The sequence below is a fragment of the Dictyobacter halimunensis genome (genome assembly GCF_036245075.1).
Map to the genome: position 1 here is coordinate 2651456 of NZ_BSRI01000001.1, position 57671 is coordinate 2709126.

Here is a 57671-nt window from a genome sequence, read left to right on the forward strand (position 1 = left end):
ACCAACAAGGTGCCGACGGGCGCCTATCGTGGCGCGGGCCGTCCGGAGGCAGCCTACATTGTCGAACGGACCATCGAGCGCGTCGCCCACGAGCTACATCTTGATCCGGTTGAGGTGCGCCGCCGCAATCTGATCCCCTCCGATGCGTTTCCATATCGCACGGCGGGTGGGCTGGTCTACGATAGCGGCAATTACCAGGTGGCGCTGGATAAGGCGCTGACCCTGGCCGATTACGCCGGCTGGCGCGAACGGCAGCGCCACTGGCGCGCTCAATCCTCCTCCAAACTTCTCGGCATCGGCGTCTCTACCTTCATTGAAACGACCGGTGGCGCATCGCGTGGGCAGGGGCCCCAGGAGGCGGCGACGGTACGCATCCAGCGCGATGGAACGATCCTGGTGCAGAGCGCGGTCGCCCACAATGGTCAGGGCCACTTCACCACCTTCGCGCAGATCGCCGCCGAGGCCTTTGGAGTGCCCGGCTCCCAGGTTGAGGTGCGCCTGAACGACGCCTCGCTCCCCGGCTATAGCACCGGCACCAACGCCAGCCGCATCACCCAGACTTCCGGTTCGGCGATACACCTGGCCGCGCAAAAAGTGCGCACAAAGGCGCTCCAACTCGCCTCCCAGGTGCTCGAAGCAGCTATGGACGATCTGGCGCTGGAGCAGGGACGCATCGTCGTGCGCGGTGTTCCTGCGCGTGCGATCGAGCTGGGTGAACTGGCGCGCATGGTCGAAGAGCAGCCAGACCTGATCGAGCGCGAGGCCCCCAATCCCGCCAATAACGTTCCCATTGAGGGGCTGGCCGCCTGGCACGATTTCGCTTCCACCGGTACGGCCATCGCTTCGGGCGCGCACGTCGCCATCGTCGAGATCGATAGCGAGACCGGCGACCTGGAGATTCTGCGCTACATCGCCGTTGACGATGCGGGCCACATCCTCAATCACTATCTTACCGAGGCGCAGGTCCATGGCTCGCTGGCGCAAGGGATCGGGCAGGCCCTCTTCGAAGGTGTCGTTTATAACGAAGATGGGCAGAACCTCACCGGCACCTTTATGGACTATGCCGTCCCGACGGCCGGCCAACTGCCCAGCTTCGAACTGGATCTGGTCGAGACGCCCTCGCCGCTCAATCCGCTGGGAGCCAAAGGCGTTGGCGAATCCGGCACCATCGGCGCGCCGCCCACCATCGTCAACGCTGCCCTCGATGCCCTGGCGCCCCTGGGTGTCAAAAGCATCGATATGCCCCTGACACCGGAAAAGCTCTGGGCCGTCATCCGCTCCGCGCAACATGGCACGCTCCAGCAGCCAGCACCGGAGCCGCCCGCGATCTTCCGCCCGTGATTTTACTTATGCGTTGATTTTGAGCATCTTCGAGGGCGTTTCGTGACTCTAAGCAGAGCTACAAAACGCCCTCCAGGTCTTCTTCGAGCATACTAACCGCGTGTGCAGCCTGATGCCAACGCGGGGCGCGCCCAGCATGTTGATCGCTGGGTTTGTAATGCACCGCATCAAGGATGTCGATCCCTGGCAGGATACGCAGCGCAAGATTGCGGCCATCACGCCGATCAGCGGGCGCGTCCTCGATACGGTAACCGGCCTGGGCTACACCGCAATCCTGGCCTCGCGTGCCGCCGAATCCGTCACCACGATTGAGCTTGACCCCGGCGCGCAGGAGATGGCGCGGCTCAACCCCTGGTTGCAGGAACTCTTCAACAACCTGAAGATCATCCAGTTGATGGGCGATGCCTACGAAGTTGTGCCAACCTTTGAAGATGAGAGCTTTGGCCGCATCATCCACGATCCCCTGACCTTTAGCCTGGCTGGCGACCTCTATTCAGGCGTCTTTTACCGCGAACTCTACCGCATCCTGAAACGCGGCGGACGGCTCTTCCACTACATCGGCGACCCCAACAGCAAGGCCAGCGGTGGTGTCACTCGCGGCGCGCTCCGCCGTTTGCAGGAGTCCGGCTTCACCCGAGTGGTGCGCAGGCCGGAGGCGTATGGGGTGGTGGCTTATACGTGACATCCTATGGTGTCTCATCTTCAGGTTTGCAATGAGTAGCAGCCCCGTCAGCTCTGTTGCGCCCATGCGTGAGTGTAGCGTTTTGATGGCACCTTCATGGGCGCGCGTTTCCTGGCGGAGAAACATAGCTGGCGCAGGTTGGGGAGCGCGTGCGTGATTCTGGCGGGAATTATCCTGCCGGCCATAGGTTAAGAATAGATTTCCTGGCCACCTACTGGTTTGCTTGCTCCAGAAAGCGCTCTACAATCAGCCTTATAGTGGGAATCAAATCCAGATCAAGCACCCTTTCGAGCGGCGTAAAAACCATAGCCTGCCCTTCACCCAGGACAATATCTTCCTGGCGGGCCTGGGTCTGGACAGAGTAGACATGCCATTGACGATAAACTCCTGGCAGTGGGCTAGCAGGAAGGATGCTCTCCCAAAACAGCTTGAGGTTGCCATGTACCTTGAGGCCTGTCTCCTCTTCCAGTTCCCTGCGGGCCGCTTCTTCCGGGGTTTCGCCCGGCTCAATCCCGCCTCCCGGCAGGCCCCATTTGTGCGGCCACGCATATGCAGCGCCATCGCGGTGCTGCATCAACAGCTGGCCCTGCTGATCTATGACAAGCACCACGGCAATATGGTTATCCCGAATCTTTTGCTCCATTTTGTATGCTCTTTCTGCCTCTCTTTTAGATGAGGGTGCTTCCTAACTTGACCGAGTAGGATAAGATCATCCGAAACGAGGCTTGCTCCCGCCTCCAGGAGATCAGCTTATGATACCTACGATCATCAACCCAAGCGGCACCTGTGGCCCCACCAGCATATCATAGAGCGCAAGCTCGGTTGGGTCCAGCCTTGCATATTGATGCCCTCACCCTCGTCAACACATTGCATCTGCTGGCTTTGTGCCGCTTGTCTCCGGCTGGTCCACCATGGTTCGGCAGGTCTCCTTGACCTACACGGCTACCATCATCGTCGCTCTCGCTGCCCAGCAGGCTAGCCGCCCCGATCTCATCCGCTCTCCCAAACGCGTTTTAGCTCATACATGGGAGGGGTCTGAGTTACGAAATGCCCTCCATCTTCTTCTGTCCGCAGAGCATGCCGTCCACCCCGGGCCACGCTTTCGGCAGCGGATCGAGGATTTGAGCAAGATCCAAGAAGTTTTTTTTACGCCGAAGCTGATAGAATAGGTCTACTTGCAAATGGTCATTGCATCTCTGCTCACCAGAAGTCATCCTGAATGCAAGAAGGAAAAGAAAGAAGGGGATAGATATGAAGACGTCTGATCAGCACCATTTTGCCAGAGACCTCGACACTGCTGCGCGGCCTGCAGTGGTCGACCGGGCCACCTGGCAGGCGGAACTGGACTCACTGCGAGTACGGGAAAAGGCCCACACCCGCGAAGGGGATGCCATCGCGGCAACTCGTCGACGGCTACCAATGGTGGAAGTGGACCCCACCACTACGTTGATTGGCCCGCATGGACCGGTCACTCTGCTGGAAGTCTTCGAGGGCCGCAGGCTCCTGATCGCCTACTTTCACATGTGGCACAGCGGTCAACCCGCTAGCGGCCAGTGTGAGGGCTGCACCTTCTCCACCACCCACATTACCGAGCTGTCCTATCTGCATTCCCGCGACGTCACCTACGCCACGTTCTGCGAAGGTCCGTACGAGGAGAGTTCGCGCTATCATGACTTCATGGGCTGGACCATGCCCTGGTACTCGGTGCCGCAGGAATCCGTGGACGCGCTGATCGCAGACCGGCACTTCGGCATTTTGGTCAGCTATCTCCGAGACGGTGATCGGGTCTTCGAGACCTACTGGACCACCGGCCGTGGCAATGAAGTGATGGCACCGTCGTTCGGACTGTTAGACAGGACTGTGTATGGTCGGCAGGAGGTCTGGGAGAACTCGCCTGAGGGCTGGCCAAAGCGCTGGGGGGAAAACACCAGCGAACCTAATGGCTTCCGCACCAATGGACGGCCCATCGCCCAATGGTCCCGGCTTGCCGCCGGACGCCCCGACGACCTTGGCACCGCGACTACCGCCACTGACCAACATTGCTGTCAAAACGAGCCGTAACACGCGCGGGAGAAAAAGAAACGTACACGTAGATTCGGCCCTTGCGGCAGAACCTACGTGTACGTTTCTTTTTCTTTGCAAAAATTCGCGTTGAAGACTAGACAACATCTTTCTGCTGGTGACGGTGTTGGTAGGCGCGGGCTTTGGCACGGCTGCCGCATATCTTCATTGAGCACCATGTTCCCGAACGATTCTTTGATACATCATAGAAGGCACGCTGGCATTTTTCGTTGTGGCAGACCTTGAGCCGGCTCCAACTTCCATCTGCCATAGCAGTGAAGATAATCCCGAACAATTTCGCGATCACTCCATCAATACCGGTGAGTTCGGATGCAAGGTTGGCCTGCCCATTTTGCTGGAATGTGAGCTGCAATGGTGCGCGCTGGCTGAGGTGGTTGAGTACATCAATAGAGCTTGCCTCTACGCTGCCCTCGCTATTCATATATAAGAGACCCCGAATGGCCTCGCGCGCTTCTATCATGCGCTGATAATCGCTCCGAGTGATGACTTGTTCCTCGGTCAACAAGTGCCGTTGCAGCAACCAGGCACGGAGCTGTTCTGGATCACCCCATTCATCAGCACGTCTTCCAAAGCGCGTATTGATGCATTCCTGCAGGAGTTTGAGGGGTTCAGTGATCATAATCTTTGCCTTTTTTTGTAAGTTTGCCTATCTGTTTACCAGTATAGCATATTTAGTGGAAAGTATAAAGTCTCTATCCTCCATAATATTTACCATCAAAGTCACTTGACTGGTTACATTGAGTTCGGATATACTATGTTCAAAGTTTCGTTCTATCCGCAATGCTGGAGGGTAAGAGGATATGGCTTTTCCCACACGGTCGTCAGTGGCACGGCCGAGGCTTCCCTATAAATGGATTGTTATTCTGGTCGTCGTCTTCGGGGCGTTTATGACCATTCTCGACCAGACTATTGTTAATATCGCTTTGCCGCGCCTGCAAACGGCCTTTCACGCGCCGTTGAACGTTGTGCAGGGATCGATTACGGCCTACATCTTAACGCAAGGGGTGATGACGCCGACCACGGCCTTCTTTGTTGATCGGCTGGGAGGCAAGCGCTTCTATCTGCTGGCGCTCGGCATCTTCACCATCGGTTCCGCGCTCTGCGGCCTGGCCTGGAGCTTGCCTGCTCTCATTATTTTCCGCGTCGTACAGGGCGTGGGTGGAGCATTCCTCTATCCTGTCGCGGTTACGCTGGTCTATCGTGAATTCCCACCGCAGCAGCGCGGTACCGCCTCGGCGGCGCTGGGTGTGGCGGCGTTGCTGGCTCCAGCTATCGGACCTACCCTCGGCGGCTACCTGGTTACCTATTCGGACTGGCCTTATATCTTCTTTATTAATGTACCGCTGGGGATCATTGGTATCCTGCTGGGGATCTGGCTCTTGCGTGAAGTTCGTTCGCAGGTACAGGTACGTTTTGACTTCGCCGGTTTTTTACTGGCCGCGTCCGGCCTGACCACACTGCTCTATGCACTGTCCGCTGCCAGCACTGATGGATGGGGTGCCCCGAAGATAGTGGGTTTGCTGGCTGCCAGCCTGCTATTGCTGAGTGTCTTTGTGGCGGTCGAGCTCTGGCGCGTCAATCGCGACCGGGCTGTTCTGCTCGATCTACGGCTCTTTAGCAACAGTCCGTTTCTCTTTAGCAACATCGCCAGTGCATTGATCACCTTCGTTTTCTTTGGTGGACTCTTCCTGTTTCCCATCTACCTGCAAAGCCTGCGCGGACTGAGCGCCCTGCAATCTGGCTTGCTGCTGCTACCTCAGGCGTTTGCCTCAATCTGTATGGCCGTCATTGGAGGGCGACTGTTTGATCGCTTTGGGGCGCGGACGGTGGTTATCCCAGGATTAGTTATCATGGTCTTCACACTCTGGCAGTGCGCGTATCTACAGCTTTCGACCCCTCTCTGGTGGCTGATCGTTATCTACCTGCTGCGTGGAGTGGCCCTGGGACTGATCATTCAACCCTTGAATGCCTCGGCCCTGCAGGATATGCGTTCCCAACAGTTCGCGCAGGCCTCTTCTCTTTACAATGTGATCCGCTTTGTTTCTACCTCGCTGGGGGTCGCGATCCTGGCAACGTTGCTACAGTCGCAGACGAAGGTGTATGTTGGAGAATTTATCAAGCAGGCGCCAGGTAGCCATAGCGGCGTCACGCATCTCATCGAGAGCCAGGCGATGATGCAGGCGCTGCAGGATACCTTCTGGCTGAGCGTGGTGGTAGCTGTGGCTGGCGTGCTGGCGGGCGCCTTTATCCGCTCGCGCCGTATCCTTGACCGCAGCGAGGAAGAAGCGATCGAGTTACGCTCCGCTATGGTGGCGGAGTAGGGTTAACGAAATGAATAACTATCAATCGGAGGAAAGCAAAATGACACAGGCATTGATTGGAAAGGTGGCCCTGGTCACCGGTGGATCTCGTGGTATTGGTGCCGCCACGGCACGTGCACTGGCTGAACAGGGGGCCGACGTCGCGATTAGCTATACCAGCGCATCCTCGGCCCCAAAGGCTGAGGCCCTTGTCAACGAGCTCAAGGAAAAAGGGGGACGCGCGGCCGCTTTTCAAGCGGATCAAGCTGATGGCGCGCAGGCCAGGGCATTGATCGAGCATGTTGTCGAGCACTTTGGACGTCTTGATATCCTTGTTAACAATGCCGGTGTACTGGCCTTCAGGACGATTGATGCCGTGGAGAGAAACGAGGCCACCTTCGCTCGCATGACGGCCGTCAACCTTGCCGGGGTGGCGACGACGGTGGAGGCGGCGGTACGAGTCATGGGTGAGGGAGGACGCATCATCTCGTTAGGTTCCTGGTTCGCCTCGCGTGTAGGTACTCCTGGTCTGGCGGACTACGCGGCGACGAAGGCGGCCCTGGCAGGATACACCAGAGGCTGGGCGCGTGATCTCGGTCCAAAGGGAATCACCGTCAACCTGGTCCAGCCCGGTCCCATCGATACCGATATGAATCCGGCCGAGGGTCCCTTCTCGGCCAATGTCGTATCAACTGTCGCCCTTGGTCGTTATGGTCGGCCCGAGGAGCTAGCGGCGGCCGTCGTGTTTCTGGCCAGTCCCGCGGCTTCTTATATCACCGGCACCTCGCTTGTTGTCGATGGGGGACTGCTGGCGTAGGCGAGATGGCGACGTTTTCTCCATGCCAGGAGCTCTTATGAAAGTGTCCTCAGGACGAGGTTTCCATAGGAGCTCCATTGTGTTATATATTCTCGTTTTTAAAATCGACGCCTGTGCTGTACCTTATAGTACAAAGGGGATGAGCCGCTTCGTGCGCTGCATATACTCTTGATATCGCGGACCCAGATGCTCCTGGAGGGCGTGTTCCTCTACATGGATACGGTAGCTCAAGCCCGCCAGCGCGCAGGCCATGAGGACGAGCAGGCTCAACCAGTTCGCCAGGCTGAGCCCAAATCCGAGCAAGGTGATGAGGAAGCCGGTATAGGAGGGATGTCTAATGAGCCGGTAGGGACCCTTTTCAACCACGGTCTGCTCCGGTGTGATGGCTACCGCCGTTGTGAAGAAGGCGCCGAGCATCGTGATGGCGTAGAGGCGCAACGCGATCCCTGCGTAGATCAGCAGAATGCTCAGCCAGAAGAGGGGGATGCGCGCAGCGGTGATGGCGGTGACAGGAACCTTGAAAGCCAGCAGCATGCCGAGTATGATCCCGATCACGACCAGGCAAACGAGGACCATGTGTGATCCTCTATCCCGGCGCTGGACGCCAGCACGGAGACGCTTGAACGTCCTGATATCCACGACTGTTTCCACCGCTCTCCAGATGAGAAGGCCAGCCAGCCAGACATTCAGGAGCAGCGGATTATGGGTGAAAAGTGGTTGCATGTTCCACGTCCTTAGTGATAAGCGTGCGAGAACAGGTATGTTCCCATCACCCTCAACTTCGATTTCTAAACGGGCGTTTATGCTCAGTCACCAGTTAATGGGGTTCTACTATAGATTAAAGCATATATATTAAATATAAGCGAACATTTATGCAAGGGAAATTAAGTTTTTCATCTACTTTGACGAGAGAAATATAGTGCGGAAAGTAAAATATATGCTCTGAAGCTATATTACTTTTTCACAAACTCCTTTCTTAAAACCTGTTAGGTCAGCTTATCCCTTAATCTAGCCCGACTGCTAGATCCACTTCATGCGTACTTCTCGTGAAGTATTATGCTTATAACTATGGAGAAAACTTGTATATGTTTAAAGCGTTTCGAGTAGGAATTTCTCTTGTCATTTGCCTTTTAGGAAGTGCATCATTTCTGGTAACAGGTACCGAAGCACAACCAGGCGCGGCAGCAAGCGCTGCAACCAGTTGTTCTCATCACCATACGGGGTGCCACAACCACAACCACAACCACCATCACCACAAACACCACAAGAATGAGCACAAAGGACCGCAGGGTCCATCAGGCCCTAGTGGTCCATCAGGTCCATCAGGACCTAGTGGCCCTTCTGGAGAAAGTGGTCCATCAGGTCCATCAGGCCCTAGTGGCCCTTCTGGAGAAAGTGGCCCATCAGGACCTAGTGGCCCTTCTGGAGAAAGTGGTCCATCAGGACCTAGTGGCCCTTCTGGAGAAAGTGGTCCATCAGGACCTAGTGGCCCTTCTGGAGAAAGTGGTCCATCAGGTCCATCAGGACCTAGTGGTCCTTCTGGAGAAAGTGGTCCATCAGGTCCATCAGGTCCATCAGGTCCATCAGGCCCTAGTGGTCCTTCTGCAGAGATTCAAGGGTATGACACGATCAACAGTGTTCCCACATCTCTCTGTACACCTTCGACAGCCCCCGAGTGTGGTAGTAATCCTAGCTCGGCAGTAGTGGCAAGCTTAAGAGTGCCCGCAGGCAAATTTATTGCCAATGCTAGTATTCCTGTTTTTGCTACAGCCAATAATACGGTGGTGACGTGTAAATTTGGTGGTAACGGTGTCGTATCAGACAATGCCCCTGGTGCTTCAACGGTCTACCAAACATTCACTGCAAGTTCGCCTCAAGTGACCGTGGCGCTGACGGATTCACTGCGTGTCACACCGCCAGGTGGTGCTACGACTACAACTATCGATGTTATATGTACAGTTACCAAAAACGGTGGTGGAGAGTCTGCTGCGCCAGTTGTCATCGGCCCGGCGCAAACAAGCACTGCAGGAGTTTCCGTCTCTGCTGACGCAAAGAATTCTCTAAACGGCTTCGACCCGCCGGGAGAATAATAAGCAGTATAGTAACTGCCTGCTCACTCATCGTCTAGCAAGTAGGCACCGATGGAAATGGATTATCATATCCGTTTCCATCGGTGCTATGCATCATATACCAGCATTTTGCCACCTTCCCTCCCCTCCAACGCTTCTTATTAGGACTTACGCGGTTTGAATCGAGGCCGCGTCTTGCAGGCCCAGTTCCTGGATCGACGTTTCGCGCATCAGGTATTTCTGGATCTTGCCCGTTACCGTCATGGGGAATTCCTGCGTGAAGCGGATGTAGCGCGGGACCTTGTAGTGCGCGATCTGCTCGCGACAATATTCGCGCACCTCGTCCTCGCTCAGCTGTTCGTCGTCGCGCACCTTGATCCAGGCGACGATGGCCTCGCCGTATTTGGGATCGGGCACACCGATGACCTGCACGTCTGCGATCTTTGGATGGGTGTACAGGAACTCCTCGATCTCGCGGGGATAGACGTTCTCGCCGCCACGAATGATCATGTCCTTGATGCGGCCAACGATGTTGACGTAGCCTTCCTCATCCATGGTCGCCAGGTCGCCGGTATGCATCCAGCGCGCCAGGTCGATGGCCGTGCTGGTCGCCTCGGGATTATCCCAGTAGCCCAGCATGACGCTGTAGCCGCGCGTGCACAGCTCACCGGGCGTCCCCAACGGAACGATGGCGCCGCTGGCCGGGTCGACGATCTTGATCTCCAGGTGCGGATGAATCTGCCCCACCGTGCTCACGCGCTTCTCCAGCGGCGAATCGATGCGCGATTGCGCTGAGACAGGCGAAGTTTCCGTCATTCCGTAGCATATCTCCACGTCATCCATGTGCATCTGTGCGATGACGCGGCGCATGACTTCGATGGGACAGGGGGAGCCGGCCATGACGCCGGTGCGCAGGCTGGTCAGGTCGAACTTTGCGAAGTCGGGATGGTTCAGCTCGGCGATGAACATGGTCGGTACGCCATAGAGGGAGGTGCAGCGCTCCTCCTGCACGGTCTCTAAAACGGCCAGCGGCTCAAAGCCTTCGGAGGGATAGACCATGGTGGCGCCGTGCGTGACGCAGCCCAGGTTGCCCATGACCATGCCGAAGCAGTGGTACAGCGGCACCGGGATACACATCCTGTCCTCATGGGTGATGTTCTGCAGGTGCGCCACGAAATAGCCATTGTTGAGGATGTTGTGGTGGCTGAGCGTCGCCCCCTTGGGAAATCCGGTGGTGCCGCTCGTGTATTGAATGTTGATCGCGTCGTCGAACTGCTGCTGCCGCTGGACCTCTGCCAGTCGGGCCGCGTCAACCTCGTGTCCCAGAGCCATCACGTCGGACCAGCGATACATGCCGGCCACGTCGTGTGTGCCCATGTGGATGACGGTCGTCAGCTCGGGCAACTTCGCCGCCTGCAACTGCCCGGGAGCGCACGTGCCAAGCTCGGGAGCCAGCGCCTGCACCATCTGGATATAGTGGGAGCTCTTGAACTCGGGCGCCAGGATCAAGGCCCGGCAACCGGACTGCTTGAGGACATATTCGAGCTCGTTGAGGCGGTACGAAGGGTTGATATTGACCAGAATGACGCCGATCTTGCTGGTGGCGAACTGGGCGATGCACCACTCCGCCCGATTAGGCGACCATATTCCCAGGCGCTGCCCCTTCTCAAGCCCCAGCTTCAGCAGGGCTCGGGCGCACAGGTCGACCTGTTCCTGAAACTCCCGATAGGTCAGGCGGATCCGCTGCTGACGCGAGATCAAGGCCAAATTATCAGGATAGCGCGCGGCCGTCTGATCAAGCATATCGCCGATCGTCAGACCGAGCAGAGGAGTATCGGTGGTGGCGCTGGTATAGCTCATGCGAGAAATAGAGGATGGTGTGGGCGCAGCATTAGCGTTCTCATGCGACATTGTCATGGTTCCCTCCCTCATCTGTGTGGAAGTTTCAGCGACAAATCTCTGTGGACGACTCTATAGCAGGTAATGGCTTTTGTATTCAGCATCAAGCGTAACCAATCCCCACACAAAAATCAAGCGCTCTATCTCTAGTGCGCTCGTCCTCGCTGCGGCGCAAATCGCATGGTAGCATGTGCACGCCCACTTTCTTCTTCACCCCGCTGCTGACAACAGAGCATGCCACACACCCGACTCTGTTGTCAGCAGCGGGCCGAGGATGTGAGCAAGATTCGAGAGGTTTTCCTTTTTCTTTGCCAGTAGAATAGAGATACTTACACATTACAAGGAGATCACTCTCTTTATGAGCTATCCCGAATGCCTGGAGTGAGAGAAAGGAAGAAAACATCTATGAACACACAGGGCCAGCAAGATTTGCCCCTGACACTTCACTCTCCTTTCTGGTTATTTCTTTGTACGGTGATCGCCTTGTTCTTTGTATTCCGACTTATATATGGGCGGAGATTCTTGGGCCACGTCGATGTAGAGCACGAGATCGGGCATGGGATGATGGCCATTGGGATGGCGCTCATGCTCGCGCCTGCTGGCCGCTTTCCTCTTGATCTTCGGTGGAATATCTTCTTGTTTGCGGTTGCCTCCCTGTGGTGGACCTCTCGTCTGGTCGTGCGCAAGCCTGTGCTTGCCTTCCTGTTTGGGAAAGACACAACGCCCACCACTATCCACTCTGATGGGATTCAGGTGCTCATGCACAGCGGCATGTGCTACATGTTTCTGCTGATGAGTAGTATGGTGTTCAGTATGACGCAACCGGCTATCTATGCCAATGTCATCTTTTTTGTTGCTTTCGCTTTTCTCACCTGTTTTTTCGGGCGAGAGGCGACCAGAGTTCTTCAGGCTTCTGAGAAAGATTGGCTTCAATGTGGGGCACATCTTGCCCATGTCTGCATGAGTGGCATGATGTGTTGGATGTTTCTTGAAATGTTCACCATGGCCGTGAGCATGAGAGGCTGAAGTGGCTAAGAACACACTCGTTGTATCTCCCGTAAGAGAGACGCTGGCGGCCCTGTAGTCCATGTTCTATTTCTTCGCTGCTCATATTTTTCCCACATAACCTTTACCGTTATCGTCCTCGTACACCAGCAGTCCATTTGCGCACGCTAATTAGCCCACGGCACATCGGCAAACAGACGATCTGCTCTCCCATTGGCTCTCCTCTTTGAGTTGAGAGCAATGGGAGAAAACAACATCAGGATGTTTCCCTTCAGAGCCGCGCGAGTTTTTCCGGGTTGGCAATGATGCGAATCGTCTGAATACGCTCTTGCTCTACATCCATGGTCAGGACGGAGAAGGGTTGGCCGTTCGCGCGGATGAGCAGGGCGGCCTGACCGTTGATCTCCTCTAGCTCGACAGCAACGCCCTCGGGCCAGAAGCGCTTCGTTCCCAGGGTAAAGCGTGCCACGGCATCACGCCCATGAATCGGGCGCAGCGCGGCCTGCTTGTTTTTCCCACCACCATCAGCCCATAGGACCACATTTTCGGAGAGCAGTTCTGTCAGGGTGCTCATTTCTCCGCTGCGCACGGCTGTCAGGAAGTTGACAAGCAGTTGCCGGTGCACTTCGGGAGCGGGTTTGAAGCGTGGCCGCTGCTCAACCAGGTGGTGCCTGGCCCGGCTGAAGGAGCGGCGGCAGGCGGCCTCACTCTTCTCTAATATGGCGGCAATCTCCGCGAACTCGTAGTCGAAGACTTCGCGCAGCAGGAAGACCGCACGCTCGAATGGTTGGAGTTGCTCCAGTAGCACCAGGAACGCCAGTGAGATCGATTCCTCGGTCTCGACACGCTTTTCGGGATCGGCTGTGTCTGGCATCTCTTCGGTGAGGATCGGTTCCGGCAACCAGGGACCCACGTACTGCTCTCGCTTGCGGCGCGCCAGCTGGAGCTGATCCATGCACAGGCGCGTGATAATGGTGGTGAGATACGCTTTGAGCGAGTGAATGGTCGCAGGCTCAGCGGTCTGATAGCGCAGGTAGGTCTCCTGCACGATATCCTCAGCGTCCATCGCGCTGCCGAGCATGCGGTAGGCGATGGCAAAGAGGTAGCTACGATAGGTTTCAAAGGTTTCCACGCTGTTTCCTCACAATGATAAGATGACTCTGATCCCGGTTACATGGCGTCCTGTAATAAAAACACAGGATGGCTGGCCGCCACACGCTCAAACTCCTCAAAGGAAGATTGTGCTGTGACCTGATAGTAGCTAGCAAAAGGGTTGCCACCCTTGATATCTTCTTGTAAAACGAGGGCAGCCTCTCTTTGGGGTAGCTCTCTGGCTTTGACCGTTTCCACACGGCGCCCACGCTTGAGGGTGGCTTCGCCCGCTGCTTGCAGATTGCGTACCCAGGCCACGGCCCCAAACGGAGAGGCCAGGTAGCGCCTCCCATTGCGCTCAATCGTCACGATCGGGACCGTACGCAGCTGCCCACTTTTGCGACCACGCACCGTTAGCAGGTACATCGGGTAGTTGCCAGTTCCATTGAGCTTGACGCCCACGCGCAGCAGGGGCACTGTCAGCTTATTTCCCAGCGCGACAAACCACGGCGCCTTGTTTATTTTTGTCATATGTTCCTTCTCATTCTATAACTTAGAGATGTTTTGCGATGACCACTATCTGTGATCTCACAAAGAAAGAGGGTTGAGCAGTCTGATTTGGGACAGCTTTTGTAATTGGAACAAAAAAAGAGGTGCACGATCATGTTGCATGATCGTGCACCTCTGCTTCTGATTGATCTTTGTCGGAGTGCCTCAGGAGCTGAAGTCCAGCACCAGGCGTCCCCGTACGCCGCCAGCCTCGAAACGACGGTGTGCCTCCGCGGCCTGCTCGGCTGGCAACACATCGGCTATGCGCAGGGTCAGTGTGTGATCCTCGGCCTGGCGCACCAGCTTTTCGAGCGCCGCGGTATTGGTGGCGGCACTCATCACCATGATCCGGTGGATGGTGATATTGCGCTCGCTTGGACCCTCCCAGCCGCGGATTACCGCCAGTCCACCGCCATTGGCGATGGCGGGCAGCGCGCGTCCGTTGAGTACGGCGCCATCGGCCAGGCCGGGCACACCCTCCGGAACCATTGAACGCACAAGTGACGCGAACATATCGCCGCGTTCAAGCACGTAGTTCGCGCCCAGTGAGCGCACCAGTTGTTCGTCGGACGGCGAGGTGTCCGCGATCACCCTCAGCCCATCAGCCTTGGCCAGCTGAATAACGTAGCCGCCGAAGGCACCAGCCGCCCCAGTCACCGCCAGCAGTTGTCCTGGTTGCAGCGCCAGTGCATCCAGCGCCAGGCGCGCGGTCATCCCGTTCATCAGCAGCGTCGAGGCGGCCGGGAAGTCTACGCCATCTGGTGCGTGCACGACCGAGGCGGCCGGCACAACGACCTGCTCGGCGTACGCACCTCCATGCGGGCCACCCGGCACTATCAGCGCCACCACGCGATCACCGATCTTCAGACGCCCATCGGCGCCGGGACCCAGTTCATCGATCACGCCCGCCGCATCCATGCCGGGAATATAGGGTCCGGGCCGTCCTTGCAGCCGCCCCGCCTGCAGACCCGCGCGGAACGCCGTGTCGGTCGGATTTACCGTCGCGGCATACACGCGAATACGCACCTCGCCATCCCCTGCATGCGGCTCCGGCAACTCCACAACCTGCAGCGCCTCGGGCCCACCGAATGATGTTACTCCTACTGCTTTCATATCCATTACCCCTTTCGTCAATGTTTGTAGCATACGTTTATGACACGCAAAAGACATACATAAAGGTGAGCTCTCCCTCGCTGCGGCTCAGGTTTGCTTGCCAGCCTTGTTTCTGCTATACTCATCCATGTTGGGGAGTTGGGGAGAAAATCTGTTGTGGACAAGGAAGGGCCGATGCCAAAACCAGCGACTCATGTTCTCACCTGGTCTGTCGAGAAGCGATGCTATCTGTTGCATACCCCTGACTATCTCCCACTGCCAATTCTCCCAGGAGACGAGGGAGCGTGGCGCGCCTGGCTGGCGGCGCATTCCTCCTTTTCCTTTCAGGGACAACATGGTCGCCTGAATGTTCTCAAAGAGGCTCGTTCGCGCGGACATGGCTACTGGTATGGCTATCACACCCATTCCGGCCAGACCAGGAAGCGCTATCTGGGAAGCGATGCGACCGTGACCCTGGCTCGTTTAGAAGAGATAGCACAGGAGCTCCAGGAGGGCCAGCAGAAGCCGCCATCGTCCCCCGTGGGCGTGCTGGAGACCTTGCATTTCTTCCTTGCTGGCAACGAGACCCCTTCTCGCCTTGTCGAGCCGGGTGACCCCTTCGATGATCCTCGCATGCCGATGGTGCTGACCCGGCTGGTTCCTCCCCCTCCTCCTGCCGCCCTCGTGGGACGAGAGCGTCTCCTCTCGGCTCTGGATGCCGCGTTGTCGCGCCCACTGACCTTGCTTTCAGCCTCCGCTGGCTGGGGCAAAACCACCCTGCTCTCCGCGTGGGCGCAGCGGCATCACGGGTCCGTTGCCTGGCTGTCTCTGGAGGCATTGGACAATGACCCGACGCGCTTCTGGATCTCGGTGATCGCGGCCCTGCGAACGTGCCTGCCAGACATGGGAACGCATGCCCTTGCCCTGTTGCATACCTCCGCGCCGCTTTCGACCAGCCTGACCACCCTGCTCAATGAGCTCGCAGGTCAACACGCGGATGACTCTCCTCTGGTGCTGATTCTGGATGACTATCATGTGATCGATGAACCGAGCATTCATGCCTCGCTCACTTTCTGGCTGGAGCATGTGCCCCCGCACGTGCACCTGGTGCTGGGCAGTCGCGTTGACCCGGATCTGCCGCTCTCTCGCCTGCGGGTGCGCGGGCAGTTGGTCGAGATCCGCGATACTGATCTGCGCTTTACACGGGAAGAGACGCAGCGCTTTCTCACGCAGCGCATGGGACTTGCCCTCCCTGAGGCCGACGTTACGCTGCTGGAGGCGCGCACCGAGGGCTGGATCGCCAGCCTGCAACTGGCCGCCCTCTTCCTCCAGAAACAGACGGACCCCTCGGCTTCGGTGCATATGCTCAGTGGCAACCAGCGCTTCGTGCTCGATTACCTGCGTGAAGAGATCTTCACCAATCTGCCGGAAGATCTGCAAGACTTCTTGCTGAAGACCAGCTGGCTCCATCCGTTGAGCGCCTCCCTCTGCGATGCCATCAGAAACAGAGAGGATAGTGCTCACCTGCTCGAACAGGTCGAGCGAGCGAATCTGTTTCTCCAACCCTTCGATGAGCAGCGGCAGTGGTATCGCTATCATGCCCTGTGGGCACAGGCCATGCAGCATGAAGCACAGCTTCGCCTGGGGACAGCCGCCCTCCGTTCTCTGAGGAGCAAAGCCAGTCAGTGGTATGAGCAACAGCATATGCTTCCAGAAGCGATTGAAGCAGCACTGGAGGGCGAGGAGTTTTCCCGCGCGGCTGCGCTGATTGGACGATTTCTGGTCCCGAACAGCTTTCACAATGCGTATCATCTGCTCTGCTCCTGGCTCAAACGCATGCCAGAGAGGTCGCTGCAAGCTCAACCGGAGCTCTGCCTTCAGTATGTGCTCGCGTTGACGTTTACGACTGATCGGCGTTCGCCTGCTACCTGGGAACAGGTCGAGCGGCTTCTTCAGCGGGCGAAGCAGGGCTTGGAGGCGGCGCAGCAGCGGGAGCAACTGGGGGAAGCACTGCAACTGCACGCCGAGCTGGTTTTTTTTCAGGATGATCAGGTGCGCGCGTTGGCGTTGACTCGTCAAGCCAGTTCGCTCCTCTCCAAACAGAGTCTGTTGTATGCGGATAACGTTGTGATGAGCGGATTAGAAGCCTTCATGGCAGGCGAGGTGAACGTGGCCTCCCAGCGCCTCCTTGAAGGGTATAGGGAGTTAAAAAACCTCGACAATCTTTCGGCTGCCTTTGCGACATGTCTCATGTTGGGAGATGTTTGCCTGGAAAAGGGCGAACTGCACAGGGCCTCACACTACTACCACCAGGCCCTTGCTCATATGGATGAGGATCAGGAGATTGCTCGACAGCAATTGCTGCTCTCTACAGGAAGCACCGAACCATTCTTCGTCTCCTGGGCCTATCATTCTCTGGCTCAACTTTCTTATGAGCGCAATGAGCTCTCCGAAGCTCAGCGCCATCTCTCTGCAGCGCAGGCACTGAGAGCGATGCCCGAGAAAGGGATTCACGTGCTGGCATCGGGCGCGCTCGTCCAGGCTCGCCTGCTACACGCCTGTGGAGAGACACCGCAAGCTCAGGAGCTGCTTGCGAAATGGGAGATGCATACTCGGTTTTCCTGGTCTTTGAGCGTGATACGCGTCTGCCAGGCGCGCCTCCAATTGGCACTTGGAGACCTCGCCGCAGTCGAACAATGGGCGCATTTGGTTTCCCGCGAGTCGGCGCAGGAGGAGCGCTTCCTCTTACAACAGCAAGAAGAAGCACTGCTCCTGGCGCGTTTGCGCACTGCCCAAAAGAGGGGAGACATGGCCTTGAAGGAACTGGCTCCCTGGAAAGAGAAGGCGCAGGCGCAGGGGCGCAGGCACAGCGTCCTGGAGATCCTGATTCTGGAGGCCCTGGCCCACTTCGCCTGCCAGTCGCACCGCCAGGCCAGATCAACACTCATGCAGGCGTTACACCTGGCACAACCTGAGAACTACCAGCGCGTCTTTTTGGATGAAGGCCCGGCGATGGAAGCCCTGCTCAAAACGGTGCTCCCAGAGATCCGCGAGGCGTCCTTGATCTCCTTTGTGCGAACCCTTCTACGCGCTTTTGTTCAGGAGCCATATGCCCGGTCTACCGGAGAGGTGGTTTCTCCTGGGGAAGCTGCGCTGCCCCTGGAGCCACTCAGCGAGCAAGAACAGCGGGTCTTGCGTCTGCTTGCCGCAGGATGCTCCAACCCGGAGATTGCCCGTGAACTGGTAGTCTCGGTCAATACCGTCAAGACCCACGTCCAGAGCCTCTACCGCAAGCTGGATATCCACAATCGTGTGGAGGCCAGCGAGATGGCACGACGCCTGTCCTTGCTCTAACCTTCCACTTTTCCCTTTCACCCACCCACAACCGCCCCATCGGGTGATGTTAACTCACCCGCTGGGACACTATCCTTCAATCATCCTGAATGAAAGGAGGACGCGTCATAGATGCAATGCTCCATTGCCGTCAAAGGGCATCTGGACCCATCCTGGCAAGAATGGTTTGAGGATCTCCAGCTTCTCTCCGAGGCACCTGACAGAACAGTGCTGCACGGATCGCTGGTCGATCAAGCGGCGCTCTATCGGGTTCTGCTCAAAATCCGTCGTCTCGGCCTAGTCCTGGTCTCCCTTGAGACAGATGAGTTGCCTTCGATCCAGAGGTAGCAAGCAATACAGGCATCTCTATAGGTCTTGCTCTTGCCCTCTGCTATCCGCATTCAGGGAGGTCAACGAAAGAACAGAGAGCTGGTTTATCAAACAAAGTATAATTTCTGGAATAATACCTTGACAGTCATAGTAGTATGACGTATACTCCTACTATGACGTGACGATATGAGTGAGAACAAGCTAACCTCCGACCGGTTGCCTGGAAAATCTCTTGTAAAGGATTTTTATGTTATGAATGAGAAATTAACCAACTATGTCAACGGCGTTTTTGCTCCCTATGATGAGGTAAAAAGCGCCGCCGAATTAAAGGCTGATCTGATCTCCGATCTGCAGGAGCGCTTCCGTGAACTGAAAGCTGAGGGCAAGGATGATGAAACCGCCTTTGCCATGACCATTGAGAGTATCGGCGACATTGAGCAAACCGTCCGGGAGGTCGCCAACCTCTCCCACTCGCTGGAGCGGCAAGTGGTCACCAACTTGAGTGCGAGTCATTTGCCACAAAGCGACTTCGCGGGCGTTATCGCGCAGAAAGGAAATTTTCAAGCGAGTGCGTTGCGCGGTTCTGACTTTACGGGCGCAGACCTGACCGGCAGCTCGTTTCGGGGCAGTGATGTCCGTGAGGCCAATTTTGTGGGCGCCAATCTGACCGATTGCGACTTCTCTACCCTTGAACTTGCGGATGCGAGCTTCCGTGAAGCCATTCTTGTGCGCACCAACTTCAGCAAGGCGGGGCTGGCCGGGGCACAATTCATTGGCATCACGCTGATTGATGTCAACTTGATGAAGACCGACCTGAGAAAAACCACCTTTGAACACTGTACCTTTCGCGGTGTGGACTTCACCTCTTCGGATCTGAGTGGACTGCGACTTGATGGGCAGACCTTTCTCGGCGTCACGTTTGACAATGCGGCCCTGAAAAATGCGTCGTTTCAGGGCGCGACCCTTAAAAATGTGTCTTTCCGCGCGAAGTTTGCCTTGACGAATAAATATTACCGTACCCTTCAATCCATTCGCTTTGATGGCGCGATGATGGATAAGCTCACGTATGCCGCGCTCAAAGGTATGGATGTTGATGTATCGAAGGTCACTGTTCTAGCATAAGGAATTATTATGTCAACTTCTTTAAATCCAGAGGAATTAGCGCCGGCCAGCACACCGCAAATAGTGAAGCAGGCAGAGGAAACGAACACACAAAATGGTGAGCTGGAAATGAGCGCGCGCGATGGGGCTACGCAGCCAGACATGACCAGGCCGGCTGGGGGAGGGATGACGCGGCTCTTCAAAGTGCGCGATTTTACGTTGCTCTTCGGTGGTCAGACCATCTCGACCTTTGGCGACGCGCTCTACATGGTGGCGCTGCCGTGGCTGATCCTGACCACGGGTGGCAATGTGCAGGAACTGGGCATTGTGCTGTCCGCTTACGGTATTCCTCGCGCGGTATGCATGCTGGCGGGTGGTTGGCTCTCGGATCGCCTGCGCCCCCGGCGGCTCATGTTGATCGCCGATACGCTGCGCCTGCTGTTGATGGGAGTCCTGGCGGCACTGGCCTTTGGTGGTCATCCTCTGCTCTGGCAGCTCTGCGCGATCGCGGTGCCGCTGGGTGCCATGGGAGGCGCATTCACCCCCGCTTCCATGTCCATGGTGCCAGATCGTCTGAGCAAAGACGATCTGCAAGCTGGCAATGGGCTGATGATGGCCTCAATGCAGGGCGCGAATCTGATCGGTTCATCGGTCGCGGGCGTGATCGTCGCCGGGCTTACTTCGGCGGTAGCCCTCACTATCGACGCGGTAACCTTTCTCGTCTCGGCTGGTTCGCTCGCGTTGATGCGGGGGGCAAAACACGCCACACCTGCTGCAAGCCAGGAATCTCCCCTGGCCGGCGCGCAGGAAACTGGGACACAGATCAGTTTCTGGGGCTTTCTACGCACCTCACGGTTGATTCAGATCGCCCTGTTCATGTTCATCGTGAGCAGCCTGGTGACAGGCGGATTGATCGAGGTGGCGCTGCCCGCGCTGGTTCAGGGTCCCCTGCATGGGAGCGCGAGCGCGTTTGGCTTCATCCTGGCGGGTTGGGGCGCGGGCGCGCTCATTGGCTCCATCCTCGCTGGCATGCTGGGCAAATTCAAGCACAAAGGGCTGATTATTCTGCTGGGAGGAATGATCATCGCCGCCATGTTCGCGCTGCTCCCGGTTGGGGGTGTGCCCGGAGCCGTGGCCTGCATGCTGATCGCGGCCATCGCCAGCAGTGGCTTCAGTGTCCTGTTCTTCACCGCGGTCCAGATGAACATCCCGAGCCACCTGATGGGGCGTGTCATGGGCCTGTTGATGTTCAGCTCATTAGGACTCTATCCTGTCTCGACAGCCCTGGCCGGTGTGCTCGCCAACCATCTCGGTCCTGCGATCCTCTTCCCGTTCGCCGGGCTTGTGCTGGCTGCGACGATGCTGTTTGGGATGACGCAAAAAGTGTTGCGAGAGCTATAACACAGAATCATAGACAGAATTATATAAAGAGAAAGAAAAAGAAAGATTATGCAGACAAATTCTAATAGAGAACAGCTCACCGCCTCGTATGACTGGTATCGTCAGATGCGTGAGACGCAGCCCGTTTTCTTAGACCCGAATACGCAGATATGTCACATCTTCCGCTACGACGATGTGGCACGCATGCTCAGTGATCACGCGACGTTTTCTTCCGAGCAGAACCGCTTCGTGCCAGCCGAGTATCGCGATGTGAGCCCGATCAGTTCGAGTATTGTACGCCTGGATCCGCCGCGCCATCACAAGTTGCGCTATCTTGTTTCGCAAGCCTTCACGCCGCGCATGGTGGCTCACATGGAGTCGCGCATCCAGGAGATCACCAGCGGATTGCTCGATCAGGTGCAGGCGGCGGGTGAGATGGATGTGATCAAGGATCTGGCCTATCCTTTGCCTGTCACGGTCATTGCGGAGTTGTTGGGGGTCCCCGCCGAGCGGCGTGAGGATTTCAAGCGGTGGTCCGATGCCTTCGTCTCAGGAGATGCGGAAGGGACGGAAGAGGATATGCAGGCGGGCAAGGAGGCAGCCGCCAGCATGGTCAGCTACTTCACCCAGATCTTTGAGGAGCGGCGCGCGCATCCCCAGGACGACCTGGTGAGCGCGTTGCTGCAGGCAGAAGTGGAGGGTGAACACCTGAGCAACGAGGAATTGATCGGGTTCTGCGTGCTGTTACTGGTCGCCGGCAACGAGACCACGACCAATCTGATCGGCAATACCATTCTGTGTCTGGATGAGAATCCAGGCAGTGTGGAACGCCTGCGTGCCAATCGCGACCTGGTGTCGGGTGCTCTTGAAGAGGCACTGCGCTACTACTCGCCGGTCAAGCTTCAGCCGCGCTGGGCCACGACTGAGACGACGCTTGGCGATCAGCGCATAGCAGCCGGTCAGCTTCTCTTTGCCTGGATCTCCTCGGCCAATCGTGATGAGGCCCAGTTTCCTGATGCCGATCAGTTCAAGATCGAGCGTGAGCCCAATCGGCACCTGGGCTTCGGACGCGGCATCCACTTCTGCCTGGGTGCTCCCCTGGCGCGTCTGGAGGCGAAGATCGCGCTGAACGCGATGCTCGACCGCCTCCCTGGCTCCTGGCACGTGTCTGATGCGCCGCTGTCTCCGATCAAGAGCATGTCCTCTTTCGGGGTGAAGCAGTTGCTTCTGGCATGGGAGAAATAAAGCAACGCGAGTTCTGGTTAGCAACTCCTTCCTGGTTGAAATTGGAAGAAATACTAAAGAAAAGGAAAAAGAATGCAAAAAGTCTTTACTTCAGAGGTTATACAGACCAACTCAGATACACAGCTCACGAAAGCGCTTCTGACCTGTGGCGTGGTTGCGGGACCACTCTTCACCATAGTGGGTTTGATCCAGGCCTTCACGCGTCCTGGATTTGATCTGACTCGTCACGCTCTCAGCCTCCTTGAAAATGGAGACCTGGGATGGCTGCAAATCACGAATTTCTTGTTCTCCGGCCTGCTCTTCATCATTGGTGCGGCCGGCATGCGACGTGTTCTACGTGGAAGTCGGGGGGGGAACGTGGGGGCCCTTGCTGGTTGGCATCTGCGGCCTGGGTATGATTGGCGCTGGCTGCTTCACGGCTGATCCAGGCCTTGGTTTCCCCCTCGGCACACCAGATGCTTCCTCCATGACTCTGAGCGGGCATGGACTGGGGCATATGATCATGGGATCGTTATCGTTTCTGACGATGATTGCCGCTTGCTTCGTCTTCGCACGACGATTTGCCAGCCAGAAACACTCTGGTTGGGTGATCTATTCAGTAGCGACCGGCGTGCTCTTCTTTATTGCCTTTGTTGGTATTTCAACGGGGAACCTCTGGTTAAATAGCGCCTTCGTGTTTACAGCGCTCAATGCCTATATCTGGATCTCTGTGATAGCTGCACGAATTCTGGCTCGACAATCCCACGTCTAAGCTCGCTAAACAAGTCTTTTATCCAGTAAGTACATCATTCAGGAGAATCTTGAAGAGGAGAAGAAAAAATATATGAACCCTGAAGTGACAGAATACATTGAAAAAATAGACCAGCCCTGGCAGGTAGAGGTATGCAATCGTCTTCGCCAGCTCATCCTGCAAACGGTTGCTGAAGTTGACGAAGTCAAACTCTACAACCGCCCGCACTATAAAAAGAATGAGCAGTATCTGTGTGTCTTTTTTGTGGCCAAAAATGGGTGAATGTCACCCTCTTTAACGCCTCTGGACTTACCATCCCGCAGGGCTATGGGGAGATTAGCAGCAATGGCGACCGGGTAACAGCAAAAATTCAGGACGGGCAAGATTTCGATTATGCACTATTTACCGAACTCCTTCAACAGGCTGCCCGCACACTCTAATATCAGAAATTGCTTTACCGCACAAAATCGGTTATGCACTATTTACCGAACTCCTTCAACAGGCTGCCCGCACACTCTAATATCAGAAATTGCTTTACCGCACAAAATCGGTAGCTATTCGGGTGGCGTGTACCAATTGAAATAAAAAGCTCCTCCATAATGTTCTTCAGGATAGCTTATCTTGAAAAATTGGAAGGAACGCATTATATGCAAGGGGTACCAGAAAAAGATCAGCATCTGAATGCTTCAGAGCGTCCCATGCCGGACCTTCAGTTGATCCGCCCCAATCACGCGCCAGCCCTGCTTGCGTTCGAGCAGGAGAATCGGGCCTACTTCGCGGCGTCGATTCCGGATCGGGGGGACGAGTTCTTCGCCGAGTTCGACACGCGGTATGCGCAAATGCTCGAATGGCAGGCTGCCGGAACGGATTACTTCCACCTGCTGGTGACCGAGGGTGGCGAGGTGGTAGGACGGGTGAACCTGTTCAAAGTGGCAGACGGTTCGGCGGAGCTCGGATACCGGATCGCGCAGAAGGCCGCTGGACAGGGCCTGGCCACAGTGGCGGTGCGCAAGGTACGCGAGCTCGCCGCCACAGAGTACGGACTCACCAGGCTGCGCGCGAGGGTCAAGCTGGACAATCCGGCCTCGCGCAAGGTACTTGAACGCAACGGCTTCGTCGCCGTCAGTGAGCTCACGCTTAACGACAAGCCAGCCATATCCTATATCTGCGAGCTGCGGTGACGCAACGCTCTCGCCCGAACGTATTCGTGAAGCGGCGCTGGACCTCCAGCGCCGCTTCACGAATACGTTCGGGCGAGAGCATTTTGTCAGTTATCGGTTCTGCTCTCGATCTCGCTCACTATCGAGCAGGGCCATCAGTGGCTCGGGATATCGTTCGCCCGCCACTGCGTCTTTCGGGATAGCCTGTTCGATTCGGGCCACGTCATCAGCTGTCAGTCGCAGGTCGAGGACCTTTAAAGATTCAGCGAGGCTCTTGCGCCGACGTGTTCCGACCAGCGGCACAACATCCTGTCCACGCGTGAGGATCCAGGCAATGGCTAGCTGCGAGACGGTTGTCCCCTTTGCCTCTGCTACCGAGCGCAATGCATCGACGAGCGCGAGGTTGCGGTCGAGGTTGGCTCCGTTGAAGCGCGGGCTGAGACTGGTGAAACTGCCGGGCGCATGTGGACGATCTTTCGACCATTGTCCGCTGAGAAGGCCATGCGACAGGACGCCATACGCGGTAATCCCGATGCCAAGCTCGTGACAGGTCGGGAGAATATCCGCCTCGATGCCGCGCGAGAACAGCGAGTATTCGAGCTGTACGTCAGTGATAGGATGCACCGCCTGCGCGCGCCGTATTGTGGCGGACCCGACCTCGGAGAGGCCAATAAAACGTACGTAGCCGGCCTTGACCATGTCCGCGATAGCGCCAATGGTCTCTTCAATAGGCACAGTATCATCCAGGCGGGCGGGGCGATAGATGTCAATGTAATCGGTGCCAAGCCGACGCAAGGTATACGCCAGAAAGTTCTTGACCGAGGCGGGACGACCATCGACACCAATAAAGCGGCCTGCGGGATCGCGTAATCCCCCGAACTTATCGCTAATCACGACCTGCTCGCGCGACCGTCCCCGCAGCGCCTCGCGCAGCAGCATCTCGTTGTGCCCCATCCCGTAGAAATCGGCTGTATCAAGCAGAGTAATACCACTCTCAATGGCGGCCAGGATCGTCGCGATGCTTTCAGCCTCATCTGCCGACCCGGATGCGTCAGACATGCCGCTGCAGCCCAGACCTATAGCCGATACGCGAGGACCATGCGTTCCAAGCGAACGTGTAATCATGTGCTCAACTCTTCTCTTCCCTATAAGACGTTTCGAACGTTTTTCGTACTTTTTGAGCAGCTACCAACGACAGTCATCGCGCCTCTCTGCTGTCGCTGATGCTGAATGCCTGCTTGCTTTTTGCCAGGCCTAACTTAGCAACGTCCAGGGCCGTCTGGCCGCCAAAATCCGCGATAAACAGCTCAAGCGATAGATATCCCTGGTAGCCTGCCTGATAGAGGAAGCTGGCGATCTCGGCGGTCGGGGCGATACCGTCGCCGGGGAAGACGCGATCCTTATCCTGAATGGTGGCTCGCTCTGGATTGGCCGGGTAATCATTGACGTGGACGATGCCGATATGGCTGCTTTTGAGATAGGCGAGATTGTTGACCGAACTGCCACCAGTATACATGTGATAGGGGTCCAACAATATCTTCACATCGGACAAGCCGCTCTGCAGGGCGACCGTGAGCGCGTCACTGAGCGTCGAAAGCTGCTTTGCTCGTCCCCAGAACTCCAGATAGGGCTCCACGCCAATGCGACGACCAATCTCCACGAGATGCGCGAAAGCGGCGGCCATATCGGCCAACGTGACCTGATCCACATTCCCAAAGGGAGGCGCGGCGATCGCCGGGCACCCCAGTTCGGCCAGGATTCGCATCTCCTTTTCGGCCTGGACCATGCCCTGCTCGCGCACAGTCGTGTCCGCGGCGGCCCAGGTGAAAAAGCTAATGCAATTGACGATGGAGATCCCCAGTTCGTCCCCATATCGCTTCAAATCCTGGAGATTTCCCCCCTCGGCCAGATAGTGCTCGATATCGCGCATCCAGAGCTCAACGCCCTCATAGCCAGCCTCGGCCGCAACCTGCATCTGTTGCTTAACGGGGAGATGAAACGGAAATAGTGTGGATGCATTTAACGCCAATTTGAATGGGAACATGGATGATCCTTTCTTGCTACGTGGTTAGAAGGAGTGGACAAGCATGCTCTCTCGCAGAGACATGCTCCCCTTAGCGTACCGGATTTAAAGCCTATTTTCAAGATTTTACCGGCAAAAAGGGGGGTGGCATTATGTGATTTCACCTAGCCGTTTTCCGGTGATGACTGATCGGTCTTGCTGGAGGATGTCGGTCTGAGAGGCGTATTGATCGCGTTTCTTGATCAGGAGCCAGCTCTGCTCGCCCATGCGTTTTGAGCGGATGAGCGTGAATTCACCTTGCAGTTTTTCTCCGTAGAGCAGAAAATGGAGCGCACCCTGGTCGAGCTGCTTTCTTAGCTGTTCCTGCATGGCGTCTCTGGTCTGGCCTGTCAGAGGCCGGTAGTAGCCCTGGTCCCAGACGATGACTTCGCCGGCTCCATAGCCGCCCTGCGCAATCACACCTTCGAAGGTGCGATACTCGAAGGGATGATCTTCTACCATGATGGCCAGCCGTTTATCGTTTGGATTGAGCGAGGGTCCCTTCGGCACGGCCCAGCTCTTCAAGACGCCATCGAGTTCCAGCCGAAAATCGTAGTGAAGATGGGATGCCTGGTGCTTCTGTACCACAAAGACAAGGTCGCCTGGCTTTCTGCTTTCTTCATGAGCTGCGTCGAGGTTCATGCTGTCCCTTCCCTCCGTCTTCTTTACCACTGGCGCCGGCGCTGACCGCCGACGTTGTTGCTGCAACGTATTGTAATAGTATAGCGTTGCAGAGGGCCGGTGCGTGTCATCAAGCTTGAGAGAGGAGACGACTTTTTGTTATCAATACAGAAAACTTTTCAGGCACAAGGAGGCGCATATGCCGGACGCGAAGGATCGTTTACCGTATACCAGCACAACATGTCTGTTCTGTCGCATCATCCAGGGTGAGGAAAAGGCCTCGCTCGTTTTTGAAGATAATATCTCCGTGGCCTTTTTAGACCACAGGCCTGTGTTCCCTGGACACTGTCTGCTAGTGCCCAGGGAGCACTATGAGACGCTCGCCGATCTCCCCGCCGAGCTGGTTGGCCCCCTGTTTCAGAACGCGCAACTGCTTGAGCGGGCCATTGAAGGGGGCCTGGCCGCCGATGGCACCTTTGTGGCCCTCAATAACCATGTCAGCCAGAGCGTGCCCCACGTGCATATCCACCTGGTGCCGCGTCACCGCAAGGATGGGCTGCGAGGCTTCTTCTGGCCCAGGCAGCGCTACCAGAATGAAGCCGCCCGGCAGCAAGTACAGGAAACGCTCCGCGCGGCCATCGCCAGCATCCGTGCAGATTCTTAGGGCATCCGTAAGCAGCGGTAATGCGCACACCATACTATTACAAAGAAGGAGATAGAGAAGGCATGGATAAAGAGAATGCAACTGTTTCCAAAAAGGTATGGAAAAAGGATCAATACGAGGCCAAACGCCACGTTTCCTGGTTTCTTGACAAGAGAGAACATTTGCTCTATACTGAGGCAATACCAGATAGGAGAACGAGCAAAAACGCATGATTCGCGCTCATAAGATCAGGTTGCATCCCACTTCAGAACAGGCCAACTCCTTGGCACGCGCCGCAGGAGTGGCCCGCTTCGTGTGGAATTGGGCGTTGTCCGAGTGGAATCGGCGCTATGACGTTGGGGAGAAACCGACCGCTCTCAAGCTCAAGAAGCACTTTAACGCGATCCGACGGGAACAATTCCCCTGGACATGGGAGGTCACCAAGAACGCTTCTGACCAACCCATTCTCGATCTGGGCAAAGCCTTTACCGCCTTCTTCACCGGCAAGGCTCGCCGCCCGAAGTTCAAGAGCAAGAAACGCAGCAAGCCGAGCTTCTATCTCTCCAACGACCAATTTGAGTTGAGGGATCATCGCCTCTGGGTTCCCAAGCTCGGATGGGTCAATATGGCCGAGAATCTTCGCTTTCAGGGGAAAATTCTCGGTGCACGCATCACCAAGACCGCCGACTGGTGGTTCGTGAGCATTCAGGTCGAATTGCCTGACAAGATCCCTGAAAAGAAAGCGGCAGCGGTAGGCATTGATGTCGGATTGAACCGCCTGGCGACCTTAAGTACGGGAGAGCAAGTCGAGAACCAAGCCTTTCTCAAAACCGCACTGGGGAAACTGCGCCAGGCCAACAAACGCCTGCATCGGAGAAAACCAGGGTCGAAGAATCGGGAAAAAGCGCGCAGGCAGGTGGCACGTTTGCACTACCAGATTGTGTGCTTGCGCCAGGATGTCCTGCAGAAGCTCTCGACCAAGCTGGTGAACTGTTATGGTATCATCGGGGTAGAGAACTTGCATCTCAAGGGGCTGCTCAAAAACCGACGGCTGGCCCGCGCGTTCTCTGACGCCGCGCTCGGCACGCTGGTGCGCCTGCTGGAAAGCAAGGCCTCCCAACGAGGTGGACAGGTGATCAAGGTCGATCGTTTCTTTCCTTCTAGTAAGACCTGCCACTGTTGTGGGTGGACGTGGGAGCAGATGACTCTCAAAGATCGCATCTTTGTGTGCCAGAATCCCTCCTGCCCCTATGTTCACTTTCCCCAGGATCGTGACCACAATGCTGGTCAGAATGTCCTTCGAGAAGCCCTGCGCTTGATCGGGCTCATTGATCAAGCCGTCTCCGGTACTGGCTCGGGCGAAGACGAAAACTTGGCTGTGGACGCGGGGTAAGACCAAAAAGGCCGCCTGGTCTTGAGGCACCTACGGATGAAGCAGCAACAACGAAAGACGCAGGAAAGCGATGCGTGCATACGTTTTCCTACATTAATCGGAGCAGATATCGGCCTATCGCGAGATCGGTCCCCGACGTTACCGAGAAACTTCTGGCCTTTATTATGAGGACTTCGTTGTGGGCGATACGTTTGAGCATCGTCCGGGCCGCACCATCACAGATGCTGACAATATCTGGATGACGCTGCTGACGATGAATGTGCAGCCCGTTCACTTCGACGCCGCCTACGCCGCGCAGACCGAGTGGAAGAAGATGCTGGTGGATAGCACCCTGACGCTGGCGCTGCTCACCGGCATGAGCGTGCGCACCGTCAGCGCGAAGGTGGTGGCGAACCTGGGCTGGGACAAGGTACGGGCCACCCATCCCGTCTTTGCCGGCGACACCCTCTACGCGGAATCTACGGTGTTGTCGAAGCGGGAGTCCAGGAGCCGTCCCACCCAGGGCATCGTCACCGTGTCCACGCGCGGCCTCAACCAGAACGGCGTCGAGGTGATGAGCTTTGAACGCACCATGCTGATCCATAAGCGTGGCCATTCCCCCGAAGATGCCGCCAATTATTGATACCGTTAACTTGCTCTAAGTAGGGCACCAACTCTGACAAGGAGCGAGATTTGAATGATCCTGTCTGTGCATTAGTTCATAGACAAAGCCTCAAAAAATAAATATAATTATAGAAAGTTGGCAATGTTAGATGGAATTATTAAACGCTTTAGAAATATCCTAAGAAAGACAGGGTCTTCAAACATGGCTAAGAAACAAAAAGACACACAGATCCAGGCTCAGCAGACAACTATTCCAGAGAAAAAACGCAAAGCCGTGACCGAACTGACGGATGATGATCTAAAGCAAATTCACGGCGGAACACGCTCCACACACAAACCTGGGGTAAGCGAGATTACGATAACCAAGTACTCGGATAAATCCTCTAACTCTTAATGCCGACGTAATTCCAGCTCTTCCCACGAGATGCTCATGTAGGACTACACCATCCCTCTCGTGGGCAGATCCATGTTTGAGGGCCAGACCTGCTCACTTCGTAGGCATTTACAGATGGGTCTACCCCCTTTCTTTTTCTGTTGGCTTCCCCTTCAATTGGTCTGGTCTCTCTCCTCCATATCAAACGCACAAAAATAGGCCATCATTATGACCAAGGCGTGATGGTGGAGATTATTCCTGCTTCTGAGCTTGTTTTGGTGAACTCATTGTAGCAGTCAATGATCCTTGACAGGACTTAATTTAAGTCTTATATTAAGGGTAATATTATCTTATCAATGTATTCCGTTTACCACGATTCTCCTAATCATATCGCGATAACGCCATTCTGAACTTGTTTTCGACTCTATTGTATTAAATTTTCTGCACGAGGAGTAGAGGATTTGCTAACAGCCAGGCTGACATCGCGCGACGTCAGGCGCGTTAATCGATCCACCGTGCTGCACGCGATCTATCGCGCTGGAGCTATCAGCCGCCTGCAATTGAGCCAGAGCTGTGGCTTAAGCGTCGCTACCGTTACGAACGTTGTGACCGAACTGCTGGCCGAGGGTATTCTGCTGGAGGCCGGGCTGGAAGCTTCGGATGGTGGCCGGCCACGGGTGCTGCTCCGTCTCAATCGCGAGTATGGCTATTTCCTGGGTGTTGAGATTGGCGAGACCGATGTGGTGGTGGAGATCTTTGATCTAACCCTGCGAAACCTGCGCACCGCCCATTTTTTTCTGTATGGCGAAGAGAATCATCCCCAGAAGGCTGTGCAATATGTGATCGAGGGCGTTACCTCGTTGCTGACCGCTTTAGCTATCCCTGCTGAGAAAGTGCTGGGTATGGGCCTGGGCGTGCCGGGGCTGGTAGATCATGCCGATAATGATGCCGTTCTGGCTCCAGCGTGGCACTGGCAACGCGTGCCCCTGAAGGCGTTGATTGGCCAGTCCCTGCGCATCCCGCTGTTTCTGGACAATGGCGCCAAAACCATGGCCCTGGCCGAGATGCATAAACGGGAGGCGGTGACGAGAGATGAGACGATGATCGTGCTGAACCTGGGGACCGGCGTTGGCGCGGGCATCATCTATGAAGGTACCTTGTATCGCGGCAAGACGAATAGCGCTGGCGAATGGGGCCATACGGTAGTGGCTCTGGATGGGGCTCCATGCCGTTGTGGGCATCGCGGCTGCCTCGAAGCGTACATTGGCGCGACCGCGATTATCCGCCGCTTCCGAGAAAGCGCATCCAGCAGCCTCCTTTCCTCGGCAGAGGATGAGATGCAGGCCCTCACAGCGATCCTCGCGGCGGCCCAGCATGGCGATGGAGCGGCTATCGAGGTCCTGCATGATACCGCTCACTACCTGGGAGCTGGCCTGGCGAACCTCGTGAATCTCTTCAATCCGCAATACATGATCCTGGGCGGCTGGGTCGGGACCCTATTGGGACCATATCTTTTATCGCAGGTGCGGCAATGCGTCGCTCGCTACGCGCTCGCGGCGCCGTTTGAGGCGACCCAGATACTTGTCAGTCAGCTAGGGAAGGATGCTGGCAGTATCGGTGCGGCCCTGCTCGCGCACGAAAGCTTTCTAACTTCTGATATCCCTACCAATGACACACAGCAATCCATTTCTCTGGCAACTCTGTAGAGTGTGTTTGACTCTCATAATCATCGCCTGCGGCCTGCATGCGTTTTCGCACCTGCGGTGCTCACGAGTCAGTGCTGTGTTGGTGCATGCGGTGCGCATCCGCGCACCGCATGCACCAACACAAAAAAACAGTGCGGCCGCATAGCGGACGCGCGTGCGGGGGCGCTCACGTGCCCCCATATGAAGAGAGCTGGATACTCTCTACGTGGTTGCTTGATATAGCTAGCCATCGGGCTTTTTTCTTCCTGGTTGTGCGACCAACATGTATTTCAAGGAGGATTAGTATGTACTGGTCGACCCTTGCGCGCAATGTGTCTTTGCGCACCCTCCACATCGCCGTAATCTGTACCGTCCTGCTCTTGAGTATTGTGGCCATCTTCTCCAGTCCGCCGCCAATTCACGCGGCCGGCGAAACGGTCAATGTCTGGCTGACCACGGGCGATCTGAGCACACATCTGGCGCCGCAGGCCAATCTAACCTTCGCCAACGGTAGCGGCGGCGGCAATGTGATTACCGTCAACGAGAATCAGACCTATCAGCAGATGGATGGCTTTGGCGCATCTTTTACGGATTCCAGCGCCTGGCTGGTCTATAACAAGATGAGTAGCAGCCAGCGTTCAACCCTGATGAACAATCTCTTCAGCACGTCGAGCGGCATCGGCCTGAACTTCTTGCGCCAGCCGATCGGAGCCTCGGACCTGACGCCGCCGGCTCCCACGGTGGGCGAGTATTCCTACGACGACATGCCCGCCGGCCAGACCGATCCCTTCCTGGCCCATTTCTCGATCAGCCACGACACCGCCTACATTATTCCTGTGCTCAAGCAGGCCCTGCAGATCAATCCCTCGATTAAAATCATGGGCACACCCTGGAGCCCACCGGGCTGGATGAAGTCGAGCGGCTCCATGGAGGGCGGCACGCTCAACAGTAGCGCCTATGGTCCCTACGCCAGCTATCTGACGAAGTATGTGCAGGCCTACCAGGCGCAGGGGATACCGATCTACGCCATTACGCCGCAGAACGAGCCCCTCTACGTGCCCAATGGCTATCCCGGCATGTCCTTCCCCGCCTCGGATGAGACCAACTTTATCAAGAACAATCTGGGACCCACCTTCGCCCAGAACGGCATTACCACCAGGATCCTGGGCTACGACCACAACTGGGATCAGCCAGGCTATCCCACCACTATCCTGAGTGATTCCAGCGCCAGTTCTTATACTGCCGGGACCGCCTGGCACTGCTACGGCGGGACCGTCGACGCGCAGACCACGGTCCACAACTCGTTCCCCAACAAGGACGCATGGGAGACCGAGTGCTCCGGTGGCACCTGGGAGAACAGCAATGGCTTCCCCAATACGATGTCCCTGCTGATCGGCGTGGTGCGCAACTGGGGCAAGTCGGTGGTGCGCTGGGGGATGGTGCTCGATCCAAATGGTCAGCCGAACCTGGGGACCGGCGCGGCCTGCTCGACCTGCCGTGGCGTGGTGAGCGTGGATCAGAATAGCGGCAACGTCACCTACAACGGGGACTATTACGGCCTGGGTCAGGCCAGCAAGTTTGTGGCTCCCGGCGCCTATCACATCGATTCCAGCGCTGGCAGCAATGGCGTGCAGGACGTCGCGTTCAAGAATCCTGATGGCTCAAAGGTGCTGGTCGCCTACAACTCCGCCTCCAGCAGCCAGTCCTTCAATGTGCAGTGGGGAGGCGAAAACTTCTCCTATACCCTGCCGGCGGGGGCGGCGGCCACCTTTAAGTGGAGCGGCACCCAGTCCGGTGGCGGCTCCGGCGCGCCCGTTGGCAAGACCATCTGGCTCAAGGCCACCAACGGTAACTACGTCAGTGCTCGCATCGACCAGAGCAACAATCCACTGGAAGCCATGGTGACGCAGGTGCAGGCCTGGGAAGAGTATGACGTCATCGACGCCGGTAACGGGTTGATCGCCCTCAAGTCCCACGCCAACGGAGATTACGCCAGCACGCGCATCGACCAGAGCAATAATCCGCTTGATGCCAGCGTCACGCAGGTACAGCTCTGGGAGGAGTTCAAGTGGCTCCCGCAAAGCGATGGCACCATCGCGCTGCAGGCCCAGGCCAACAACGACTACGTCAGCGCCCGCACCGACCAGACCAACACCCCTCTGGAAGCCATGGTAACCCAGATCCAGGGCTGGGAGAAATTCACCTGGGGACAGGTGTAATCGTAACTGCGGGGCTTGCCCTGCTTCCCTTATCACGCAAAAAAGAAATAACAATTATTTCTCTTTTTGCTTGATATTAAATAATGCATCTATGTAAGAGCAACAGGGACGCATACACCCCTGTTGCTCTTACATTACCCTTCATGGCTCCCTATTTTCTTGCATTCTTCAAATTTTTATGTTATCCTCGTATTTGAGGACGTTCTAAAATTTTGTAACGAGAGGTGTTTTTTGAAGAGAGCGGACTTGATTCTCCATCCGGTCAGGATGCGCGTGATTCTCGTTTTAAACGACCGAAAATGTACGCCCAAACAAATTGCTGCTGAACTGAAAGATGTGGCTCCGGCGACCCTCTATCATCATCTCAACCTGCTTACCGAGGCCGGGGTCACTCAGGTCGTTGAAGAGCGCCTTGTTCGTGGTACCTTACACGAAAAGGTCTATGCTATCTCGGACACCTTTACGCTCCTGAGTCCTGAGGAGGTCGCGACCGCATCGAAAGAGGAGTTGATGCAATGCTTTCTCGCCTTTGCCTCCAAGCTCATTGGTGACCATGCTCGTTACCTTGATCTTAAAGAAGGCGGCTATTATACGGATGCCGGATACCACCAGCATGCCGTCTATTTGAGCGATGAAGAGTATGTCCGATTTGGTCAGGAGGTTAACGCTGTTCTGTTGCCCTGGCTCAAGCAAGCACCTGCTCCTGGTCGCCGTCGATATTTGCTTACCACTATTTCCTTTCCTGATCTGGAACGTGAAGAGACCTCAAACGATGAGCACGAATCCGACAGTATCTCTTGAAAGACAGAAATGAGGCGACAGTATGTTCAGTTTCTCCTGGTCTGAATTTGCGCTGTTGTGCGGCGCGGCGTTGCTTGGGATCGTCTGTGTTACCCCCTACACGCTGGAACTGAACCACGATGCATTTAAAAAGGCTGAGGCGCGGATGCATCAACCTCCCTGGGTACTCGCGCTGCTGCAGGGGACGCAGGGCTTGGTCCTCATGGCCGTGGCGACCGGCCTGGGATTGCTCATTGCGCATCATATCGGTCTGGGTGCACCATTGATCGAAGGCCTGCTGGCTGGCAAGGCGGTGACGACTCAGGCGCAGGGGATCATCGCACCGGCATTGATCTTAGGGATAGCCCCTGCTGCGGTCCTCTTGCTCCTGGAGATTACTGTCTTCTGGCCGCGCCTGCCGCAGGTTATGCGCACCACCTTTCCAATTCCCGCCTTGTGGAAACGTTTCCTGGCGTGCTTCTACGGTGGTACTGCTGAGGAGCTGCTGTGTCGCCTATTCTTGCTTTCTTTGCTGGCCTGGCTTATCGGCCTGGTCTGGCATGTACCGGATGGTAAACCAACGCTCGGGGCATTGTGGCTCGCCAACATTCTGGCGGCAATAATCTTTGGCCTGGGCCACCTGCCGGCCACGGCTACGTTGGTCAAGTTAACCCCTTTGCTGATTGGGCGTGCCATTCTCCTCAACGGCATCGCTGGCGTCGCTTTCGGCTATCTCTTCTGGCAGTATGGTCTGGAAGCGGCGATGGTGGCCCACTTCAGCGCAGATCTTGTCCTGCACGTTATTGGAGACTCCATTGCGAAAGCGATACGTGTGAAGGAGGCGGCCAGAGGGTAGGAGAACGCAGAAGTTTTCCTGAAAACGCGCATCCGACTTTGCTAGAGCGTCACGGTAAATGGTAGGGTTCTGTATTCGAAAATCTACATATTAGGTTTGTGACTAGTCTTGAAAGAGTTGCAGAGATGAATATATCCTGGCCCGTTTTCTTCCTTATCTGTGGGATATTGTTTGCTATCATGCTTGTTCTGTTCTGGCATCCAAAGCTGCCGTGGACACCTATGAGAACACCTGCCGATTGGGAGCCCTCCCATCCTGTTTTCCACGATGATGATCGGTACTGGTATGCAGACTTGTGGTACAACAATCCTGACGATTCTGATTTATTTGTTCCCAAACGTTTTGGTTTCGGGTGGACCCTGAATTTCGGTCATCCTCAGGCCAAATGGTTCCTGATCACGCTCCTGGGGCTGCTGTTCTTGCTGGGGGTGGGACTGCCTCTGATAGTGACGATTTTTGGGAGTGGGAGCATGCACCCATCTGGCTGCCACACGTTTGGATGTCGGCCGTAACACATCTTCAGAGAAAATGCGCGCACACCAATCGGTACATGATAAATGGAAGCCAGGATGATTCCACTATATGTGCCTGCTGCTCACCGTGCTCTTTTTTGATTGGTTTTGCCGTTGTCCTGGGCTTCGCCGTGCTCAGGTCGGGCAGCATCCTGCTTGCCGCTTATCTGCACGCCCCTGATGACCAGACGACGGGCTTCATTGTCACTCTGGACTACAAGCCGTTCAACCCCGTCTTTTCCTTTGGAGTTGGCATCTACGGTATTGCGATACTGGTTTTGATTACCCTCCTTATCCTACGTGCCCCCATCTGGTGGGGCAGGGGCAGCTCCCTGATCTCTCCCTCAGTGGGAGCGGATCAGATAAACTGAAAGTGCCAGCTGTTGAGATTACGCGGGTGAAGTGTCGCACATGCCGTGCGAGGTTCGGCCTCTTTGGCGTAGCAATACAATGCTGCGCCAACTCACGTAATGTGCTTCAAAGTACCGTTGAAGGTTGCCGCTACAATAACGTTCCCTTCCTGTTTCTCGCGCTCACTCGGGCAAATATGACAGGAGATGTCATGAGGAGAAGATATACTGCTGGGAGTGAGTATTATGGAATAAGGTTTTCTCTCTCAGAGGAGGTTATGATGCGGTATGGTCTTTCTCTCCCAAATGGAGGGGTGTGCGGGGATGCACGCGTGCTGGCGGAACTGGGGTGCCTGGCGGAGGCGGCGGGATGGGATGGAGTTTTTGTCGAGGATTACATTGTGCACCAGAGCGATGGGGCGGTCCCAACCTGTGATCCATGGATCGCTCTAGCGGCGATAGCCGTTGGCACAAAACAGATTTGGTTAGGGACCTCGGTGACGCCCCTCTCCAGGCGACGACCATGGAAGGTGGCTCGCGAGGCAGTCGCCCTCGATCAGTTATCCAATGGACGCTTTATTCTGGGTGTTGGCTCAGGGGATGCGGGTGAGGCCGGTTTCAGCCGTGTCAATGAGGTAAGAGATGCCAGAGAGCGGGCGAAGATGCTGGATGAGGCGCTGGAGATCATCGTGGGACTATGGAGTGGAGAGCCATTCAGCTATCAGGGGCACTATTTTCAGGTGCAGGAGATGACCTTTTTGCCCACGTCGGTGCAGAAACCGCGTATCCCCATCCTGGTAGGTGGAGGCTGGCCGCTGAAAGGTCCCTCGCTGCGGGCGGCGCGCTATGATGGGTGCTGTCTCTACAAGCAGCATGAACCGGGAGACTCCAGTGATTGGATCCCCGATGAGGTGCGCGAACTCAAGGCGTTTATGGAGGCCCACCGCGGCGAACAACCACGAAACGAGCCATATGAGATTAAGCTCGGAGGTCGCAGCCGTTCGGCAGATTGGGAGCACGATCGCGCCTTAATGAAGGTACTGGCCGAGGCGGGCGTCACCTGGTGGGTCGAATATGTACCTGCTGGCTCGGTAGAAGAGATGCGTGAGAGCGTGATGCGTGGCCCCTTAAGGATCGAGTAGCCGCCTGGCATGTTTATTTTTTCCTGGTTGGTGCCGGCACGCTGTCCAGCCGATGGTGTTTCTCTTAAGAAGGATAAAGTTCCTGCAAGCGCTGGCGCACCTCGGGGGTGAAGCGGAACGTTGTGATGTTGTCGAGGCCCACCTGTGGTAGATGGCTGTGTTCGGCCACCAGCAGATTCACCTGCTCAACACGCCGATTATACTTCAGGTCGTCGGCCTCGCTGCTCATCGCTTTTAGCAATAACTTGCTCAAGGCATCTACATAAGACCAGCGCACGATGACCTGCTCATTTGATAGCTCAAATGTTTGTCGGCCCATCAGATAGCGGCCTGCCAGATACCGCCCGGAGACCTGTGCGTCCTGCCAGCTGATGCTAAACGCCCGCCCATGGTAGCGTGTTTTTATGCCCGTCTCGCAGACCTCTATGGATTGCCGTGCGAAAAACGCTTGAAAAAAGAGCGCAAGTATTAATATAGTTATGATGAAGAGCAGCACGAATACAACAAGGGAACCCGGTGAATGGTTATCCAACCTCATTATTGGCCAGAAAGGAGCTGTAATGAGCAATACTACCAGCAGACAAAAGCAGATGGTTAGCGGGATGACCACCGGACGGTTCCAATCCAGGGACACTACAAATGGGAGCTTCATGGGCACTGGCGGAGGATTTTTTACAGTCAGCCTTAGCGGTTGAACCTCATTATGCAAGGCATACAGGCGGCGCGCACCAATACGCAGCCAGTGTCGCTCCTCAAATATCTGAGTAAGGATTGTTTGCAACAGATAAAAGCTTATGAGGCAGCTATAGGCAATGAATACAATTGTCTGCTTCTCTGTCTGGATTAGTACTCTTCCTATGATCATGAATGCCAGCCAGAACAAAGCCAGGAAGATATGTATGCCACGCTCAATGTACATAAACTTCCAAATAGGATCGAGCCGCCTGAGCGTCCGTCGCTGGGCCGCATTATATAAACGGTTGCTATGACCCATGATTTGTTTTTACCTCTCTGTTTACCGAGATACCAATGTTTATCCACATATAAAGCATGTATTTATCTTTTGCCAGTTGGCACTGGCACTCTGTCCAGGCCGACCAGGGGTAGGCCGGTGCGTCCGCGAATGTAGCCGAGCAGTTGTTGGTGCCAGCGATCATAGGCTTGCTGGTCGAGTTCGGGCCGGGTTGGCATCTGTGAATTGATTCTGAGCCGGTGGCGCCAGCGGATAATCCGGTACGGGCTGGCTAATTCATAGTAACGGCTGTGCCGGTTGGGAGTGAGGTCGAAGAGGTTAAATGGCCCTCTGTAAGTTGAGAAGAAGCAGATCTCCTGCCACGGCATTGAATCTCTGACCTTACTTATCCTGATGGTGATAGCGGCTTCGGATATCTCTTTAGAGTTCCATTGCGTTTCGTTCCTTCCCAGATATGCAATAACGAGAAGCAATATGCCGACCAGCAGGGTAGCCGCGACTCCTATCAGTAAAGCAATAAGTAGAGAGGGGGCGGAAAACACAAAAACTATCATGGTTATATAAAAGAAGGCGTATGGTAGGGCAATCAATAGCTCGCTTATGTGTATCCGGGTAGCAACCCTAACAGGTTGGGGCGGCTGAGGGGATGAAGCGGGTTGGTCTGACGCGAGATAATTCTCGGGTCGCGTGAAGGCTAGCTGTCTTTTCTGTTGCAATCGGCGCCAGTAACGCAATGGCCGATATAAATTATAAAAATACATCCAGAAATTGCAGAGAAAAATCAATGATACAGCAGCTATTCTGAGCGTTGCGGTTATGTTAAACAGACCAAATGCCAGCGCCAGCGTTAGAATGAGCAGGTATAGCGCAGCAGGGATGCCACTCGAAATCAGCCCAATAGTAATTGACTTCTGATTTCGCCCTATTATTTGTGGATCTCTCGGCGCAAAGGGTGTATTGCGTAAGTTATGCTCGAACATCGTAGCCTGTCTTTCTACATTTATTTGGCGGACAGAAAGTACAGAGATATGTGTTAGCGTGACCGAACTGCCTTTGTATTTGACTTCAATGTATCCAGGCGTAGCAGATGTAGGTGACTGTGTTCGGCCACCTGGGCGTTGACCTGTTCGATCAGGGTGTCATAATAGTTGTGGTCGGCGAAGTTGTTCGCCGCCTTCAAGAGGTAGTTTCCCGTTATTCCCTCCTTGGACCAGCGCACAATGACCTGTTCGTTGGACAGCTCAAAGGTTTGTCTGCCTCCAGTAGCACGGCTGCTATACTGAGCGAACAGGCGAGCATCTTCCCAGCGCATGCTGCATTCCTTGCCCTGATAGGAGGTCTTGATACCCTCTTCATTCACCTCAATACGCTGTCGCAAGAAATATGCATGGTAAGCTAAAGCCAGTAAAAGAATGAGTAATAAAAAGAGGAGTACGGGACCAACTATAGCTGCAAAAACGTAATAGCCCCCGTTGCCATCGAATCCCCATACTATATATCCCCAGAGGTCTAGTAGTAAGAGGATAAGGAACGTTATACCGGTAATAAGAATGGTGCGGCGGTTCCAGTCCAGGGATACGGCGAGCGGCAAAGGTGCTAGCTTGGTCGGCATAAGCCTGACCGATTGAATCTGTGGGGACTCACCATTGTGGAGAATATCCAGTCGGCGCATACCGATGCGTAGCCAGTGTCGTTCGTTCATGATGTGGTTGATAACAGTTGGTTGTAGAAGCATATATAAAGTGAAAAAGGAAGATATGATGGAGATGAGCCTTGGGTGTGTTGATAGATAGTATCCAGTCCAGCTTAGAATGAGGATGCTCAGGGAGATGTTCACGACGCGCTGGATGCGCATAAACCACCAGATCGGATCGGTGCGTTTGATCTCTTTGCGCTGGGCCGCATTGGGTAACTTATTTGAGTGCTTCATTAATTGTTTCCATATTCTTGTTCTAGCGATTCTTGATTCGTGAGTTGAGCATAACTGTCCTTCTTATTTCTTCCCCGCTTGCACAGGTACTCTGTCCAAGTCAACCAGGGGCAGGCTGGTGCGTTCGCGAATGTAGCCGAGCAGTTGTTGGTGCCAGCGATCATAGGCTTGCTGATCGAGTTCTGGTCGGGTGGTCATCTGTGGTGCAAGTCTGGGCTGGTAGCGCCAGCGGATGATGCGTTGCGGACTGGCCAACTCATAATATCGGGCATGCTTGCTGGTAGAGAGCGCAAAGTGTGTGGGAGGTCCTTTATAAGTCGCGAAGAAGTAGATATTCTGCCATAGCAACGGTTCTCTAATCTTATCCATCGCCGCAGCGATGCCACCCTCGGATACCTCGACATAGGGCCATTTCGGCTTGTTGCGCTGTACATATACTGTAACCAGAACCGCTATACATAGCAGAGCAGCGGTTATGACCCCGATTAACAATGCCATAGGCAGAGATGTATTGAAAAACAACAAACACATCACCGTCATTAAGATAAAGCTATATGACAAGGGGAGCAGCGATATAGCGCTTTTTTTTGTGATAATGGCGACTCTACCAGGTCGGGGTGGTTCGGAGAATGCAGCGGGCTGGTATGAGGCTAGATAGTTTTCTGACTGCTCGAATGCCAATTGTCGCTTCTGTTGTAATCTGCGCCAGTACCGTGAGGGTAAGTAAGAACTATAAAGAAGCGTCAAGAAATTTAATAAGGGAATACTGAATAAAGTGATAAGTCTAAGAGCATAAATTAATTGAAATCCTCCTGGTAAGAAAAGAGCGAATAATGCAGGTAAGTAAAAAAAAGACCCGACGGCATACATAATGATTACAACCTTAAAATTGCTGCTGCTGTATGTCACCAGTTGCGGGTCTTCTGGCACAAAAGTTGTATCTCTGAAATTATTATCAACCATATGATTGTATTCTTTCTATTTTTTGCACGTTATTTTTCTTCTGGTGACATAGGGGTACCGTCCAGGTCGACCAGGGGCAGGTTGGTGCGCTGTGTGATGTAGCTGGAGAGATCTCGTAGCCATAGCTCGTATTGTTGCTGGTTCATTTTTGGCTGAGTGGTGACGGTGGCGACGCGGCTCCGGTTGGCGAGCCAGCGCACGACCGTTTGCTGGCTCGCGATCTCATAGTATTGGCTGCGTGGTGGTTTTGAGAATAACTGCAGAATTCGATAGCGCGTGAACAGGCGGGCATCCTGCCAGTTGATATGGCTGTCGATCATGTTGAGGCGTGTCGAGATGCCCTGGGCGTTGACCTCGATGCGTTGCTGCGTGGAGCGCTGGATAAACGGTGTCATGAAGATGCCTAGACTCAGGGCGAAAATGAACGGAGATATCAGGCCTGATAGCGCCAGGCGCTGGTGAATGATGGCGTTGAATAGGCTGTTGTTCAGCAGTGATCCAAGAAAGAAGCCTTCTATAAAGAACATGATGAATAGGCGATAGGCTCTCGGACGAATGATCAGGCTGACCGGTTGGGGTGGTTCAACGATGTGGATGGGTTGCGATTGCGCCAGAAAGGCATCTGGTTGTTGGATCGCTCGTTGGCGCTGGCAGTTCAGATGCTGCCAGTAGCGCTGGCTGGCCAGTAGGATGACCGCTGATAGCACCAGCATGATGAACAACAGGATTCCTATGACTAGCCAGAAGGCATTACCGAAGCCCGGCAGCGCTGGCATGAACAGGCTATGAGTCAGGCTGAGCACGCCATAAATGACCATCAGCAGGCTGATCCCGATCCCTATCAAGACTACCAGGCCGCTCTGACCACTCCACTGTATGCGCTGCACCAGCGGATCGTCTTGCGCCAGTGGTGGAGTGGTGTCCGCGCTTTCATAAGATAACGTGTGCAGGCTTTCGCGGACCTGGCGATTGAGCTTGATTGGCGAGGTGTTGTCCAGGCGCAGCAGGGGCAGGCGGGTGTGTTCGGATACCAGTGCGTTGACGCGCCCGATCAGCCAGTTGTAGTCATGCTGATCGCTGACGTTACTTACAGTCTTCAGCAAAAAGTTGCCCAGGAACTCGTGCTGGGACCAGCGTACGATGACCTGCTCGTTGCAGAGTTCAAAGATTTGCCTGGATTGCGCCATGACGCCTGATCGATACTGTGCAAAGATGTGTGCATCCTGCCAGCGTATGCTGTATTCCTGGCCCCGGAAGCGGGTCGTGATGCCCTCCTCGCTGACCTCGATGCGCTGCCGCAGGAAGTATGCCTGGTATGCCCATGATGCCAATAGCCAGACAACCGTAAAAAGGATAATTGTGGAGAACACTATAATGATAAACACGTTCTGGTTAGAGGTTCCTGGCCAGAGAATCTCTGTTACTACTATCGCTACGGCAAAGGTTGCCAGCACTACACCAATAATGATAAGTACATCGCGCCTCCAGTCTAGTGCTACCACAAGAGGTAGATCAACTGGTTGTGTGGCGGTCTGTTTTGCTATTTGTCCCCCCACCGACACATCATTGTGTAAGGCGTACAGGCGGCGCTCCCCAATGCGTAACCAGTGCCGCTCTTGCCACACTTGTTTGAAGATAAGCCGTAGTAAGAGAATGCAAAATACGATGAGGCCTATTGGATTGTTCTGCGCAATCTCCCTGTACACGTGGATATCAAAAACGATGTAGCCTGCACACATAAATCCCAGAATAATACTGACGATGCGCTCGATGCGCAGCGATCTCCAGATAGGGTCGTGACGCTTGATGGCCTGGCGCTGTTGCGAACTATATCCATCGCTCATATCTTGTTTCACATCCTTGTTGCAAGATTAATTTGATATATAGATTGACGCATAAATGTGTAGCAGGTCCAACTACATAATAAACTTAAAAGAGGGAAGAGCATAATATAAATAGTTCTATTGATGAGTACGGAAAACAGCTTTTTGTGCTTCACTTTTGGGGCTGATATGGCAATAGGCACAAAAAGTACGCGCCTTTCTGATGATGTTAGATGTCGAGATGGCCACTGGCTTCGATGGCCGCGCGAAGATTGGCTGCATCGGGTTGCAGGGATGTGTGAAATGTCTGCGCGACCTGTGTTCTGGTCTCTTCTGTCCAATCGTCTCGGAAGTAGATGTTGTGAGCCAGATAAATCAAATCTTGCACGACTCGTTCCCAGAGATAGTAGGTGAGGAGGGTCCAGTCGATCTTTGCGTTGGCGTATCCTTGAAAAAATGCCTCCGCGTGTGGTGGCCTGATAAAGATGAAGTCACGTTCTTTGGGGGCGAGCATCACTTCATCCCAATCGATCACGAACACGCGCCCCGCTTGATCGCGAATCAGATTTCTCGCGTGCAGGTCGGCGTGACAGATAACGTAGGAGAAGGTGCGCGACTGGAGCAGCTCCGCCAACTGTTGAAGTCGGGATACAGCCGCGTGGATCGTGGGCTGATGGGTCTTCCAGGAGGAGAGAAGGGCGCGTCGTGAGGTAATCGTGCTGCTCTGATCCTGCAGGTGTTGCGTTTCAAAGATCTGTATCCATTGGACGTATTCCGTCGGATCGAAGCGCTCATTGCGCAGTGACTCAAAGCCTGCGGCGGGTAGCCTGACCTGGTGAATGCGCTGGAAGATGCCGCCAACCTCCTTCCACTGGGCATCGGTCACTCCTGTTAAGCTGCATTCCCCGCTGATCCATGGATAGAGAATCACCGTCCATTCTACGGACCGGGTCCACAAAGCACCACTCCTGGTAGGAACGGGAGCCACAATGGCGGTGATCCCTTGATCGCGCAGATAGGCGGGAACAAGACAGGCAGGTTCATAGAGCGGGCGAGTAGTGGCTTTAAGCAGATAGGCACTGCCCCGCTCGTCTACCACATGATACACTCCGGCGTTGTAGTCATGTCCCAGAGGCAGAAACTCAAATTGAGCAGGGATCAGCCCATACTGATTCTGTAAACAGGCTCGCAGATCTTCTTCTCTAATGCCAGGTGGTTCACGCATCGCTTCCCTCCGATCACGAACGCAATGTACAACTTCTCCAGGGAGTATATCAGATGGGGAGCGGTTTTCCCAGGCAGGATGTATCAGAGGTATCATTCAAAATTTACAAACAGAATGTAAGAAACACGAACCCTCCCCCCCAACGTGATACGCCCCCGTAGGGTCGACCTTCAACGGTCGACCGGGCTGCCAGCGCCAGCGACGGCAGCCCACGTACCCGGCCGGTTCGGCTTCTCGTGGAAAACATCTCGCCCCACGTGGTACCCGGCAAGGAACGTTCGCTTAAAGGTTCGTGTGCGGAACGTTCCCCTCGGGGAACCACGTTTCCCATCGTGGATGCCATGGGAAGCGGTATCGTGGGGGTACGTGGGCCGCCATTGCTGGCGCTGGCGGCCCGGTCGACCGTTGAAGGTCGTCCCTACGATTACGTTCGTTTTTGAAGAGGCGTTTCTTATTACGTGGGTGTTTGGTTTTTGAAGGGTGAGGCGGGATCGGTGAGCACCATGTTGAGCGTGCGGGCGTTGGATTCGACCGGGTTGGCGATGGCCTCCTCTAGGATCTGCTGACGCTCCTCGTCGCTCAGGTCGCGTGAGGGGTCCCAACCGTAGCGCTTGAGGTCTACGCGTCCGTCTTCCATGAACTCGACGCCTTCAGCCTCCAGCAGCTGGCGCATGCGGCCGATCTGCCCGAAGGCGCGGCTGCCGCTGAGCTCGCCCTTGCTGTTGATGACGCGCTGGGCGGGTACATGCTCTTTGGAATCGTGCATAAACCAGCCGATCATGCGGGCGCTGCGCGGATAGCCCAGGGCCTTGCCGATCCAGCCATATGTCGTCACGCGGCCACGCGGACATGCCTCGACGAGCGCGAAGGTCTGCGCCATCAGCTTGCTTACCTGCTTACGGACCGCCTCGGTATCATTAGTGGTCATACAATCTACCTCTTTATCTCTATCGCTCTGCTTCGTCTATGAAATGATGCTATGATAGTAGCGTATTTCAGCATAGAATAAAAGACCTTATACAACGTCGGGATTTGAAACGCTGAGCAAGCAACTAAAAGGCCGGGCTCCTCTTGATCGGGAGGAGCCCGGCCTTTAACGTTTTGAATTGTACGTCAGTGCTGTGTCAGTTATAAGGTTTGGCGGGCACGTGCGTTGGGGCCTGGATTTCTCAGCGAACCTTTGACGAAGAAGCCGACGGCGGCCGCGATTAAGCCAGTAATCAGGTGCAGGATGTGGTCGCCCGCGTTCAGGTGGGTCAGCCCCAGGAACAGGCCTTTATCGTCGCCATACGATCCGGCCGGGAAGTAGAGCTGTGGGATTAGTCCGAGCAGGGCCAGTAAGACATAGACGATGCCAAAGATCTGATTGAAGCGGCGCTCATAGCCGGTGAAGGCCGACGCGATACCCAGCAGACCTGTGACGACATACAGAATATTATGGATCGTATCGGAATCGAAGATGCCGAAGATGGCCTGTACACCGGTGCTGTTCTCGGGCGGGGTCACAAAACCCACAATACCCAGAATAAGGAAGATGATACCGATCACCAGTGCGATCACACGATTGATTGACCAGTTAGCCATGGAGTCCTCCGTATCGATAGTTGTATGATAAAAAAAGCTAGTACTTATAAATGAGCCTGGGTGAATCTTATCTACTTCATAATCGTAGGTGTCGATTCGCTTACTCTTCTATAGTACGGACCCCTCACTTAAGCAGATGCACTTTATTCTGTTTCTCAACATTTATTAATTTTATTCCAATCAAATTAAGCTTATGGATAAGCTTTTGTTAGACATTTATTTGTTGGCTTTATCTCACTCATTCTCGATGCCATAAAAAGGTGATGTGGATGCTCCAGATCAGGTTATACGTCCCATCAAACATGTGACATTCCCAAAAGATGATGAATCAAAGGATGGCACGTTCTTGCATTGCACAGGAACGATGCCATTTTTGATGAAACGTGTGCGCCCGGGCGCGGGGCCGCTTCGCAGCAAAGCCGGGGCAAGCCCGGCACCTACGATGGGAGGGCATCGATTTCTTGTATCCATAGGGCGCTGCTGGCGTCGCTGGGCATGCGCCAGTCGCCGCGCGGCGAGAGCGCGACCGAGCCGACCTTGGGGCCGTCGGGCATGGCCGAGCGCTTGAACTGCGAGGCGAAGAAGCGCTGGTAGAAGGTGCGCAGCCAGTCCCGGATCTCTTCGGGAGTGTGGTAGCCCTTGAAGACCTGGCAGGCGAGCCAGTAGATCTTGCGCGGCGCGAATGAGTGGCGCACGGCGTAGAAGAGGAAGAAGTCATGCAGGACGTAGGGTCCGATGGTGGCCTCGGTCTGTTGCACCAGCGCGTCGTTCTCGCCCAGCGGCAGCAGCTCGGGACTGATGGGCGTGGCGCTGATGTCCTTCAAGACGTCGGACGTGGTGCCGCTGTAGACGCTGTCGGCGCTCCACTCGATCAGGTAGCGTACCAGCGTTTTGGGGACGCCGATGTTGACGTGGTACATGGACATGTGGTCGGCGTTGTAGGTGCACCAGCCCAGCGCCGATTCGGAGAGGTCGCCGGTCCCCACCATCAGTCCGCCGACCTGGTTGGCCACGTCCATCAGGATCTGCGTGCGCTCGCGCGCCTGCGCGTTCTCGTAGGTGATGTCGTGCGTCTTGGGATTGTGTCCGATGTCTTTGAAGTGCTGCAGGACCGCTTCCTTGATAGGGATCCGTTGCAGGGTGATGCCTAGCGACTTCGCCAGCTGCTCGGCGTTCTTCAGCGTGCGACTGCTGGTGCCGAAGCCGGGCATAGTGATGGCGACGATGCCGTCCCGTTTCAGATTCAGCATCTCGAATGCTTGCTGCGTGACCAGCAGCGCCAGAGTGGAGTCCAGTCCACCGGAGAGGCCCAGGGTGACCTTTGTGAGGCCCGTGTGCTTGAGCCGCTTAGCCAGTCCTACTGACTGCAGGTGGAAGATCTCCTGACAGTGTCTGGCGCGCTGCGCCGGGTTGGCCGGCACGAAGGGGGTCGGCGAGAGATCAGGTCGCAGCAACTTCTGTTTTTCCTCGCTGCTCGCGGCGCCAGTTGGCAGGTTGAACTGGATATTGCGGTATGACTGATTGGGGGAGGCGGCCGAGAAGCTGCTGTTGCGCAGGCGCTCGTGGTTCATGCGCTGCACGTCGATATCCGCCACCGCCATCTGGGTGGAGAACTGGAAGCGTTCCGTTTCGGCCAGCATGTTGCCGTTCTCGCTGATCATGCAATGACCGGAGAAGACGATGTCGGTCGTTGATTCGTTGGCGCTCGCGCCCGCGTAGAGGTAGGCGGCCAGACAGCGCGCGGCCTGCTGCTGCACCAGGCCGCGCCGGTAGTCGGCCTTGCCCAATACCTCATCGCTGGCCGAAGTGTTGAGTAGGACCGTCGCGCCCGCCAGCGCCATATCCCCGCTGGGTGGCTGTACGGCCCACAGGTCCTCGCAGACCTCGATCCCCAGCATGCAGCCGGGAAAGTTGAGCGCGGAAAAGAGGAGATCGGTACCAAAGGGAATCGTCTGCTCGGCGAACTGGATGATCTGCAGCGGACAATCTTTGGCCGACGTGAACCAGCGCTCTTCATAGTATTCGTTATTGGTTGGTAGATATGTTTTGGGCACGATCCCCTGGACCACGTGCTCGCTGACCAGCGCGGCGCAGTTATAGAGCTTGCCACCGAGCTCAATGGGTAGGCCAACGACCGCCGCGATCTGCGCGTCGCCGGCGGCCTCGGCGATCTCCAGCAGCGCCTCTCTGGCCTGCTGCTGTAAGAGAGATTGATAGAACAGGTCCGCGCAGCTGTAGCTGGTGATGCATAGCTCAGGAAATAAGGCCAGCCGGCACCCACGCGCCGCCGCCTGTCGCAGGCTATCGATAATGACCCGGGTATTAAAACGAATATTGGCCACCTGCAACTCTGGCGCCACCACAGCCACGCGTAGAAACCCCAGTGCAGCGGGCGATAATGCTTCCTGACTCACTTTTTCCCTCTTCTCTATTGATGATTGAATAGCCTTGAGTATAACATATTTACATCATTATTAATAAGAAGCAAAACCAACCTATAAATAAGCGCGGTCTCATTGAGATGAAACCTATAAAGGCATTGTATCGCATGAGAAGGAGCTAAATCTATGCTGGAATATCTTCCCGGCGCGAAATTTCGGCGAAAAATGCGTGATATTCCGGTGGTTCCGTGGAACATATTGTTGATAATCGTAAATGATTACGAGAAATGAGAAGAGATATGCTGAAACGGAATAGAGAGATTGATGCTGAGGACTTCGCGTTCGCGGAGGAACGGCGCAGGCTGGTTCTTTATTGCGCGCGTGTGACGCGGGATATTGAGGCGGCGGAGGACCTGGCGCAGGAGACGTTGCTGACGGCCTGGCGCGATGCCAATAAGCTGCGCGATGTTGATCGGCGCGAGCAATGGCTGTTTGGGATCGCGCGCAACCTCTGCCTGCACTGGCTGCGCTTGCAGCGGCGCGAGGCTACCTATGCGTTCCCTCCATCATTAGTGGATCAGGAAGGCGAGCAGCCGGGACTGGATGATCTGCTGGTCGAGGAGGTGGATATCGAGGTCGAGCTGGAGCGGAAGGAACTGGCGGATCTGCTGGATCGTGCCCTAGCCTTGCTGCCGGAGGAGACGCGAGCGGTGCTGATCCAGCATTATATCGAAGAGTCGTCCCTGTCCGAGATTGCGGGCCGCCTGCGTACCAATCCCGGCGCTCTGGCGATGCGTCTGCAGCGAGGCAAGCTCTTTCTGCGCCGCCTCTTTACCCATGAACTGCGGCAGGAGATGCTGCCATATAGCCAGCAGGCGGCCGCTGATGAGTGGGAGCGCACGCCGATCTGGTGCCACAACTGCGGCCAGCAGCGCCTGCTGGGCAAGCGCACGCCGAGCGAGGGACGCCTGCTACTGAAGTGCCCCACCTGCCATCCCGGTCCCGATGAGCTGTTTAATCGCAACTATCTATCGGTGCTCAAGGGGATTCACAGCTACAAGCCGCTCTATGCGCGGCTGGCCGCCTGGTGCGATCGGTATTATCGCGGCGCGCTGGAGCAGGGCATCACGAGCTGTGAATACTGCGGAGCCGACGTTCATGCTATCATCACTACTCTCGAGCAGTTTCCCAACTGGCTACGCAGCCGGGACGACATGAAGAGTTGGAGTCGCTACTGTTCCGATGACGTGCTACTCGTCCCCTGCGCGCATTGCGGCTCTGCCTGCATCACCACGCTGGAAGGGCTGGTCCTGCAGACACCGCAAGGGCAGGACTTTCTGCGCGCCCATCCCCGACTACGCACGCTGCCCCGGCAGGAGATCGAGGTGGTGGGCCGACCCGCGCTGCTCTCGCGCTTTGAGAGCGTCACCGATACGGCCGTGTTCACGGCCATCTCGGATGCCGCCACCTATCGTCTGCTGGCTGTCTATGGGGAGGACGATCATGAATGATATCGAGGCACCTCAGCAGCAGACGCATCCCGAGCCCACCTCAGGCCAGCGGCTTCCCATGCTGGCGTTTTACATCGGCAGCGCCATCTCTTTTGTGGGCGATATGTTTACAATGCTGGCCATCCCCTGGTTTGTCCTGCAGACAACCGGTAGTGTGACGCAGACCGGCATTACCGCCTTTTTCGCTACGCTACCTTCGGTCTTCTCGGCCTTCTTTGGCAGCGCACTGGTCGATCGCCTGGGATACAGACGCACCAGCGTGTACGGCGATATCGCCAGCGGTCTCACCGTCCTGCTGATCCCTTTGCTCTACCATACAGGTGGGCTGGCCTTCTGGCAACTGCTGGCCCTGGTCTTTCTCGGTGGCCTGCTCAAATCGCCCGGTGCGACGGCGCGCCACTCGATGGTCCCTGAACTGGCCGTGCTGGCCGGGCTGCGCCTGGAGCGCGCCAATGCCTTCAGCGACGGCATCAACCGGGTCTCCGGCCTGATCGCGGCGCCGCTGGCAGGTGTACTGATCGTCATCATCGGGACCAGCAATCTGCTGTGGTTGGATGCAGCCTCGTTCTTGATCTCGGCCCTGCTCATTGGTTGCCTGGTGCCAGATGTTGCCGTGGCGATGCCAGATGATGCCGCAACTGGCGAACAGCGATACCTGCAGCGGCTCTGGGAGGGCGTGCGCTTCATCCTACATGACGGCCTGATCTGCTCACTGGTGGTGGTGATCCTGATTACCAATCTGATCGATGGCGCCTTCTTCTCGGTGGTCGAGCCGGCCTATATCAAGCACGTCTTTAATAGCGCCATCCCCTTTGGCCTGATCGTGGCCGCCTCGGGTGGCGCGGCCTTCGTTGGTACCCTGATCTTCAGCGTCATTGGGCACCGCATGCCGCGCCGCCTCACCTATGGCATCGGCTACACGATCGGCGGCGCCCTCAGCTTCTGGGTCTTCCTGCTCTGGCCGATCCTGCCCGTGCTTATCGGCTGGCAGATCATCGCCGGGCTCGCCATCTCCGCCGTCAATCCGATTATTGGCACCGTCATGCAGGAGCGGCTCCCCGTGGCGATGCGCGCTCGCGTCTTTGGCACCATGAGCGCCGGGACACTGGCGGGTATCCCGCTCGGCACCTTTATCAGCGGCTTTGTCGTCGCCTGGATCGGCCTCTCCTCGACCCTGCTGATCATGGGCGCCCTCTACCTGCTCACCACCCTCTCGCTCCTCGTCAACCCCGCCATGCGCCAGATGGACAGACCTGATCCAGCGTAACTTCCCAGGGTTTGCATTGGTGTATAGCGATTTTAGAGATTGATGAATTTAATAATGGCGGTGATGGGAAACCAGATCACGAGTGGGAGTAGCCACCATCGGGCGGCTTTTGAATAGCGAGAATAGAGCCATATGATCAGCCAGCTCTCGATGATGCCCTGTATGTCACCAACGAAGATGCCCAAAACGCTTTCGTTCGTGGCTGCTGTTTGGGGGAAAAAGGCGATCAGCGAGAGCAGAAACCAGAAGAATACTACCATAGCCCCTCGTATATCAGTTACTTTTCTTTTTAACCAGACCAGCCAGCTGGCGACGCCCCACGAAGGAATGATGATCAGCCACGCTATCCAAAAGAATGAGTCTCCAGGTGAGTGCTGCAGATTTTTTGTAGGTGGGGCATATGCGAAGCCGATGGCCGCCGCAGTCATGACCACCGCCAGCGTGCCAAAGATAAATAGGACAGCCATCCATTTTTCGTATCGGGTCAGTGCGTTCATCTTTTCCTTCTGTGCCGTAATACAGGTCTGCATGGGCATACATCTCTTTCTTATGCGATTTATAAGCAAATTGCTTTCCATTCAAAAGACAATCAACCAGATGGTTGACAAAAATATAGCATACGCCAACTGTTTTGTCAACCATCTGGTTGATTGAATTGATTGGTTGACAATTCTTCCCTTCTCTTTTATGCTTCCACCAACTAGTTGATGAGCGGAGGAGATGCTGGCTATGAAAACGACTTCTTTGTCAAAAGGGACTTCAAGGTTAGAAGAGAGGCGGCGTGCTCAACAAGGGCGTACGGCTCATGGTGATGAGCGGCGCCAGGAATTGATTCAGACAGCCTATCGGCTTATAGCAGAGAAAGGTGTTGGAGGATTACGTACCCGTGATGTGGCGGCTCTGGTAGGTATTAATACCGCGACACTACATTACTATTTCCCGACCAAGGAACATCTTTTGCAGGCGGTTGCACAGCAGCTTGGATACGCATTTACAACTTCTCCCGCACCCGGGACTTCTGCAGGTGATGGCGCAAATACTCCCTCTGAGCAGATGGAGGCGTATTTTGCCAGCCTTGCTTACCAACTGCGTACAACCCCTGAGCGTTTCGTGGTGATGAATGAGTTGTTTTTTGCCGCAAGCCGGGATGAGAGGCTCGCGGGGGCACTTGAGGTGGACACGCACTGGCAGGCATACCTGAACTCTATTTTAGAGGAGGGCGTGAAGCAGGGTAGCTTTCGTAGCGACTTAAATGTTGAACAGACGGCGCTGACGATAATCGCTTTTTGCAAGGGCTTGCCGCTCCTTCAAAGTCAGCCAGATAGCCTGGATAAAATTATTACAAGCTTCAAGAATTGGTTTTTTTCCATGACTGCCACTGCAATCGAGAAGCGTACTTCATCTCGCCATAAGAGAGAATAAAGCCTCAAAAAATGTGTCAGGTTTTCGCGCTGGAATGCGATAAGCATCTGTAGCGGACGCGCGCTGCGAAAAAATGCTATATTGTTGAGGAGTAAAGAAGGTATATCATGGTAGCGCAAGGAAAATCTGATATCATTTCGCAAACATCCGATAGCTCTTTTATGGAGTTGCTGGCGGAGGAGCGCGCCCGCTTGGTACGGCTCTGCGCCCACCTGACCGGCAATCCTGGCGCCGCCGAAGATCTGGCTCAGGAGACGCTGCTGGAGGCGTGGCGCAATCGGCACAAGTTCGCCGTTGAAGATCTTGATAGCGCGACGCAGCGGGCAAAATGGCTCTCGGCGATCGCGCGCAATGTCTGCCTGCGCTGGGGACGCAGCCATGGTCGCGACCTGGCCCACCTGACACAATATACCTTTTCCGCCGTGGATGAAGGTGAGCAGGACCGGCTGGATCTGGATGACCTTCCCTCTTCTGATGCGTATGATCTGGAGATCGAGTTGGAGCGTGGCGAACTGGCGCACCTGCTTGATCGCGCCCTGGCTCTGCTCCCACCCACGACACGCGCGGTGCTGATCGAGCGCTACATCCATGAATCTCCACATGCTGAGATAGCGGAGCAGCTTGGATTGAGCGAGGACGCGCTGGTGCAGCGTCTCTATCGCGGTAAGCTGGCCCTGCGACGCGTGATGGAGACGGAACTGCAGGCTGAGGCCGTGGCCTATGGTCTGGTTGATCCACAACAAGCGGGCGGACAGCAGCGAGTTGAGCAGGAGACGCGCATCTGGTGTCCCATGTGCAATAAGCGCAGGCTGATCAAGTATTACGAGCCTGCGAGTGGGACAACCGGCTTTAACTGTCCCGGCTGCTGGCATATTGCCGGACACTCACAACCCCTGATCTGGGAGGGTGTGCGCAGCCCCCGCTCTATTCTCAATCGCCAGTTAGTCGCCCTGAGCGAGTTCTACTGGTCGGCGATTAACGCTGGCAAGACCCTCTGCGTGATGTGTGGGCGGCCCTGTGAGGGGCGCATCCTGCACTCCCAGCATATGCCCAACGCTTTCTACTATAGGTACGGCAATGACGGTTATCATGGAGTCTTTCTGTATTGTAGCCATTGTGGATATGAAGAGTGCAACCCGCTGCCTCACCTGACCATCGATCTCCCGGAGGCGCAGCAGTTCTGGCGTCAGCATGGGCGCGTGTTCTGGCTGCCAGAGCGCGACATCGACTATGCGGGCCAGGCCGCCTTGCTTAGCGGCTTCCAGAGCGCGGGTGACCGTGCCCGGCTCGACGTGGTCTACCAGCGCGATACGCTTAAGGTGCTGGGCATCCACGAAACAACCTGCTAGCCAAAGATTTTTTCCACTCCTTGCGTTTCACTAAGGGTCTGTAGCTACCGGCCCCTGGCTCCTCTGTGTCTGTTTTTCCAATTTTTTAGAAGAGGTTTGATGATGTTTACGGTTCTACGTCAGCGTAATTTTGCTTTGCTCTGGTTTGGTGGCATGATCTCACAGATTGGCGACTGGCTGCTGCAGGTTGGCCTGCCGGTCTATGTCTATCAGCTGACCGGTTCAGCCCTGGCCACCAGCATTCTCTTTCTCGTCTCCTTTGGACCCAATATTCTGTTAGGCTCGGTGGCGGGCGTCTTTGTGGATCGCTGGGATCGCCGGCGCACCATGCTGATAGGTAATCTGCTGATGGCGCTTGGCCTGCTACCCCTGCTGCTCATGCACGACAAAAGCTCGTTCTGGATCCTCTATCCTGTGCTCTTTTTTGAGGCCATCGTCTCGCAATTTATCTTACCGGCGGAAAACGCGCTGGTCCCCCTCCTGGTCAGTGAGGAGCGACTGGTCACGGCTAACGCGCTCAACGCCGTGGGGACAAGCGCCTCGCGCCTGGCCGGTGGCGCGCTGGGTGGCATCCTCTTCGGCCTGTTTGGTCTGTATACGACCATCGGAATTGATCTCGTCTCTTTTCTCTTTGTCGTGGCTATGCTCATGTTGATGAAAATGCCACCCCAGGCGCAGGAGGAGATCGCGGCGGAGCGACTGGCCGCCGAGAAGGTGTCTGCGCGGCTGCCTGACTGGCGCACGCTGGGCGCCGAATGGCGGGATGGTATCCAACTGATCTGGCGCCAGCCGCCTCTGCGCGTGCTGTTTGTGATGCTGGCCGCTCAATGCCTGGGTGAGGGTGTCTTTGGCATTATGCTGGTAATCTTTGTAAAGCTGGTGCTGAACGGAGGAGCAGCGGCCTACGGCATCTTGCTCGGTGTCCAGGCGGTTGGCAGCCTGCTGGGTGGGCTGGTGATGGGACAGTTTGGTACGCGTGCTGCTCCGGCGCGCCTGCTCGGTGTGTGTACCTGCATCTTCGGCTTCATTGATCTGCTGATTATTGACCTGCCACTGTTCGTCAAGGGAGGCGTGGTGCTGGTTGGTGTACTTTTTGTACTGGTAGGTATTCCGGCCGCCGGTATGCAGGCGAGCAGGCAGACGCTGAACCAGATACTGGTTGAGGATCGCCTGCGTGGACGCGTCTTTGGCGCGAATCAGGCTGTGATGGCGCTGATGCAACTGATCGGCATGATCCTGGCCGGCCTGCTTGGTGATCGCCTGGGTCCCGTGTTCTTGCTCAATATCCAGGGCAGCGTCTACTTTCTCAGTGGAGTGCTGGCCCTACTCACGCTGGGCGGGATGATGCTTAAGAGGAGGGAGGTGTCCAGAGAAACGGTGGGTGTATAGCACGAGAAACGTTCGCTTTTGGGTTCGTGTGTGGTACGGTGGCGTGGAGGTACCACCTGGGGCGAGCGTGGAGGACAGGGGAAGCCGAACGGGCCGGGCACTGCCGTCGCTGTCGCTGGCAGCCCGGTCGACCGTTGAAGGTCGACCCTACGGGGGCATTTCCTTTTTTAAGGGACGTTGCGGATTTCGATGGGTGTTCCGGATTTCGATGGGTGGTTCGTGATGCTTTGTGTGATTGTCGGGCGTTGGGGTACCATCTATACTCTGGATGAGGACTGCTTGATGTCTTGAGCAAGCAGGGGTAATCCTTCTGTGAAGGAATGTTCCTTCCCATCGAGTACGCGAATCGTTGCCTGAGGCAGCTTTTCTTGATAGCGCCTGAGAGAAGAAAATGGGACGTTTTCATCAGAACGACTATGATACAGGAAGATGTGCCGAATCGGGGGGAGGCGTGAAGCAAAATCATCTGGCACAGCATATTCAAGCTGCCAGCCCTGCTTCTCCCAGTAGGGCACAGCCACCAGGAACAGCCCGGCGATTGGTCTCTGGTAGGTTCCCTGCGCCAGGTATTTAAGCAACATCGAACCACCTAAAGAGTGCCCGACGAGCAAGGCATCAGTATCGAGCTTGCCTAGTTCTTGCTCAATCTGGCCTCCCCAGGTCTGGTACGTGGGATGCTCAGGATCAGGCATATCTGGCGCCAGAACTTCGTAGTCGCTCCCGAGCTGCTTCTGTAGGTAGGAGATCAGCTTCCCGCTGCCTAAAGACTGGTCCTTATGACCAGCTCCATGTATGAAAAGTATTTGTCTACTCATTCAAACTCCGCAGACCTCCACTCCATCTCTTGCAAGACCCACGTATTGCCATCAGGATCGCTGAAAGTAGCGTACGTCACACCCCGATCCGGTCCTATCAGCTCACTTATCTGTACTCCTCGGCCAACAAGCTCTTCGCGCGCCTGGTGAATGTTTCCCACTACCAGGTGTCCACCCCTGACTGACCCGGGCTTCATTTCCATATCGGGCATGTCAGCCCAAAGACCGATTGAGCAGGCTGACCCGGGTGGCGTAAGCTGAACAATCCTCATCTTCCCGTCAGGGCTTATATCGAGATCTACGTTAAATCCAAGTTTTTCCACGTAAAACGCTTTAGCAAGATCAATATCAGCAACGGGGATCTGTAGAAGCTCAAGTTTCATATTCATCTGTATCAACTCCTTTTTGTGGCCCTCGAGTGCGCGACGGTGGATCTGGTTGGTCGCTTCGCGTTCTGTCGACCTTCCTGGTTGCGCTGCCAGGTATCGTCTTATATCCAGGGTCTCCGCTCCATGGACATTCTATTGAAGATAGTCTAACAGAACAGGAATGACAAAACTTCTCGGATCTTGCGCATCGGAGATGTGTGGAGCGCGGGATGGACACCTTACTTGCTGATACCTACCTGGCGATGAAGCAAGCGCAATGGCGATCCAAAAAAAACTTGTGCTTGTGGGTACGATGCCGTACAAAGGGTTTCCAGATCACCATGAGTGGAGGACAAGGTAAGATGAGGCAGCGAGATATTGATGTACCCGATCATGTGCGCAAGAAGGTTGCGGTGCTGGGCGCGGAGGGCGTGCAGTGGCTGTCCGACCTGCCTGAACTGGTTGGGGAGATGGAGCAGGCATGGCAGATAACGGTGGGCGCTACCCTGGAAGGAGGCTCGGAGGCGTATGTGGCCCGGGCCAGAACCAGCGAGGGAGCACCGGTTGTCCTGAAAGTGCCCATCCCTGAACGCGAGGGGAATACGGGGCTCGTCCGTGCAATCGCCGCGCTGGCTGTGGCGGACGGTCGTGGATACGTGCGGCTCCTGCGTTCAGATCTCAGTCGCCGGGCGCTCTTGCTTGAAGCACTGGGCATGCCTTTGAGCGATACGGGCTATTCCACCAGCGCGCAGATCGAGATCATCTGCGCGGCCCTCAAAGAGTCCTGGATGCCGGTTGCGCCTGGGTCATCATTGCTATCGGGAGCCATCTCGGGCCCGTGGTTCTCGCAATTTATCCCGAATCTGTGGGAAAAACTGGGCCGCCCCTGCTCTCAGCGGGCGGTTGACCTGGCGCTTTCATATGCACAGAGCCGTGCCAGCGCCTTCGATCCCGATACCTCCGTTCTGGTACACGGCGACGCCCACAATAGAAATATGCTCCAGAACCTCTCACCGACTCCTCAATCTCCGGCTTCGTTCAAGTTTATTGATCCTGATGGGCTGATCACCGAAAAGGCGTATGACCTCGGCGTCCTGATGAGGGAGTGGACCGACGAACTAATCCCCGACCCGGTGAGGCTGGGACGTGAAAGGTGTGCCTATCTCAGTCAGCTCACCGGGGTAGAGGCGCAGGCCATCTGGCAATGGGGCTTCATCCAATCGAT

Annotated in this window: 57 protein-coding genes (2 of these 57 running past the window's edge); 34 read left to right on the plus strand and 23 right to left on the minus strand. The window is 55.7% G+C overall.

What is annotated here, in order from left to right; all coding sequences use genetic code 11:
* Positions 1-1341: the 3' portion of a xanthine dehydrogenase family protein molybdopterin-binding subunit gene (locus AABA21_RS10775; protein WP_338249677.1), read on the plus strand. The gene continues 1080 nt to the left of window position 1, outside the view; the window shows 1341 of its 2421 coding nt (coding positions 1081-2421); its start codon lies off the left edge, out of view; it ends in the stop codon at positions 1339-1341.
* A 136-nt stretch (positions 1342-1477) separates the two neighbouring features.
* A complete protein-coding gene (locus tag AABA21_RS10780; RefSeq protein ID WP_338249678.1) occupies positions 1478-2023 on the plus strand; it encodes a methyltransferase domain-containing protein in 546 nt (181 codons plus the stop codon).
* A gap of 211 nt (positions 2024-2234) precedes the next feature.
* On the opposite strand, the gene AABA21_RS10785 is transcribed toward AABA21_RS10780, so the two are convergent.
* Entirely contained in the window at positions 2235-2666 is a 432-nt protein-coding gene (locus tag AABA21_RS10785; RefSeq protein ID WP_338249680.1) for an NUDIX domain-containing protein, read from the minus strand.
* Positions 2667-3274: 608 nt separating this feature from the next.
* Between AABA21_RS10785 and AABA21_RS10790 the strand changes: the two genes are divergently transcribed.
* Positions 3275-4084: a DUF899 family protein gene (locus AABA21_RS10790; protein WP_338249682.1), complete on the plus strand. Its 810-nt coding sequence runs from the start codon at positions 3275-3277 to the stop codon at positions 4082-4084.
* 97 nt (positions 4085-4181) lie between these two features.
* Here AABA21_RS10790 and AABA21_RS10795 read toward each other — a convergent pair whose 3' ends face one another.
* A complete protein-coding gene (locus AABA21_RS10795; protein WP_338249684.1) occupies positions 4182-4724 on the minus strand; it encodes a CGNR zinc finger domain-containing protein in 543 nt (180 codons plus the stop codon).
* A gap of 181 nt (positions 4725-4905) precedes the next feature.
* Between AABA21_RS10795 and AABA21_RS10800 the strand changes: the two genes are divergently transcribed.
* Positions 4906-6426 (plus strand): MDR family MFS transporter, encoded by a 1521-nt coding sequence (locus AABA21_RS10800; protein WP_338249686.1) that lies wholly within the window; start codon positions 4906-4908, stop codon positions 6424-6426.
* 40 nt (positions 6427-6466) lie between these two features.
* A complete protein-coding gene (locus tag AABA21_RS10805; protein ID WP_338249688.1) occupies positions 6467-7222 on the plus strand; it encodes an SDR family oxidoreductase in 756 nt (251 codons plus the stop codon).
* Between the two features lie 123 nt (positions 7223-7345).
* Here the strand turns inward: AABA21_RS10805 and AABA21_RS10810 are convergent, their stop codons facing one another.
* Positions 7346-7945, minus strand: coding sequence for a methyltransferase family protein (locus AABA21_RS10810; RefSeq protein ID WP_338249689.1), 600 nt, complete (start codon positions 7943-7945; stop codon positions 7346-7348).
* Between the two features lie 1182 nt (positions 7946-9127).
* Here AABA21_RS10810 and AABA21_RS10815 point away from each other — a divergent pair.
* Positions 9128-9286 carry a hypothetical protein gene (locus AABA21_RS10815; protein WP_338249691.1) on the plus strand — a complete coding sequence of 53 codons (159 nt, stop codon included), beginning with the start codon at positions 9128-9130 and terminating at the stop codon, positions 9284-9286.
* A 173-nt stretch (positions 9287-9459) separates the two neighbouring features.
* Here the strand turns inward: AABA21_RS10815 and AABA21_RS10820 are convergent, their stop codons facing one another.
* The 5 genes from AABA21_RS10820 to AABA21_RS10840 all read right to left on the minus strand — a co-directional run bounded on the left by AABA21_RS10820 (position 9460) and on the right by AABA21_RS10840 (position 14949).
* Positions 9460-11208 carry an AMP-binding protein gene (locus AABA21_RS10820; protein ID WP_338249692.1) on the minus strand — a complete coding sequence of 583 codons (1749 nt, stop codon included), beginning with the start codon at positions 11206-11208 and terminating at the stop codon, positions 9460-9462.
* Between the two features lie 441 nt (positions 11209-11649).
* Positions 11650-12123 (minus strand): hypothetical protein, encoded by a 474-nt coding sequence (locus tag AABA21_RS10825; RefSeq protein ID WP_338249694.1) that lies wholly within the window; start codon positions 12121-12123, stop codon positions 11650-11652.
* A gap of 343 nt (positions 12124-12466) precedes the next feature.
* Positions 12467-13327 (minus strand): RNA polymerase sigma-70 factor, encoded by an 861-nt coding sequence (locus tag AABA21_RS10830; protein ID WP_338249696.1) that lies wholly within the window; start codon positions 13325-13327, stop codon positions 12467-12469.
* A gap of 38 nt (positions 13328-13365) precedes the next feature.
* Complete coding sequence (locus AABA21_RS10835; protein ID WP_338249698.1) at positions 13366-13818, minus strand: nitroreductase family deazaflavin-dependent oxidoreductase; 453 nt, start codon at positions 13816-13818, stop codon at positions 13366-13368.
* Positions 13819-14001: 183 nt separating this feature from the next.
* Entirely contained in the window at positions 14002-14949 is a 948-nt protein-coding gene (locus AABA21_RS10840; protein ID WP_338249700.1) for an NADP-dependent oxidoreductase, read from the minus strand.
* A 174-nt stretch (positions 14950-15123) separates the two neighbouring features.
* Here AABA21_RS10840 and AABA21_RS10845 point away from each other — a divergent pair, with 174 nt between their 5' ends.
* The 9 genes from AABA21_RS10845 to AABA21_RS10885 all read left to right on the plus strand — a co-directional run bounded on the left by AABA21_RS10845 (position 15124) and on the right by AABA21_RS10885 (position 24228).
* Complete coding sequence (locus AABA21_RS10845) at positions 15124-18282, plus strand: winged helix-turn-helix domain-containing protein (protein WP_338249702.1); 3159 nt, start codon at positions 15124-15126, stop codon at positions 18280-18282.
* A 111-nt stretch (positions 18283-18393) separates the two neighbouring features.
* Positions 18394-18609 (plus strand): hypothetical protein, encoded by a 216-nt coding sequence (locus AABA21_RS10850; protein WP_338249704.1) that lies wholly within the window; start codon positions 18394-18396, stop codon positions 18607-18609.
* Between the two features lie 234 nt (positions 18610-18843).
* On the plus strand, positions 18844-19713 hold the full coding sequence (locus tag AABA21_RS10855; RefSeq protein WP_338249707.1) for a pentapeptide repeat-containing protein: 870 nt from the start codon (positions 18844-18846) through the stop codon (positions 19711-19713).
* Between the two features lie 9 nt (positions 19714-19722).
* Positions 19723-21093 (plus strand): MFS transporter, encoded by a 1371-nt coding sequence (locus AABA21_RS10860; RefSeq protein ID WP_338249709.1) that lies wholly within the window; start codon positions 19723-19725, stop codon positions 21091-21093.
* A gap of 48 nt (positions 21094-21141) precedes the next feature.
* The gene (locus AABA21_RS10865; RefSeq protein ID WP_338249711.1) at positions 21142-22317 is read left to right on the plus strand and encodes a cytochrome P450; all 1176 of its coding nucleotides are present in this window, start codon (positions 21142-21144) and stop codon (positions 22315-22317) included.
* A 72-nt stretch (positions 22318-22389) separates the two neighbouring features.
* Positions 22390-22740: a DUF998 domain-containing protein gene (locus AABA21_RS10870; RefSeq protein WP_338249714.1), complete on the plus strand. Its 351-nt coding sequence runs from the start codon at positions 22390-22392 to the stop codon at positions 22738-22740.
* Complete coding sequence (locus tag AABA21_RS10875) at positions 22685-23068, plus strand: DUF998 domain-containing protein (RefSeq protein WP_338249715.1); 384 nt, start codon at positions 22685-22687, stop codon at positions 23066-23068. Before AABA21_RS10870 ends, AABA21_RS10875 begins: the two co-directional genes overlap by 56 nt.
* Positions 23069-23140: 72 nt before the next feature.
* Positions 23141-23329, plus strand: coding sequence for a hypothetical protein (locus tag AABA21_RS10880; protein ID WP_338249718.1), 189 nt, complete (start codon positions 23141-23143; stop codon positions 23327-23329).
* Between the two features lie 416 nt (positions 23330-23745).
* The gene (locus AABA21_RS10885; RefSeq protein ID WP_420917146.1) at positions 23746-24228 is read left to right on the plus strand and encodes a GNAT family N-acetyltransferase; all 483 of its coding nucleotides are present in this window, start codon (positions 23746-23748) and stop codon (positions 24226-24228) included.
* Between the two features lie 90 nt (positions 24229-24318).
* On the opposite strand, the gene AABA21_RS10890 is transcribed toward AABA21_RS10885, so the two are convergent.
* From AABA21_RS10890 to AABA21_RS10900, 3 genes are all read right to left on the minus strand, one after another.
* Positions 24319-25332 (minus strand): aldo/keto reductase, encoded by a 1014-nt coding sequence (locus AABA21_RS10890; protein WP_338249722.1) that lies wholly within the window; start codon positions 25330-25332, stop codon positions 24319-24321.
* Between the two features lie 73 nt (positions 25333-25405).
* On the minus strand, positions 25406-26251 hold the full coding sequence (locus AABA21_RS10895; protein ID WP_338249724.1) for a sugar phosphate isomerase/epimerase family protein: 846 nt from the start codon (positions 26249-26251) through the stop codon (positions 25406-25408).
* Positions 26252-26380: 129 nt separating this feature from the next.
* On the minus strand, positions 26381-26911 hold the full coding sequence (locus tag AABA21_RS10900; RefSeq protein ID WP_338249726.1) for a DNA polymerase ligase N-terminal domain-containing protein: 531 nt from the start codon (positions 26909-26911) through the stop codon (positions 26381-26383).
* 178 nt (positions 26912-27089) lie between these two features.
* On the opposite strand from AABA21_RS10900, the gene AABA21_RS10905 reads away from it, so the two are divergent.
* From AABA21_RS10905 to AABA21_RS10960, 12 genes are all read left to right on the plus strand, one after another.
* Positions 27090-27554: an HIT family protein gene (locus AABA21_RS10905; RefSeq protein WP_338249728.1), complete on the plus strand. Its 465-nt coding sequence runs from the start codon at positions 27090-27092 to the stop codon at positions 27552-27554.
* A gap of 62 nt (positions 27555-27616) precedes the next feature.
* Entirely contained in the window at positions 27617-27766 is a 150-nt protein-coding gene (locus AABA21_RS10910; RefSeq protein ID WP_338249730.1) for a hypothetical protein, read from the plus strand.
* A complete protein-coding gene (locus AABA21_RS10915) occupies positions 27763-28926 on the plus strand; it encodes an RNA-guided endonuclease InsQ/TnpB family protein (protein WP_338249732.1) in 1164 nt (387 codons plus the stop codon). The genes AABA21_RS10910 and AABA21_RS10915 overlap by 4 nt, the downstream gene beginning before the upstream one ends.
* Before the next feature lie 106 nt (positions 28927-29032).
* Entirely contained in the window at positions 29033-29548 is a 516-nt protein-coding gene (gene ripB, locus AABA21_RS10920) for a (R)-specific enoyl-CoA hydratase RipB/Ich (protein WP_338251016.1), read from the plus strand.
* A 183-nt stretch (positions 29549-29731) separates the two neighbouring features.
* The gene (locus tag AABA21_RS10925; protein WP_338249734.1) at positions 29732-29923 is read left to right on the plus strand and encodes a hypothetical protein; all 192 of its coding nucleotides are present in this window, start codon (positions 29732-29734) and stop codon (positions 29921-29923) included.
* A 440-nt stretch (positions 29924-30363) separates the two neighbouring features.
* On the plus strand, positions 30364-31608 hold the full coding sequence (locus AABA21_RS10930; protein ID WP_338249736.1) for an ROK family transcriptional regulator: 1245 nt from the start codon (positions 30364-30366) through the stop codon (positions 31606-31608).
* 284 nt (positions 31609-31892) lie between these two features.
* Complete coding sequence (locus AABA21_RS10935; RefSeq protein ID WP_338249739.1) at positions 31893-33806, plus strand: glycoside hydrolase family 30 beta sandwich domain-containing protein; 1914 nt, start codon at positions 31893-31895, stop codon at positions 33804-33806.
* Positions 33807-34037: 231 nt separating this feature from the next.
* Entirely contained in the window at positions 34038-34607 is a 570-nt protein-coding gene (locus AABA21_RS10940) for a helix-turn-helix domain-containing protein (RefSeq protein WP_338249741.1), read from the plus strand.
* A 22-nt stretch (positions 34608-34629) separates the two neighbouring features.
* Positions 34630-35442, plus strand: coding sequence for a CPBP family glutamic-type intramembrane protease (locus tag AABA21_RS10945; protein ID WP_338249743.1), 813 nt, complete (start codon positions 34630-34632; stop codon positions 35440-35442).
* A 125-nt stretch (positions 35443-35567) separates the two neighbouring features.
* Positions 35568-35954, plus strand: coding sequence for a DUF5808 domain-containing protein (locus tag AABA21_RS10950; protein ID WP_338249745.1), 387 nt, complete (start codon positions 35568-35570; stop codon positions 35952-35954).
* Between the two features lie 98 nt (positions 35955-36052).
* Positions 36053-36325, plus strand: coding sequence for a hypothetical protein (locus tag AABA21_RS10955; RefSeq protein WP_338249747.1), 273 nt, complete (start codon positions 36053-36055; stop codon positions 36323-36325).
* A 257-nt stretch (positions 36326-36582) separates the two neighbouring features.
* Entirely contained in the window at positions 36583-37446 is an 864-nt protein-coding gene (locus tag AABA21_RS10960; RefSeq protein ID WP_338249749.1) for an LLM class flavin-dependent oxidoreductase, read from the plus strand.
* A 64-nt stretch (positions 37447-37510) separates the two neighbouring features.
* Here the strand turns inward: AABA21_RS10960 and AABA21_RS10965 are convergent, their stop codons facing one another.
* The 6 genes from AABA21_RS10965 to AABA21_RS10990 form a co-directional block, all read right to left on the minus strand.
* The gene (locus AABA21_RS10965) at positions 37511-38440 is read right to left on the minus strand and encodes a hypothetical protein (RefSeq protein WP_338249751.1); all 930 of its coding nucleotides are present in this window, start codon (positions 38438-38440) and stop codon (positions 37511-37513) included.
* Positions 38441-38502: 62 nt separating this feature from the next.
* Positions 38503-38787, minus strand: coding sequence for a hypothetical protein (locus AABA21_RS10970; protein ID WP_338249753.1), 285 nt, complete (start codon positions 38785-38787; stop codon positions 38503-38505).
* Positions 38788-39452: 665 nt separating this feature from the next.
* Positions 39453-40349, minus strand: a complete 897-nt coding sequence (locus AABA21_RS10975; protein WP_338249755.1) for a hypothetical protein — start codon at positions 40347-40349, stop codon at positions 39453-39455.
* A gap of 63 nt (positions 40350-40412) precedes the next feature.
* A complete protein-coding gene (locus AABA21_RS10980; protein WP_338249757.1) occupies positions 40413-41312 on the minus strand; it encodes a hypothetical protein in 900 nt (299 codons plus the stop codon).
* A gap of 29 nt (positions 41313-41341) precedes the next feature.
* Entirely contained in the window at positions 41342-43156 is a 1815-nt protein-coding gene (locus AABA21_RS10985; RefSeq protein ID WP_338249759.1) for a hypothetical protein, read from the minus strand.
* A 208-nt stretch (positions 43157-43364) separates the two neighbouring features.
* On the minus strand, positions 43365-44360 hold the full coding sequence (locus AABA21_RS10990) for a phosphotransferase enzyme family protein (protein WP_338249761.1): 996 nt from the start codon (positions 44358-44360) through the stop codon (positions 43365-43367).
* A 236-nt stretch (positions 44361-44596) separates the two neighbouring features.
* Between AABA21_RS10990 and AABA21_RS10995 the strand changes: the two genes are divergently transcribed.
* Positions 44597-44800: a hypothetical protein gene (locus AABA21_RS10995; RefSeq protein ID WP_338249763.1), complete on the plus strand. Its 204-nt coding sequence runs from the start codon at positions 44597-44599 to the stop codon at positions 44798-44800.
* 14 nt (positions 44801-44814) lie between these two features.
* Here the strand turns inward: AABA21_RS10995 and AABA21_RS11000 are convergent, their stop codons facing one another.
* From AABA21_RS11000 to AABA21_RS11010, 3 genes are all read right to left on the minus strand, one after another.
* Entirely contained in the window at positions 44815-45288 is a 474-nt protein-coding gene (locus AABA21_RS11000; RefSeq protein ID WP_338249765.1) for an MGMT family protein, read from the minus strand.
* Between the two features lie 200 nt (positions 45289-45488).
* A complete protein-coding gene (locus AABA21_RS11005; protein WP_338249767.1) occupies positions 45489-45944 on the minus strand; it encodes a DUF4383 domain-containing protein in 456 nt (151 codons plus the stop codon).
* Positions 45945-46381: 437 nt separating this feature from the next.
* The gene (locus tag AABA21_RS11010) at positions 46382-48358 is read right to left on the minus strand and encodes an NAD(+) synthase (protein ID WP_338249769.1); all 1977 of its coding nucleotides are present in this window, start codon (positions 48356-48358) and stop codon (positions 46382-46384) included.
* A gap of 266 nt (positions 48359-48624) precedes the next feature.
* Between AABA21_RS11010 and AABA21_RS11015 the strand changes: the two genes are divergently transcribed.
* Both AABA21_RS11015 and AABA21_RS11020 read left to right on the plus strand, forming a co-directional pair.
* Positions 48625-49836, plus strand: coding sequence for an RNA polymerase sigma factor (locus tag AABA21_RS11015; RefSeq protein ID WP_338249771.1), 1212 nt, complete (start codon positions 48625-48627; stop codon positions 49834-49836).
* Complete coding sequence (locus AABA21_RS11020; RefSeq protein WP_338249772.1) at positions 49829-51103, plus strand: MFS transporter; 1275 nt, start codon at positions 49829-49831, stop codon at positions 51101-51103. The genes AABA21_RS11015 and AABA21_RS11020 overlap by 8 nt, the downstream gene beginning before the upstream one ends.
* Before the next feature lie 32 nt (positions 51104-51135).
* Here AABA21_RS11020 and AABA21_RS11025 read toward each other — a convergent pair whose 3' ends face one another.
* Positions 51136-51633, minus strand: coding sequence for a hypothetical protein (locus tag AABA21_RS11025; protein WP_338249773.1), 498 nt, complete (start codon positions 51631-51633; stop codon positions 51136-51138).
* Positions 51634-51832: 199 nt separating this feature from the next.
* Between AABA21_RS11025 and AABA21_RS11030 the strand changes: the two genes are divergently transcribed.
* From AABA21_RS11030 to AABA21_RS11040, 3 genes are all read left to right on the plus strand, one after another.
* Positions 51833-52525, plus strand: a complete 693-nt coding sequence (locus AABA21_RS11030) for a TetR/AcrR family transcriptional regulator (protein WP_338249775.1) — start codon at positions 51833-51835, stop codon at positions 52523-52525.
* A gap of 107 nt (positions 52526-52632) precedes the next feature.
* Positions 52633-53874: an RNA polymerase sigma factor gene (locus AABA21_RS11035; RefSeq protein WP_338249777.1), complete on the plus strand. Its 1242-nt coding sequence runs from the start codon at positions 52633-52635 to the stop codon at positions 53872-53874.
* Positions 53875-53973: 99 nt separating this feature from the next.
* The gene (locus AABA21_RS11040; RefSeq protein WP_338249779.1) at positions 53974-55263 is read left to right on the plus strand and encodes an MFS transporter; all 1290 of its coding nucleotides are present in this window, start codon (positions 53974-53976) and stop codon (positions 55261-55263) included.
* Positions 55264-55520: 257 nt separating this feature from the next.
* On the opposite strand, the gene AABA21_RS11045 is transcribed toward AABA21_RS11040, so the two are convergent.
* Both AABA21_RS11045 and AABA21_RS11050 read right to left on the minus strand, forming a co-directional pair.
* The gene (locus tag AABA21_RS11045) at positions 55521-56078 is read right to left on the minus strand and encodes an RBBP9/YdeN family alpha/beta hydrolase (RefSeq protein ID WP_338249781.1); all 558 of its coding nucleotides are present in this window, start codon (positions 56076-56078) and stop codon (positions 55521-55523) included.
* On the minus strand, positions 56075-56467 hold the full coding sequence (locus AABA21_RS11050; RefSeq protein ID WP_338249782.1) for a VOC family protein: 393 nt from the start codon (positions 56465-56467) through the stop codon (positions 56075-56077). The genes AABA21_RS11045 and AABA21_RS11050 overlap by 4 nt, the downstream gene beginning before the upstream one ends.
* A gap of 341 nt (positions 56468-56808) precedes the next feature.
* On the opposite strand from AABA21_RS11050, the gene AABA21_RS11055 reads away from it, so the two are divergent.
* Positions 56809-57671, plus strand: partial view of an aminoglycoside phosphotransferase family protein gene (locus tag AABA21_RS11055; RefSeq protein ID WP_338249785.1) — the 5' portion only. Its footprint extends 88 nt past the window's final position; the window shows 863 of its 951 coding nt (coding positions 1-863); it begins with the start codon at positions 56809-56811; its stop codon lies off the right edge, out of view.

Coding starts and splice junctions, on each gene's coding strand:
- AABA21_RS10890 (WP_338249722.1), bottom strand. CDS start 25,332: ATGATTACACGTTCGCTTGGAACGCATGGTCCTCGCGTATCGGCTATA.
- AABA21_RS10835 (WP_338249698.1), bottom strand. CDS start 13,818: ATGACAAAAATAAACAAGGCGCCGTGGTTTGTCGCGCTGGGAAATAAG.
- AABA21_RS10970 (WP_338249753.1), bottom strand. CDS start 38,787: ATGCCGTGGCAGGAGATCTGCTTCTTCTCAACTTACAGAGGGCCATTT.
- AABA21_RS10935 (WP_338249739.1), top strand. CDS start 31,893: ATGTACTGGTCGACCCTTGCGCGCAATGTGTCTTTGCGCACCCTCCAC.
- AABA21_RS10810 (WP_338249689.1), bottom strand. CDS start 7,945: ATGCAACCACTTTTCACCCATAATCCGCTGCTCCTGAATGTCTGGCTG.
- AABA21_RS10945 (WP_338249743.1), top strand. CDS start 34,630: ATGTTCAGTTTCTCCTGGTCTGAATTTGCGCTGTTGTGCGGCGCGGCG.
- AABA21_RS11015 (WP_338249771.1), top strand. CDS start 48,625: ATGCTGAAACGGAATAGAGAGATTGATGCTGAGGACTTCGCGTTCGCG.
- AABA21_RS10900 (WP_338249726.1), bottom strand. CDS start 26,911: ATGAACCTCGACGCAGCTCATGAAGAAAGCAGAAAGCCAGGCGACCTT.
- AABA21_RS10910 (WP_338249730.1), top strand. CDS start 27,617: ATGGATAAAGAGAATGCAACTGTTTCCAAAAAGGTATGGAAAAAGGAT.
- AABA21_RS10820 (WP_338249692.1), bottom strand. CDS start 11,208: ATGACAATGTCGCATGAGAACGCTAATGCTGCGCCCACACCATCCTCT.
- AABA21_RS10960 (WP_338249749.1), top strand. CDS start 36,583: ATGATGCGGTATGGTCTTTCTCTCCCAAATGGAGGGGTGTGCGGGGAT.
- AABA21_RS10990 (WP_338249761.1), bottom strand. CDS start 44,360: ATGCGTGAACCACCTGGCATTAGAGAAGAAGATCTGCGAGCCTGTTTA.
- AABA21_RS10880 (WP_338249718.1), top strand. CDS start 23,141: ATGAACCCTGAAGTGACAGAATACATTGAAAAAATAGACCAGCCCTGG.
- AABA21_RS10885 (WP_420917146.1), top strand. CDS start 23,746: ATGCCGGACCTTCAGTTGATCCGCCCCAATCACGCGCCAGCCCTGCTT.
- AABA21_RS10975 (WP_338249755.1), bottom strand. CDS start 40,349: ATGAAGCACTCAAATAAGTTACCCAATGCGGCCCAGCGCAAAGAGATC.
- AABA21_RS10845 (WP_338249702.1), top strand. CDS start 15,124: ATGCCAAAACCAGCGACTCATGTTCTCACCTGGTCTGTCGAGAAGCGA.
- AABA21_RS10905 (WP_338249728.1), top strand. CDS start 27,090: ATGCCGGACGCGAAGGATCGTTTACCGTATACCAGCACAACATGTCTG.
- AABA21_RS11050 (WP_338249782.1), bottom strand. CDS start 56,467: ATGAATATGAAACTTGAGCTTCTACAGATCCCCGTTGCTGATATTGAT.
- AABA21_RS10840 (WP_338249700.1), bottom strand. CDS start 14,949: ATGAAAGCAGTAGGAGTAACATCATTCGGTGGGCCCGAGGCGCTGCAG.
- AABA21_RS10950 (WP_338249745.1), top strand. CDS start 35,568: ATGAATATATCCTGGCCCGTTTTCTTCCTTATCTGTGGGATATTGTTT.
- AABA21_RS10780 (WP_338249678.1), top strand. CDS start 1,478: ATGTTGATCGCTGGGTTTGTAATGCACCGCATCAAGGATGTCGATCCC.
- AABA21_RS10860 (WP_338249709.1), top strand. CDS start 19,723: ATGTCAACTTCTTTAAATCCAGAGGAATTAGCGCCGGCCAGCACACCG.
- AABA21_RS10855 (WP_338249707.1), top strand. CDS start 18,844: ATGAATGAGAAATTAACCAACTATGTCAACGGCGTTTTTGCTCCCTAT.
- AABA21_RS10805 (WP_338249688.1), top strand. CDS start 6,467: ATGACACAGGCATTGATTGGAAAGGTGGCCCTGGTCACCGGTGGATCT.
- AABA21_RS10850 (WP_338249704.1), top strand. CDS start 18,394: ATGCAATGCTCCATTGCCGTCAAAGGGCATCTGGACCCATCCTGGCAA.
- AABA21_RS10895 (WP_338249724.1), bottom strand. CDS start 26,251: ATGTTCCCATTCAAATTGGCGTTAAATGCATCCACACTATTTCCGTTT.
- AABA21_RS10785 (WP_338249680.1), bottom strand. CDS start 2,666: ATGGAGCAAAAGATTCGGGATAACCATATTGCCGTGGTGCTTGTCATA.
- AABA21_RS11045 (WP_338249781.1), bottom strand. CDS start 56,078: ATGAGTAGACAAATACTTTTCATACATGGAGCTGGTCATAAGGACCAG.
- AABA21_RS11005 (WP_338249767.1), bottom strand. CDS start 45,944: ATGGCTAACTGGTCAATCAATCGTGTGATCGCACTGGTGATCGGTATC.
- AABA21_RS10800 (WP_338249686.1), top strand. CDS start 4,906: ATGGCTTTTCCCACACGGTCGTCAGTGGCACGGCCGAGGCTTCCCTAT.
- AABA21_RS10980 (WP_338249757.1), bottom strand. CDS start 41,312: ATGGTTGATAATAATTTCAGAGATACAACTTTTGTGCCAGAAGACCCG.
- AABA21_RS11035 (WP_338249777.1), top strand. CDS start 52,633: ATGGTAGCGCAAGGAAAATCTGATATCATTTCGCAAACATCCGATAGC.
- AABA21_RS11020 (WP_338249772.1), top strand. CDS start 49,829: ATGAATGATATCGAGGCACCTCAGCAGCAGACGCATCCCGAGCCCACC.
- AABA21_RS11040 (WP_338249779.1), top strand. CDS start 53,974: ATGATGTTTACGGTTCTACGTCAGCGTAATTTTGCTTTGCTCTGGTTT.
- AABA21_RS11000 (WP_338249765.1), bottom strand. CDS start 45,288: ATGACCACTAATGATACCGAGGCGGTCCGTAAGCAGGTAAGCAAGCTG.
- AABA21_RS10795 (WP_338249684.1), bottom strand. CDS start 4,724: ATGATCACTGAACCCCTCAAACTCCTGCAGGAATGCATCAATACGCGC.
- AABA21_RS11025 (WP_338249773.1), bottom strand. CDS start 51,633: ATGCAGACCTGTATTACGGCACAGAAGGAAAAGATGAACGCACTGACC.
- AABA21_RS10925 (WP_338249734.1), top strand. CDS start 29,732: ATGGCTAAGAAACAAAAAGACACACAGATCCAGGCTCAGCAGACAACT.
- AABA21_RS10865 (WP_338249711.1), top strand. CDS start 21,142: ATGCAGACAAATTCTAATAGAGAACAGCTCACCGCCTCGTATGACTGG.
- AABA21_RS11030 (WP_338249775.1), top strand. CDS start 51,833: ATGAAAACGACTTCTTTGTCAAAAGGGACTTCAAGGTTAGAAGAGAGG.
- AABA21_RS10965 (WP_338249751.1), bottom strand. CDS start 38,440: ATGGGTCATAGCAACCGTTTATATAATGCGGCCCAGCGACGGACGCTC.
- AABA21_RS10870 (WP_338249714.1), top strand. CDS start 22,390: ATGCAAAAAGTCTTTACTTCAGAGGTTATACAGACCAACTCAGATACA.
- AABA21_RS10915 (WP_338249732.1), top strand. CDS start 27,763: ATGATTCGCGCTCATAAGATCAGGTTGCATCCCACTTCAGAACAGGCC.
- AABA21_RS10985 (WP_338249759.1), bottom strand. CDS start 43,156: ATGAGCGATGGATATAGTTCGCAACAGCGCCAGGCCATCAAGCGTCAC.
- AABA21_RS10790 (WP_338249682.1), top strand. CDS start 3,275: ATGAAGACGTCTGATCAGCACCATTTTGCCAGAGACCTCGACACTGCT.